Source organism: Caldanaerobacter subterraneus (assembly GCF_004345675.1).
Lineage (GTDB): Bacteria > Bacillota > Thermoanaerobacteria > Thermoanaerobacterales > Thermoanaerobacteraceae > Thermoanaerobacter > Thermoanaerobacter subterraneus.
Genome location: NZ_SLWU01000004.1, coordinates 57672 through 115342, shown reverse-complemented (window position 1 = coordinate 115342; position 57671 = coordinate 57672). Strand labels below are relative to the sequence as shown.

Genomic DNA, 57671 nt, shown 5'->3' with positions numbered 1-57671 from the left:
TCCACGGCTGCAATGGAAAAATGGGAAAAGTAGTAGCAAAGCTGGCAAAAGAAAATCCTGAATTTGAAGTAGTAGCAGGAGTTGACAAAAACACCTTCCCTCTAGACTTCCCTGTATACTCTGACCTAAAAGAAGTAAAAGAAGAAGCAGATGTAGTCATAGACTTCTCCTATCACGAAGCCATTCCAAATTTAGTAAAAGAAGCTGCAAAAAGAAAAATTCCTGTGGTCATTGCCACAACAGGCTTGAGCGAAGAAGAATTAAAAACAGTGGAAGAAGCTTCAAAAGAGATACCTATCTTCAGATCTGCCAACATGTCTTTGGGCATAAACGTGCTGATAAGCCTTGTAAAAGAAGCAGCAAAAGTTTTAGAAGGATTTGATATAGAAATCGTAGAAAAGCATCACAACATGAAAAAAGACGCGCCGAGCGGCACAGCACTTATGATAGCAGATGCAATAAATCAGGTTCTTCCTGAGAAAAGAGAATACGTGTATGGAAGGTACACAAAAACAGAACAAAGAAAGCCAAATGAGATAGGAATACATGCAGTAAGAGGAGGGACAATAGTAGGAGAACACGATGTAATCTTCGCAGGGCCCAATGAAGTAATAACAATTTCTCACTCTGCCCAGTCAAGGGAAGTCTTTGGATATGGAGCTTTAAAAGCAGCTAAATTTTTAATAGGTCAAAAACCTGGCTTATATACAATGGAAGACCTTGTAAAGAAAGGATGATAAACTTGAACACAAATGATAACCTGACGAACGCCTATGAAATTGCAAGATACATCAAAGAAGCAAAAAAATCCACTCCAGTAAAGGCATATGTACAGGGGAAGATCCAGGTAGAAGAAGAGGAAGGATTGAAAATATTTGGCTCTGAAGACTTTAAAATACTCATTGGAGAATTAGAAGTTGTAGAAAAAGTCATAGAGCAAAACAAAGACAGAATAAAGTATTATCACTTGGAATATGACAGAAGAAACTCAGCAATACCACTTTTAGATATAACCCATCTGGATGCAAGAATAGAACCGGGAGCAATAATAAGAGATAAAGTCAAAATAGGCAAAAACGCTGTGATAATGATGGGAGCAGTTATAAACATAGGAGCAGAAATCGGCGAAAACTCAATGATAGATATGAACGCTGTGATAGGCGCAAGAGGTATCATAGGGAAAAACGTCCATGTTGGTGCAGGAGCTGTTATAGCAGGAGTTCTAGAACCTCCAAGCAGTGTACCTGTTGTAATTGAAGACAATGTAATGATTGGGGCAAATGCTGTGATATTGGAGGGCGTCAGAGTAGGCCGCGGCGCTGTGGTCGCAGCAGGCTCAGTGGTAATTGAAGATGTACCACCTAATACAGTGGTGGCAGGTGTACCTGCTAAAATCGTCAAAGTAGTAGACGAAAAAACCAGGGAAAAAACAAAATTAATGGAAGACTTAAGAGGTTAAAACAAAACACCCGAGTTTTCGGGTGTTTTTTCTGACCTTTTTATTCTGTTTTTTGCAATTCTTTTTCCACTACCTCCATGCGGGTTATAGATACTTCATAAGCAACTTTTGTCACCACTTCGTCTCCCAACTTTTTCTGATATTCTCTGCTCTGCACTCTCCCCCACAACCTTATGCGGTCTCCCACCTCAAGTTTTTCAGAAAACCTAGCATTTCTACCCCACGCAATTACAGGTATGTAATCAGATTTATTATAAGGCCTGTTTACAGCAATCAATAAATCAGTTATCTCTCTTCTTAAAGGCGTAGTCCTGTACACTGGCTTTTTACATATGAATCCATCCAAAAAAATTTCATTAGGGTTTTTTACAACTTCCTCCTCCGGGACAACAGAGATGTCGCGGGCAAACACAGTGAGAATGAGCTTGTTTTTCCCCTCTTCTGGAGATTTTCTGTTGTAAGACCTCAATTGCCCTTCAATCTTCACCCTTGTCCCCACTTCCAAGTTCATTCCCTCGAAGAGCCGGTTAGAGATAGTTATCGGAAGGTAGTCTTTCGTTTCGCTCAACCTTGGTACCTCTAAAATAAAATTAAAAAATTTTTCTCCGTAAAGTTCATGACTGAATTCAAGGAGTGTAAAAACCTTTCCAACCAGCGTGACGGTATTGTTTTCTAAAAAATTACCTGCCATCCGTTCACTCTCCCCTTCCCCTTATGTGTCCTTTTAAAAATATATTAACCCTACACCCCGATTATGACAGGCGATTCAAAAAATTTTTCTCTTCCTTCTAATAACGTCAACAATGTAACCGCAAACAATGAGTTATATATATTATACTGTTCCGGCGTTTTTATTTCAACAGGTATTTCCATAGGCTCAATTAACTGGCCCTTCAAATTATTAAACGCTCTCTGCACACAGTAATTAAACCTGTATCCTCCTTCTTCATAGGAAATAGATGAAGCAGTAGCTGTGCATTTCGGGTTTAACCCAGCTGTAATCAAAGTAAAACTAAAACCCATATCAAAAAGCAAATTTACATCCTTTACATCCCCATTAGCTATTATAACATTTGGAGGAAGAGTATTGATATAATTTTTTAATAAATTCACATGTTTTTCATCAAAAACATCGTAAATCACCAATACATCACAAGGCAAGTTGTAATTCACCTCTTCTACTGAAATACCACGCCCCTTAAAAAAATCCTCCAGAAATTTTTTTAAAGCAATTGCTTTTTTACTTCCAAATACAAAAATCTTTTTCATAAAAATTCACCTCTTGTGTACTTCTAATCCTTATTTTCCTACAAAATCAATGAATTTATTATAAAAAAGCGAGATAGGAAATTACTCCTATCTCGCAAACCAGTGATGACCTATTACTGTAGTAACAGGCCTTGTCCATATCCACCAGGAGGTAGAAGTCGCTGGGTTGAAAAAATACAAAGCTCCTCCTGTTGGGTCCCAACCGGCTAAAGCAGCATCAGCCGCTTTAAAAGCTTCCAGGTCGGGCTCGTGGTTGAAAAATTCTCCATTTAGCACAGATTCAAAAGCATAAGGCTGGTAAATAACTCCTGCTACTGTATTGGGGAAAATTCCGCTTTTTACTCTATTCAAAATCACTGCTCCAACTGCTACCTTCCCTTCAAAACTCTCTCCTCTAGCCTCAGCATATATCATCTTAGCAATTAAATACCTGTCCACCAAGTAATTGTAGTAATCACTGTCCTCTTTTATAGGAACTAAAAGTTTTTCCCCTGGATATATCAAATTATCCCACTTATTATTTGCCTGCCTTATGCTGTCCAAATCGCTTCCATACCATGTTGCAATCAAATACAGGGATTCTCCCCTTGATACCACGTGCACCTTCGTATAAGCATAAGCCTGAGAGACTACTCCAAAAGCCATCACAAAAGCAAGTATTACTGCTACAACTTTTTTCATAGCCTTCTTCCTCCTTTCTATTGTTGTTTTTCAACAATAGCAGGAGTTAAATTCGTTTACAATTATAGCTCCTTCCTCCTTTCAAGACAACTCTCGTATCTTCTCATTATCCCCAATTAAAGGCTATTATCCTCTGTTATGATATACTATGCTTATATATTCTCATATATACTCATTTATTGAACATTTCCATAAATGTAAAAATATTGATTTAAATTTTGTTGACACTCTTTTAAACAAAATGCTATAATTGTCTTTGATAACCTTTATCAAAAAGAAAGTGCTATACCTCTAACTGCCCTCGCTGTAGGAATTTTAGTAAAAAGGGATAAAAAAACAAAAAGTAAAAGCTTGCTATAAAAGAAGCAGCTATACATCATCTAAGAAATTACTAACGTAATCAATTATTTTATTTCTAATTGTTTTTTCTTCATAGCCCTTTGATTTTAATTCATGATATTTCCCGGCTATAAACTCGTATAAATCGTATCTGTCAATGCTCCTTTTCCCAAAAGGAGTTATGATAAAAAATTCATCAAACGTTTCTGTATTAATAATTTCTTTTTTATAATATTTGGAAGGCAATAAAGCAGAATCTAATTTTATAAATTTTCTGTTAATCTGAAAATTAGCTAGAAAAGCCTTGGAACAGATGAGCTGTATGAGAGACTTCAACTCCCCAATGTTACCTTCATACTTAAAGAGAGAAAGTAAAGAAAGCAGATGGGAAGAAATAATAATATCCACACCTAATCTCTTGGATTCTTCCCTTAAGAGATAAACAATTATTTCCATCTTCTCCTCGACCGGTCTTTCATCAAATGAAGGAAGTTGAATTATAACAGGTATTCTTCTTATAAAAGTCCTCAAGAGTATCGAATCAATTTTTTCTGTAGTAGCTGCAATAATCATCACATTTACCTTTCTTTCCTCTGTGTCTCCCAGCCTTTTATACATTCCTTTATCTATAAGATAAAAAAGCATTTCTTGACCTTCCGGAGGAAGGCGATGAACCTCATCTAAAAATAGTATCCCATTATTCGCTTTTTCTACCAAACCTATTCTTTCAACAAAAGCTCCTGTATAAGCACCTTTTGCATGACCAAACAGGTGAGAGAGGAGAAGCTGAGGATTGTGGTAATAATCTGCACAGTTTAAAACCTCAAAAGACCCTTTCAATCCTTTTCGACGCCCAAACTTATACATACTTTCCGCCAAATAAGTTTTGCCCGAACCGGGTGGTCCAATAATGAGAGTATGTAATCCGTTAGGCGGATAAACTACCGCAGCTTTTGCCTGCTCTATTTGTTCCTTCAAACTACCGTTATATCCAATGATATTATCAAAACCAAAAGCTTCAACTCCTACCTCTTTAATTTCACTCACAACATTTATCAATTCACTGAAGTTGATTTCATATTTAATTCTTTTCCCAAAAGCTTGAATAAAAATTTCTTTTTCAACGTAATAGACCGGTTTAGAAACTATTTTAATAATTTTTTCTTCTCTTACAAGTTCATTCAAAATAGCTGATACATTAGAACGCGCGAGGTTAAGGATTCTTGCTATCTCATTTGTAGTAGCAGCACCGCTTTTACTTAAAACGAAATCTTCCAATTTGAAGTTTTTACTTTTTTCTACCACAACTTTGTAAACCTTATCCTTATTGCACATACTTATCACCATTTTCACTGCTATACATTCTTTTCCTTCCATATATTTATTATTTAGATATAGACCCAAATTTTCCTTCATTGTCATAAAAAGATTTTTTCAACATAATTCGTCAAAATTTTACATATGGTCACATGTAGGCAAAAAATTCAGGGCTCAGTGTATAAAAATCTGTATAAAAAAATAGACATTTAAAAAATTCCGCTCAGTTTCACTTATACACAATGAACTGGCATAAAAATTGCTTCTCTCTTTTTATAAAAGATATTTTTGGAGGGGGTGATAATCATTAAGTGAAAAATTTTCTTCAATAGAACAAGAGTAAACTTATTTTTAAGGAGGTATGAAGAAAAATGAAAAAACATCAGTTAGCAAAAATTTTACTTTCTCTAGCGCTAATTATAAGTCTAATTTCGCTAAACGAAATACTAGTACAAGCTCAACCTAACCAAATAAACCTGCCTATAGATTCTCCTTCTAAAATTTACCCTTCTTCACCTCAAAAAATTTCAATGCAAGATTCCAATAAAAATAAAATTTTTGACAACTTAGAGCAAAGACTGCTTAATAAACCAGATAGCGAAGAATTCCCTGTTATAATAACCTTTAACAAACCCGTAAGTGATGCAGATATATTCACTATCGCAAAAAACATCGGAAAATTTAATATAAAACATAGATATAAAATTATACCCTCAATTGCTGCCAATCTAACTAAAAGTCAAATTAATGTATTATCTAAATTAGAAATAGTAAAGCAAATTGAGTACGATGAACCTGTATATGCTACTTTAGATACCGCAACAAAGTGGTTTGGAATCACAAAAGCACGGAGTGATTTTGGAGTCACAGGAAAAAATATAACAATAGCAATTATTGACACAGGCATAGACGGAAATCACGTTGACCTCTCAGGTGGAAAAATAATAGGATGGAAAGACTTTATCAACAACAAAACTACACCATACGACGACAATGGCCATGGAACTCACGTAGCAAGTATTGCTGCAGGTACAGGTGCTGGAAACAGTCTTTACAAAGGCGTTGCTCCTGATGCTTTGTTAGTAGGAATAAAAGTTTTAGATGCAAATGGAAGCGGCAGCATGAGCACTGTAACTGCAGGAATTGACTGGGCTGTTCAAAATAAAGATGTATACGGAATCAAAGTTATAAATTTAAGCCTCGGCACTTCTACAAGTTCTGATGGAACTGACTCTACCTCATTAGCAGTGAATAGAGCAGTAGATAGCGGTATTGTAGTAGTTGTAGCAGCAGGAAACTCTGGCCCTGCAAAATACACCATAGGGTCCCCTGGTGCTGCGGAAAAAGCCATAACAGTCGCAGCAATGGCAGATGTAGGTGAACTTGGCTTTAACCTTGCAAGCTTTTCCAGCCGCGGTCCTACTGCTGACGGAAGAATAAAACCTGACATTGCGGCCCCAGGATATAATATAACTGCCGCAAAGGCGAATTCTGTAAATGGATATGTAACATACAGCGGTACAAGCATGGCAACACCTTTTGTAGCAGGAACTGTTGCTCTTATGCTTAACGCTAATCCAAATCTCACTCCAAATGATGCAAAAAATATAATAATGTCTACTGCAAAAAGCTGGGGACCTCCAAGCAAAAACGTTGACTATGGTGCAGGAAGATTGGATGGCTATGAAGCTATAAGGGTAGCAGGTAATTTTAGAGGAAATAATATTGATGTACCAAATCATTATTACATTTCAGGTTATCTGCCCGGTTCTCGTTACAGTGATATTTGGACTTTTAACGCAACAAATACAAGTTATCCAATCGCAATAACATTAATAATTCCTGACTGGGCAAATTACAATCCCGATTTTGATATATACCTCTATGATCCAAGCGGCACACTTATCAAAAGCTCTACAGGGACTCAAAGGCAAGAAACAATAACAATACTTCCTTCACAAACTGGTACCTACTATATTAAAGTTTATTCATATAGAGGTAGTGGCAATTATTTCTTTGATTTAAGCGCTGGAGGTAGTGAACCTGTAAAATATTAAGTAATACCTCTTAAAATAACCCAACCCTGTTGAGCAAGGAATCCCTTGCTCAACAGGGTTTCCTTAGATCAGTTCATCCTATTTTTTAGCATTTGCCTTCTACAGAATATTTATGCTCTTTTTTAGCACCTCTTTTCCCTTTCTTTGTTTTTTCCATTCAGCCGAAGTTTTTGATAGTTGTATATTACACATCATACATATTCTGGTTTTTGTTTCTGATAGTTTTACTTAATTTTGCATATCCCCTATATTGCTAATGATACTCCATTTGTCTCTCCAATTTCTTCTTTTAATATCACATATTTAATTTTTTGTATCTATAATGTTCTGATTGACTTGTTATGATTTAAGAGATACAATTGATATTAAGATACATACAAATACCAACACAATTGTAAGGAGGAGTAGAACAATGAATGAAAGGTATGAACTAAATAAAAATTTAGCCCAAATGCTAAAAGGTGGTGTCATCATGGATGTGACAACACCAGAACAGGCAATTATTGCGGAAAAAGCAGGTGCTGTTGCTGTCATGGCACTTGAAAGGGTTCCAGCTGATATTAGGGCAAGAGGCGGAGTTGCAAGAATGTCAGACCCTAAAATAATAAAGGAGATAAAGGCAGCAGTATCAATCCCTGTTATGGCAAAAGTTAGAATTGGGCATTTTGTGGAAGCACAGATTTTAGAGGCACTCGGGATAGATTTTATTGATGAAAGCGAAGTTTTAACCCCTGCAGATGAGATGTACCATATAAACAAATGGGATTTTAAAGTGCCGTTTGTATGCGGTGCGAGAAACCTCGGAGAGGCTTTAAGGCGCATAGGAGAAGGAGCTTCAATGATAAGGACAAAAGGAGAGGCAGGGACTGGAAATGTAGTAGAGGCTGTAAGGCATATGAGGACGATAAATGCCGAAATAAAAAGGCTTACAACTTTAAGGGAAGACGAACTTATGGCTGCTGCAAAAGAACTTCAGGCGCCCTATGACCTTGTAAAATATGTTGCACAACACGGAAGACTTCCAGTTGTGAATTTCGCAGCGGGAGGTATTGCCACACCGGCAGACGCGGCACTTATGATGCAACTGGGTGCAGATGGAATTTTTGTGGGTTCAGGAATATTTAAATCGCAAAACCCTGAGAAAATGGCAGCTGCTATAGTAAAAGCCACAACATATTTTGATAGGCCGGAAATAATTGCGGAAGTTTCAGAAGGGCTAGGAGAAGCGATGGCCAGCATAGATATAAGGCAACTGGAAGAAAAAGATTTATATGCAACAAGGGGATGGTAATTTGCGCGTAGGAGTTTTGGGAGTTCAAGGCTCTGTTAAGGAACATATGGATAAATTAAAGCTTATAAAAGGAATTGAAGCGGTAGAGGCAAAGGACAGGGACACTATATTAACTCTCGATGCCCTCATTATTCCAGGTGGCGAAAGCACTGCAATAGGAAAAATACTTGTAGATTTTGGGCTTAAAGATGCCATTTTAAAGTTAAACGAGAGAAAAGTTCCTATATGGGGTACTTGTGCAGGAATGATACTTATGGCTAAACATATAGTTAATGATGAGAGGATACACCTTGGAATAATGGATATTACTGTTAGACGAAATGCTTACGGAAGTCAGATTGACAGTTTCAAGACACGACTTATAATACCAGCAGTATCTGAAAATGAGATAGAAGCGGTGTTTATAAGAGCACCATATATAGAGAGTGTAGGGGATGGTGTTAGGATACTTGCAAAATATGAGGGTAAAATTGTTGCGGCACAGCAGGACAATTTACTTGCTACAGCATTTCATCCAGAACTTACAGATGATTTAAGCTTTTATAGATATTTTTTAAGGCTTAACTCTTAAGCCTTTCAGTTTGTTGACAAAACAAAATTTAAGCCCCTGTTTTCCTAGTTCCGGAAACAGGGGCTGTATATATCTGGATAAAATTTTCTTTAAAACTCCAAATAATGGATAAAAATTTAAAGTACCCAAAGGGCGAGACTGTAAAAAATTTTGTGTAAACTGATTAAAAACCTCTTTCTTGGTAAGAATTAGAATATATACTAAACCAAGAAGGAGGTTTTAAAAATGTCACTATTGACAAAAGAACAATTAAGAAATTTCATTAGTGAAAACAATATTCAATCTATTCCAGACCTTTATACATCATTAAAAAACCTTTTTAAAGATACTATTCAAGAAATGCTTGAAGCAGAACTTTCAACAGAACTTGGCTACGAAAGATACGACAAAAAAGACAAAGATACTCAAAATTCAAGAAATGGCTATAGTCAAAAGACAGTAAAAACGCAATTTGGTGAGATGGAAATTGATATTCCAAGAGATAGACAAGGAGAATTTGAACCCAAAATAGTTCCAAAATACAAAAGAGACATATCAGGAATTGAAGAAAAAGTAATAGCTCTATATGCAAGAGGTATGTCAACTTAAGATTTCATGACCAAATAAAAGACCTGTATGGAATAGAACTATCTGCAGAAATGGTAAGTAAAATAACCGAAAGAATAGTACCAGAAATAAAAGAATGGCAATCAAGGCCATTAGAAAAGATATACACTTTCATATTTATGGATGCCATCCATTACAAAGTAAGAACAGACGGTCATATTATCAATAGAGCGGCTTATGTAGTATTAGGGGTAACGATAGAAGGCATAAAAGATGTATTAGGGATTTGGATTGGAGAAAGTGAGAGTTCAAGATTCTGGCTTGGAGTATTAAATGAGCTAAAGAACAGAGGAGTAGAAGATGTTTTAGTATTTTCTGTAGATGGATTAACAGGGATAAAAGAAGCAATACAAGCAGCATTTCCAAAATCAGAGATACAAAGATGTATAATACATCAATTAAGGAACTGCTTCAAATAATGTAAGGATTTTTATCCACCCCAATATTTAATATAGAACTTTTTTGCAACTTGAAAACTTTTCATTCCTGATTGTGCTTGTTTAAGCATGGGTGGTTCGTTAGAAAATTATAACATGTATCAATGGCAAAAAAGGAGAATATATTTAGTTATAGATTCAAATTTTAGGAGGATTTTTATGTGTGGAATAGCGGGCTGGGTTAACTTTGATATGGACTTATCACTCCAAAATGAAGTAATCGAAAAAATGACTAATACTCTTAAAAAAAGAGGCCCTGACGGTTCGGGAGTATGGCTATCAAAGCATTGTGTTTTGGGTCACCGCCGTTTAATTGTTATAGATCCACAAGGCGGAATTCAACCAATGATAAAAAAATACGGTGAAAAAAATTTTGTCATCATCCACAATGGAGAACTCTACAATATGGATGAATTAAAAAACGAACTCATATCTTTAGGATATACTTTTAATACCCGTTCAGATACTGAAATTATCTTGACATCTTATATAGAATGGGGTCCTTTATGTGTTAAAAAATTTAATGGAATATTTGCTTTTGCAATATGGGATGAAGTACAAAATAGGCTTTTTATTGCCAGGGACCATCTCGGAATAAAGCCACTATTTTATACCATTAAAAACGGATCTTTGATATTTGGTTCAGAGATCAAAGCAATATTAGCACATCCTCATGTAAAACCAGAGATAGACTCACAAGGTCTTGCAGAAATATTTGTAATGGGACCTTCAAGAACTCCCGGATGTGGTGTCTTTAAAGACATTAAAGAATTAAAAGCCGGACATTACCTCATATTTACCAAAAATGGAGTAAACATAAGCAAATACTGGTCATTACAAAGTCTTCCCCATGAAGATAGCCTTGAGAAAACGGCGGAAAAAATAAGGTATCTCCTTAAAGACTCATCAGTAAGACAACTTGTTTCAGACGTACCTTTATGTTCATTGCTCTCAGGTGGACTTGATTCAACTGCTGTATCTTTCTTCGCAAATGAAGAATTAAAACAAAAAGGTCATAAACTTATAACATATTCTGTAGATTATGTAAGTAATGATAAATATTTTACGCCAAACGAATTTCAACCAAACTCTGACGCAGACTGGGTAAAATTTGTTGCAAATAAACTTGACACAGACCATAACTATGTATTTATAGACAATGAAGAACTCGCACATGCTCTAAAGCCAGCCTTATACGCTCGAGACCTTCCTGGTATGGCAGATATAGACTCATCTTTATATCTATTTTTAAAAGAAGTAAAAAAAGGAGCAACAGTCGCCCTATCAGGAGAAGGTGCTGATGAAGTTTTTGGAGGTTATCCCTGGTTTAGAAATAAGGAATCAATTGGAAGTCACACATTCCCATGGACAAGAATGGTTAATGAACGCATGAAATTGCTTCTGCCAGAAGTTGTTAATTACATAAGGCCTTTAGAATATCTAAATGATAGATATAACGAAGCTTTAAATGAAGTGCCAAAGCTTAATGGAGAAGACCCCAAAAATACCCGAATGAGGGAAATGTTTTACCTTAACATAACAAGATTTATGCCTATGCTTCTTGACAGAATGGATAGAATGAGTATGGCAGTAGGCTTAGAAGCAAGAGTACCTTTTTTAGATTACAGACTTGTAGAATATGTATGGAACATACCGTGGGAAATGAAAAATTTAAACAACAGAGAAAAAGGAATACTTAGGTATGCTCTAAAAGGTTACATCCCTATTGAGGTAATTGAAAGAAAAAAGAGTCCCTACCCTAAAACACACAATCCTGTATTTAAAAACATCGTTAAAAAATGGCTAAAACAAATAATTAACGACAGTACATCCCCACTTTTGCAACTTGTAGATAAAAATAAAATTGCAGAACTTATAGAAACAGATGCAAAAGCCTATGACCCTGCCTGGTTTTCACAGCTTATGGGTTCCCCACAGCTTTTTGCTTACCTCGTACAAATAAATATGTGGTTGAAAGATTATAAAATTTCTATAGTGTAAATAATATACTAACCGTTTAAACTGATAACAACCCCACTTTTATATATAGAAAACGTGGTGGTTGACCTTATATTTGGATGTATTTGTAATCTGATGAATAAATATTGAACTTGACACCTTTAAGCCAGGGTATGATTCCTGAGGTGTCAAGTCCTCTTTAAATAAATAAGCACTACTTCTTTTTCACCTTAATACTTTTAAACCCTCCTTACAAAACTAAATTTTTGACATTATCTTTTTGTATTTCTTGATATTCGTTCATAGATAAAACGGACAAGCCGTTTATATTTACCTTTGACACAGCATTTAATGCCGCTTTTATAGTATCTATAGATGTAAAAAGAGGAATTCTATATTCTACCGCGGTTCTTCTTAGTTTAAATCCTGCATTATCAGGTTTTTTCCCTTTTGTTGGTGTATTCACTACAGCATCAAAATATCCATTCTTCAGCAATTTTATTGCATGATCAAGAGACATAATATTTGCATGAATCCCCATCAAACTGAAATACTTTCCAGTCCTGTAGGTTGCATATATTTCATACCCCAAGCTCTGCAATTTTTCTACTAAAGATACTGCTTCTTGAAAATCTCTTTCCGCTATTGAAAGAAGGATTTTCCCTTTTTTAGGTATTTTAAGACCTGCTCCTTCTAAAGCTTTGTAAAGTGCTCCTTCATAGCTTAAATCTATACCCATTATTTCTCCAGTTGATTTCATTTCAGGACTTAATGAAACTTCAACATCTGTCAATTTTTCCATGGAAAATACAGGAGCTTTTACAACTGTATATGGGGTCTGCGGCCATAAACCGCCTTTATAACCTAACTCTTTTAGCTTTTTGCCTAAGGCCACTTCTACTGCCAGTTTCACCATAGGTACACCTGTTGCTTTGCTCATAATAGGTACAGTACGTGAAGCTCTGGGGTTTACTTCTAACACGTATACAGTACCTTCTTTTACAGCAAATTGAATATTTATAAGTCCTTTTATGTTTAAAGCTTTTGAAATCTTTTCTGTGTATTCGATAATAGTGTTTATCTCCCGTTCAGTCAAATTTCTTGCAGGATATATTGAGAAACTATCTCCTGAATGCACCCCGGTTCTTTCTATATGTTCCATTATTCCAGGTATTAATACACATTCGCCATCTGATACTGCGTCAACTTCTACTTCTCTTCCATCTATATACTTATCTATTAAAACAGGTTTGCCTGGAGATACTTCTGTCGCATGTTTCACATAGTCAATCAGTTCTTGGAGTGTGTTAACTTTTTCCATAGACTGACCACCTATAACATAGGAAGGCCTTACAAGAAGTGGAAATCCAAGTTTTAAGGCTATATCTTTTGCATCTTCTACTGTTAATGCATATCCTCCTTTAGGTTGATTGATATTTAATTCTTTTAAAAGTTTTGAGAATTTTTCTCTGTCCTCACTTATGTCAATACTTTTAAAAGAGGTTCCTAATATTTTTACTCCATTTTTAACTAGCTCTTCTGTAAGATTAATCGCCGTCTGTCCACCAAACATTACCATTACACCCAGTGGTTTTTCCTTTTCATAGATGTTTAAAACATCCTCCAATGTAATAGGCTCAAAATACAATCTGTCTCCCGTGTCAAAGTCCGTGCTGACAGTTTCAGGATTGTTGTTTATTATGATAGATTTAATCCCAGCTTCTTTCAAAGCCCATAAAGCTTTCACAGAGCAATAATCAAATTCAATCCCCTGACCAATTCTTATAGGACCAGAACCTATTACAATTACCTTTGGTATATCATGGGTCTCAACTTCGTCTTCTTCGCCATAAGTTGAATATATATATTGTGTAACTGATTCAAATTCCGCTGCACAGGTATCTACCATTTTATATGAAGGGTATATGCCATATTTTTTCCTCAATGTTCTCACATCTTCTTCTTTAATTCCCTTTATCGTTGCAATCTCTCTATCTGAAAAGCCCATTCTCTTTGCTTTTTTAAGAATTTCTTTACTTAGCTCATTTTCTTCTATTTCCTTTTCCATATTTACAATATTTGAAAGCTTATTCAAAAACCATTTGTCTATTTTTGTAACGTCGTTAATATAATTAATGTCTATATCGCGGCGAAGAGCTTCTGCTATATAAAACAGCCTCATATCATTAGGCACTGAAATGCCCTCCAGTATTTCTTTTGTTCCCATGCCTCTTACACTATCTAACCTAAGACCATAAGCTTTTATCTCTAATGACCTTACGGCCTTCAAGAGGGAGGCTTCAAAAGACCTTTCTATTGCCATTACTTCTCCTGTCGCCTTCATCTGTGTACCTATTTTTCTATCAGTAGTATAAAATTTGTCAAAAGGCCATCTCGGTATTTTTGTCACAACATAATCCAGTGCAGGTTCAAAAAATGCAGTTGTTTTACCTGTTACGGGATTTTTTATTTCATCAAGTCTAAGCCCTATTGCAATTTTTGCAGCAACCTTTGCAATAGGATAACCTGTCGCTTTTGATGCCAGTGCGCTTGAACGACTAACCCTTGGGTTTACTTCTATAACGTAGTATTTATGGCTTTGGGGATCTAAAGCAAATTGGATATTACATCCACCTTCAATTTTTAAAGCCCTGATTATTTTAATGCTTGCACTTCTTAACATTTGATACTCGTAATCTGACAAAGTCTGCGCTGGCGCTACAACTATACTATCTCCTGTATGAACTCCTACTGGATCAAAATTTTCCATGCTGCAAATCGTAATGCAATTATCAGCAGCATCTCTCATTACTTCAAACTCTATTTCTTTCCATCCATACAGAGATTTTTCAACAAGTACTTCTCCAACCATACTCTTTTTAAGACCTAAGTCCACAATCGATATAAGTTCTTCGTCATTGTGGGCTATACCACCGCCTGTACCTCCGAGTGTATATGCAGGCCTTATTATCAAAGGATAACCGTAATTTTTAGCAAATTTAAGTGCATCCTCTACATTTGTGACTGTGAGACTTTCAGCAACTGGCTCTCCTATTTCCTGCATTTTTCTTTTAAAAAGTTCTCTATCTTCTGCAGTTTTTATTGACTCAAAAGAAGTTCCTAAAAGTTTTACATTGTACTTATCCAAAATTCCTGCTTCTTTGAGTTTAACAGCAAGGTTAAGCCCTGTCTGTCCTCCTAAGGTAGCAAGAATTCCATCGGGCCTTTCTTTTGCTATGATTTTTTCAACTACTTCTACAGTAGGATTTTCAATATAAACAATATCTGCTATATCAGTATCAGTCATTATGGTAGCTGGATTGTTATTTACAAGTACTACTTGTACTCCTTCTTCCTTTAAAGATTTACAGGCTTGGGTTCCTGAATAATCAAACTCCGCTGCTTGCCCTATTATAATAGGGCCTGAGCCTATTACCAGAACCTTACTAATATCCTTATACTTCGGCAAAATAAAACCTCCTTTTGTAAACCATGACTATATCCATGAATTTATCAAAAATATCTGTTGAATCACGAGGACCAGGACATGCCTCAGGATGATATTGTACAGAAAAAACTGGCAGAAACTTATGCATAATGCCTTCTACTGTTCCATCGTTTAAGTTTATGTGGGTTACAGTTATCTTGTCTTTATCTATTGACTCCTCTTCAACAGCGTATCCGTGGTTTTGAGAAGTTATATAGTCTTTATTTGTCAGCAAATCTTTAACAGGTTGATTTGCACCTCTGTGGCCAAATTTCATCTTTACTGTATTGCATCCAAGAGCAAGGGCTATTATTTGATGCCCTAAGCATATCCCCAGCACAGGTTTCATACCTATAAAGTGTTTAGTAAGTTCTATTGCATCAACTGCATCTTTAGGGTCTCCTGGTCCATTTGAAAGAAATATTGCATCGGGATTTATTTGCATAACATCATCATAACTTGCATTATAAGGAAACACATAAATGTCAAACCCAACAGAATTTAGCATCTTTAAAATACTTTTCTTTGTGCCAAGGTCAATAAAAGCAAGTTTTGGGCCAATACCCGCTATACGATATGACCTTTTTGTAGAAACTTCTTCTAAAAGATTTGTTTGGTCAAATTCTATGTCGTCGTCAGGGTTACAAGTTATAATTCCTCTCATAGTTCCATTTTCTCTAAGCTTTTTTGTCAAAGCCCTTGTATCAATTCCCGATAATACTGGTATGTTGTGCTTATCAAGATAGCTTAAAAGCGACTCCTCACTTTGGAAATTGCTGGGCTTATCGCAATATTCCCGTACCACAAATCCCCTTATATGAGGCTTTTCTGATTCAAAGTCGTATTTGTTAATACCGTAATTTCCTATTAAAGGATATGTCATGACAACTATTTGCCCTGCATAGGAAGGATCTGTTATGGCTTCTTGATAGCCTGTCATCCCTGTAGTAAAAACAACTTCTCCATATCCTTTTTTGTTTTTGCTTATTAACTCACCTTCAAATATACTTCCATCCTCAAGTTTTAAATAACCTTTCATACCAACACACCTCTTCACAAAGTATATCCCACAGTATTATTCTCGCTGTATTTATAAAGTTTCTAAATTTTCCTACATTTATTTGAAGTTCTTTTATTAAAGTTCTATGCATATCGTTTCATAAATATATATGCAACTTTTTTTATAATTATACATTCAAGGGTAAAAAAATAATTCTCTTGAGTCGTTAATCTAGTCTATCGTTCTGATTTAACTTTTATTTATTCCAGTTAATCTAGCTAATATTATACCATCTCAAAAAAATTTTTCAAGAGTGTTTCATAAAAAGTAGCCCTAGGTAAACCCATATTCTCCACCAAAATTATCTCTTATAAGTCAGTAAAAAGAGTTTGCTTTTCTGACTTTTTCTTGAAATTCCCCAAGAAAGAACGTTCTGAATAAGAATACATGGAATAAAATTATTAATTTAATATGTGTTTTCCTATTCATCCTTTTCCCATTATAAGGTTTAAAGAAATTAGTTAAGTCTATATAACTGTGGAAAAAGGCTTCGCATTACAAACATGTTAGAGCGCCTGAATGAAGAAGTTTGTTGTCGTGAAAGAGTTATAAGAATATTCCCGAGTCGAAAACCTGGCATTCATCTAATAGGCGTATTGTTAATGAAACAAGATAATAGAAATTGCACTTTTAATTTGTTTGCTACCTGCTCAATTTAAGTTTAATATTTAAACTCAATTCCAAAAGGCTTTAGTGCCCTTGGCAGGACGCCATGCACATACGCAATCATAACCCCATAGTTTGTAATTAGTACGCCATAGCTTTTTGCAAGCTCTATTCTATAAAGCATTTCACGTCTTGTTATCATGCACCCCCCACAGTGAACAATAAGGGCATATTTTGAAAGGTCTTTCTTATAGCCATAACCCGATACCCATTCAAAGTTTATATCAAAACCTGCAATTTGTCTAATCCAGCGAGGGATTTTCACAGTACCAATATCATCCGATTGTCTGTGATGAGTGCATGCTTCTGCAATCAAAACCGTATCGGAGGGTTTTAGGTTTTTTATCTTCTTTACACCCTCGACAAACTCAAACAGGTCGCCTTTATACCTTGCAAAAAGTATGGAAAATGATGTCATAGGGATATCAGGTGGTGTGTCGGCATCAACCTTCAAAAATGCCTGTGAGTCTGTAACCACAATTGCGGGTTTTTTGCCTAAATTCTCCAAAGTTTCTTTTAGCTCATACTCCTTTGTCACAATTGCAATTGCATCGCTGTCTAATATATCTCGTATGGTCTGTTGCTGAGGCAAAATCAGCCTTCCTTTTGGCGCAGCCTTGTCGATTGGTACGACCAAAATAACGAAGTCACCGGGGTTTATCAAATCCCCCACTATACGCAAATCCTCGCCAACATCTGGCACAGACCTTGCTATTTCGTTTTTAAGCTCCTCAATACCTTTTAATGTAGCACATGAAACTGGTAAGAACTTGATACCTAAGGTTGATTGCAGGTAGGAGAGTTTTTCTTTATAGTCTTTGTCTAAGTCTATCTTATTCAAAACCCCAATGCTCGGCACTTTTTTCTCTCTAAAAAGCTTTATAAGCTGCTTTTCAAAATTCAAATCGTCTATTTCAGAGACAACCAAAATGGCAATGTCTGTCCTGTTTAAAACCTCAAGTGTTTTTTCAACTCTGAGTTTTCCAAGCTCACCCACATCATCAATTCCAGCTGTATCAACCAAAACAACAGGTCCCAATGGTAAAATCTCCATTGATTTGTAAACAGGATCGGTTGTCGTGCCAGGCGTTGGGGATACAATCGCAATAGGTTGATTTGTTATTGCATTAATCAAACTTGATTTTCCAGCATTTCTTTTTCCAAATATTGCTATATGAAGCCTTTCACTTCGCGGTGTTGTGTTCATCTTTTTCAGCCCTTTCAAAATTTTTTACTCTTTAAACTTTACAAATTCAAAAGGATTTAGTAGTGCTTCAGCCTCATTCTCATTTAAGATCTTCAATTCCTTTACCACCTCAATTATTTCCTTATTCTCGGCAATGGCTTTTTTAGCAATTTCACTTGCCTTGTCATACCCTATTTTATCAATCAATGCAGCGGCAATAGAAGGTGTCTTTTTGGCAAACTCAAGACATCTTTCTTTGTTTGCTGTTATTCCATCAATGCACTGTTTTCTGAATATCCTGATTCCGTTTTTGAGAATTTTGAGGCTTTCAAGCAAATTGTTTGCAATTAAAGGCAAGAATGCATTTAGCTCAAGCTGACCTGCTTGGGCTGCTAAGGTTATTGCAACATCATTTGACATAACCTGGAATGATATGGTGTTTATAAGTTCAGGTATGACAGGATTTACTTTACCAGGCATAATGCTTGAACCTGCTTGTGCAGCAGGTAAGTTTATCTCGTTTAAACCCGTGTTTGGACCAGATGATAAGAGCCTTAAGTCATTTGCAATTTTTGATAGATTCACCGCCAAGGCTTTTAAAAGACCCGAGCATTCCACAAATACATCTGCATTTTGTGTTGCATCCATGAGGTAATCAGACCGAGCCAAGCCTATTTTAGTAAAATCGCGCAAAAGTTCTATCACTTTAAACATATATTTTAAGCTTGCATTCACTCCTGTTCCAAAGAAATCTTTTTCAATACGCGGCATATCGTGATTTTCTCCTTTTTCATCAATTCTTGTGAGTAATAAGCTTTTAGGTTTAATTAACTTTCTCTCACCCTTTTTATTTTTTCTCAAAAAGATATTTACTTCTTTCTTTTGGAACATACATAGGATAATTGCCATCAAAGCAACCTGTGCAAATAGATTTAAGTCCTACACTTTTTATAAGCCCTTCAATACTTAAAAACTGTAGGCTGTCAGCTCCTATTAATTTGCACATCTCTTCAACTGACATCCTCGCCGCTATCAGTTCTTTTTTTGTCGGGGTATCAATTCCAAAGTAGCAAGAATATTTAACAGGGGGTGAACTTATCCTAACATGGACTTCTTTTGCTCCTCCATTTTTTAGTAGACTCACTAATCTTTTCATAGTTGTGCCTCTAACAATTGAATCATCTATTAAAACTATCCTTTTGCCTTGAACCAATTCTTTTAAGACATTTAGCTTTATCCTCACGCCTGTCTCTCTATCCCTTTGGTCGGGAGCAATAAAAGTCCTTCCAATGTATTTATTTTTTATAAGTCCCTCACCCATTGGTATACCTGTTTTGAGAGAGTAACCTCTTGCAGCGGCAATGCCTGAATCTGGAACTGGTACTACCAAGTCTGCATCTACAGGTGCTTCTTCAGCTAATCTTTTGCCCATCTCCAATCGTGTAAAATAAACACTTTTTCCATCTATGACACTGTCAGGTCTAGCAAAATAGATGTATTCGAAAACACAAGGCATCTTTTTTTCTTCTACTTCTAACTTAACAGACTCTATTCCTTTTCCATCAATTATAACTATTTCTCCTGCTTCTACATCTCGTATCAACTCTGCTCCTATTACGTCAAAAGCACAAGACTCAGAAGATAAGAAATAAGTGTCATCTTTTTTACCTATGCAAAGAGGCCTTATACTGTTTACGTCTCTTATCCCTATTAATTTATTGTCTGTTAAAATCACCAAAGCATATGAACCTTTTATTTGTTTCATTGTTTCTAAAAGAGCTCCGATTAAGTTTTCTTGAAAATTTTTTGCAATTAGATGGAGAATTATTTCACTATCAGTTGTAGTTTGAAATATTCTACCATCCTCCTCCAATAGGCATCTTAACTCTTCTGCGTTTATCAAATTGCCATTATGGGCAAGAGCCATATATTTGTTTTTAAAATTAGCAACGAGGGGTTGAGCATTTATAATGTTATTGCTGCCTGTAGTAGAATACCTTACATGGCCTATCCCCATTTTCCCCTCTAATGTCTTTAAATTCTCCTTATTAAAGACCTCGCTGACAAGTCCCAACCCCTTAATACAATTTATTTTTTCGCCATTATAAATAGCTATACCTGAACTTTCCTGCCCTCTGTGCTGCAAGGCTTGTAAGCCATAATAGATATAAGAAGTAACTGAAGTGGACAAACTAAAGGCACCAAAAACACCACATTCCTCTTTTAATTTCTCTCCATTTCCCATTTTATTCTCCCTCTCCAGCTTTCCTCTAAGACTTCTAAAGGAAGGTCTATTATTCTTTTGCCATTTACATCAATTACAATATCTTTACCCTCTACAACTCCTACTTTTTGCGCTGGAACTTGGTGTTCATAAGCTATTTTTAACACTTCATCTACTTTTTCAGGACTTACAGTAATTAATGCTCTCGATTGAGATTCAGAGAACAACTCTATATCTGCTCTCAGAGAAGTTTGTAGCGAAATTTTTGCACCTTTTTTGCCTGAAATTGCACTTTCAACCAAGGCAGCCGCAAAACCGCCCTCTGATATGTCATGAGAAGAGTTAATTAAGCCTTCATCAATAAGTTTTAGCACCAATTCTTGCAATCTTTTTTCCTTTTCCAAGTCTATTTGAGGTGGTTGCCCTTTTACCATTCCAAAGCAAACTTTAAGATACTCACTTCCTCCAATCTCTCCTTTATTCTCACCTAAAATTATAATTACATCTCTTTCTTTTTTAAAGTCCATTGTACAGATTTTTGATACATCCTCTATAAGGCCTGCCATTCCTATTACAGGAGTAGGATAAATGGCCTCTCCCTCATTTTCATTGTAAAGACTGACATTTCCGCTTACCACAGGGATTTGAAAAGTTTCGCAGGCTTTAGCTATTCCAAATATAGAATTTTTTAACTGCCAATATATTTCTTTCTTTTCTGGATTGCCAAAATTCAAACAATCTGTAACCCCTATAGGCTTAGCACCAACCATACAAAGATTTCGAGCTGCCTCTGCTACAGCAATTTGAGAACCTATATAGGGATCTAAATAACAATACCTACCATTGCAATCCGTTGTTAATGCAATAGCTTTTCTTGTACCTTTTATCCTCACAACAGCCGCATCCATTCCTGGAGTTATTACTGTGTCTGTCCTCACCATATAATCATATTGACTGTATATCCATTCTTTACTTGCAATATTTAAAGAAGAAATTACATCTTTTAGAACTTTATTCATATCCTCTGGAGGTTTTACTTCATTTATATCCAATTTCTTGACCTCTTCTTGCCATTTAGGCACTTCTTCTTCTCTCACATATTGTGGAGCATCTTCCGTTAAAGACTTGGCTGGAACTTCCGCAACTATTTTTCCATCTTTAATCACTCTTATCATTCCATCATCAGTGATTTTCCCTATTGTGGCGGCATTCAGTCCCCATTTTTTAAATATCTTTTGCACATCTTCTTCCTTGCCTTTCTTTACTACAACCAACATCCTCTCTTGAGATTCAGAAAGCATTATTTCATAAGGTGTCATTCCCTCTTCTCTCAAAGGCACTTTATCAAGGTCAATCTCCATTCCAACTCCACCGCGGGAAGCCATCTCGCAAGAAGAAGAGGTAAGACCTGCCGCTCCCATATCTTGTATAGCAACTACGGCATCTGTTTCAAAAAGTTCTAAACAAGCCTCTAAAAGCAGTTTTTCCATAAATGGGTCACCAACTTGAACAGAAGGCCTTTTTTCTTCTGATTCCTCGCTTAACTCCTGAGAAGCAAAGCTTGCACCTCCGATACCGTCTCTCCCCGTGGTAGCACCTACTACCATAACAGGATTACCTATACCTTTTGCTATCCCTTTCTTTATTTTGTCTTTTTCCACTATTCCTACACACATCGCATTTACTAAAGGATTCCCTTTGTAACTTTCTTCAAAATAGGTATCCCCACCCACTGTAGGAATTCCTATGCAATTTCCATAATCCGCTATACCGGCTACCACGTTTTCAATGAGATATTTAGTCCTTTTATCATCAGGAATTCCAAATCTCAAAGAATCCAAAAGAGCAATCGGCCTTGCCCCCATTGTAAATATATCTCTTATTATTCCTCCAACACCTGTAGCTGCTCCTTGATAGGGTTCAATCGCAGAAGGATGGTTATGGCTTTCTATCTTCATCACAACTGCCAGATTATCTCCAATATCCAATACTCCTGCATTTTCTCCCGGTCCTTGTATTACTCTTTCGCCTTTTGTAGGTAGATATTTTAAAAGAGGTTTAGAGTTTTTATAGGAACAATGTTCAGACCACATAACACTATACATACCTAATTCAGTTATATTAGGTTCTCTTCCTAATATCGAAATAATCTTCTCATACTCCTCATCAGTAAGTCCTAATTCTCTCCATATTTTATTCATCCTTAAACCCCGCCTTTTACAAAATTATCCACTATTGACCCTAAGATATAAAGCCCGTCAGTATTACCCAGCAAGGAGTCATAAGCTCTCTCTGGATGAGGCATCATTCCTAAAACATTTCCTTTTTTATTTATAACTCCGGCTATTCTCTCGACAGAACCGTTGATATTTTCTTTGTACCTAAAAACAATTTGATTGTTTTCTTTTAGTTCTTTTAAAGTTTTGTCATCTACATAATAATTGCCTTCCCCATGAGCAATTGGAAGTAAAATCTCCTGCCCTTTTTTAAGCCTTGTAGTAAAAGGAGTTTCGTCATTTTCAACTATTATACTGACAGTCTTGCAGATAAATTTCAGCCCTTCATTTTTTCTCAATGCTCCCGGCAAAAGCCCTGCTTCTGTAAGTATCTGAAATCCGTTGCATATGCCTATAATAAATTTTCCTTTTTCTGCTTCTTCTCTGACAGCCTCCATAACAGGCGAAAACCTAGCAATAGCTCCTGCCCTCAAATAATCACCATAAGAAAATCCTCCTGGTAACATTATAACATCGTACTTACTCAAATTTTTTTCTTGATGCCACACATATTCTACTTCTTCCCCAAGCCCATCTTTAACAGCATAATAGCAGTCTACATCGCAATTGGACCCTGGAAAAACTATAACAGCAAATTTCATCTTTATCCCTCCACAATTTCAAAGGTGTAATCTTCAATAATTGGGTTTGTCAGTATCCTTTTGCACATCTCATCTACTTTGTCCTTTAGGAGGGATAAATCGCCATCCTCAAAAGTTAATTCTATATATTTCCCAACCCGCACTTCTTTTACTTCTTCGTATCCTAATGAGTGCAAAGCTCCCTTTACTGCTTTTCCTTGAGGGTCAAGTATTCCTTTTTTTAAAGTTATATAGACTTTCGCAATTAGCACTTCACATACCTCCAAGTCTTTTCAAAATTTCTAAATATGCTTTCTTCTACTTTGCCCAAATTTCTTTTAAGACCCCAATTAGATAAGTACTAATTGGGTTCTTATTTTCACTCTGATAAAGTTATAAATCTTAATATGAATAAAATTGCAAGAAAATAAACCATTGGATGAATTTCTTTTGCTTTTTTTGATGCAATTTTTACAATAGGATATGCAATAAGACCTGCAGCAATACCATTGGCAATGCTAAAAGTGAAAGGCATAGCAATTATAGTAAGAAAAGCTGGCATAGCCTCTGTAAAATCTTCAAAATTTATCTTCTTAATAGAACCCATCATCAAAACTCCAACAATAATAAGAGCAGGAGCAGTTGCCTCTGTAGGAACAAGTAAAGCTATTGGTGAGAAAAACAATGCTGCCAAGAACAAAATACCTGTCACAAAAGCAGTAAGTCCCGTTCTACCACCTTCTGCAATACCTGCAGCACTCTCAACGTAAGTAGTCACAGTAGAAGTTCCCAAAAGTGACCCTATCGTGGTGGCAATAGCATCCGCCATTAGTCCTTTTTTCATATTAGGCATTTTGCCATTTTCATCTAACATTCCTGCTTTTGATCCTGTTCCTATAAAGGTCCCTATGGTATCAAATAAATCTACAAAAGCAAACGACAACACTACATATAGCACACTTGTAACTAAAGAAATAAAGCCGATATTCTCACCAATTCCCAAAAGCCCTTTTATATCAAGTTTAAGAAATGTTGGTGCAAGACTTGGTGGCATTTTAATTACACTAAAATCAGAAGGTAATTTCACTATTCCAGTAAAAAGTCCCAATACTGTAGTAATTAATATTCCAAGAAGTATAGATCCTTTGATATTTCTCGACATTAATATGGCTGTTATAAAAAGTCCCGCAATGGCAAGAAGTGTCCCAGGATTAGTCAAATCGCCAAATCCAATGTAAGTTGCTTGATTTGCCACGATTATACCAGCATTTTTAAGTCCAATAAAAGCTATAAATAAACCTATTCCTCCACTTACTGCATATTTTAAAGACATAGGTATAGCATCGACAATCATTTCCCGTATTCCAAACAAAGTAATCAAAATAAATATAATTCCTGAAAAGAAAACTGCAGCTAAAGCCTCTTGCCAACTGTATCCCATTGTTAAAACGACAGTATAAGTAAAGAAAGCGTTAAGTCCCATACCTGGAGCTTGTGCAAATGGGTAATTAGCATAAAAAGCCATCATGAAAGTTCCAATAGCCGCTGAAAGACAAGTAGCTACAAATACCGCTCCTGCGTCCATCCCTGCTTCTTTTAGTATAATGGGATTCACAAACATAATATAAGCCATTGTTATAAACGTGGTAATCCCAGCTAATATCTCTGTTTTTACATTGGTATTATAATTTTCTAACCTCCATATCCTATTTGCTAGATTTTCTAAAAAATTTTTGTTCCTCACTTTACTCACCTTTTCCATCATAATCCTCCTGTTCCATATTATTTTTATTTTGCAACTTCTACGACAATTTAAAACAAAAAGCCCGCAAACAATAGATTTCGCAAATTAAACACGAGTGAAACCTATCCTTCCGGGCTTTTGTCCCTAAGGTGTGGTATATAAAAAAATAAAAATATACCTGTACCGCTCGGTCCGAACACCTATAAATAGGCTGGAACCCTAGGTACACTTTCACTCATAGTCGAACAATTTACGGTTGTTCGGTAGAGACTCTCAGGCCATATTCTCGAGATTATATGAGTGCTTTTTATTCAATTGTCACATTTATATCTTATCAACTTTTTTAATATTAGTCAACCTTATTTGCGAATTTTTTTATAAAAAACTAAATTAATGTTCGGATTTAGCCATCATTCTATAGACAAACAGTAAAAGTCAAGTAAGTAAGTAAAAAATTTTCAAGGCATTTGGAGGGCAAAAAGGTAGCGAACCTGTAAAATATTAACATACTAAAAGGGTATGAGGTCACTTCTCCTCATACCCTTTTAGTATGTTTTCTCCTGGCTTTATTAATACTCTTCTGTCAAAATAGAAAATTTCTATAGGTTCTCCTTCCAAAAGTGTAAATACTGATTCTTCATGAGTTAATTTTACATTTATCTTTCTTCCTTTGTACTTTACATTAAAAGAGAGCATCTTCCATCCCTCAGGCAGTCCTGGAGTAAAGTGCAGTTCATCTGTATAAACTCTCATTCCTCCAAAACCATTTACAACGGCACTCCAGGACCCTGCCATTGCTGCAGCATGAATTCCATCTTTTACATTGTCATTGTAATCATCCAAGTCCATCCTTGCAGTCATCATAAAGTATTTATAAGCTTTGTCAGTATACCCTATTTCATTGGCAAGTATACTAAATATTGCTGGCGACAGGGAAGAGTCGTGAGTAGTAATAGGTTCATAATAATCAAAATTCTTTTTAAGCTGTTCTATAGTAAATTTTTCTCTCTGTAAAAACATCAAAAGCAACACATCAGGCTGTTTGCAAATCTGATACCTGTAAATGTTGAGGTAGTGCCAGTGAAGTAATAACGGAAATTGATCTTCCGGTATTTCATCCACTGTTATCCTTTCTTTATACAAAAAACTGTCATCCTGTGGTATAATATCAAGCTCTTCCGAGTAAGGAAGGTACATATTGTCAGCTGCCCTTTTCCACGAAGCAATCTCTTCATCCTTTAGATTTAGTTTTGAAGCGACCTTTTGATACTTTTCAGGCACTTCCTTTTTCATTTTGTTTGCAATATCATAGGCGTATTCCAAATTCATTTTTGCCATATAATTTGTATATGCGTTATTATCAACCAATGCCGTATACTCATCAGGACCAGTGACAGTGTTTATACAGAATTTATTTCCTTTAAGAGGAATATACGCTCCTAAATCTTCCCAAAACCTTGCAGTTTCAAATACTATTTCACAGCCGTAGTCATAGAGAAAATCCAAATCATTCGTGGCCTCCACATACCTTTTTAAAGCATAAACTATATCAGCATTTATGTGATATTGAGCAGTTCCAGCAGGAAAGTATGCAGAACATTCAGGTCCATCAATTGTCCTCCAGGGGTATAAAGCTCCTTTATGCCCCAACTCTTTAGCCCTATTTCTCGCAGCATCTAAGAGGTTATATCTATACATTATTAAAGCTTTTGCAATTTCTGGCTTCGTGTAAAGGAAAAAAGGCAATATATAAATATCAGAATCCCAAAAGTAATGGCCTTCATACCCTTCCCCAGTAAGTCCCTTTGCTGCAATATTAGTTTTTCCGTCTCTACCGACAGACTGCAAAAGGTGAAACATATTAAATCTTATACCCTGCTGCAGAGCCTTATCTCCTTCTATTACTACATCGGCATCTTCCCAGAAAGATTGCAAAAATTCTTCCTGCTCTTTTTCTATTTTGCAAAATCCATCTTCTTGTGCTCTTCTCACTTCTTCTAAGGCCAATTTCATTGTTTCACTTTTGTCGCAATCTTTTGAGGTATAATAAGATATAAATTTATTCAGAATGTATACCCTGTTCTTCTCAGCTTTAAAAGCTACTGCAACCTCTACCCTATCTTCTTTTATGCTGTTCAAAACCTCGTATTTTTCTGTCCCAATGAGTTCATTTTTCATTGCGCAAGTATATGAAAGGTTGCTTTTTTGTGTTTTTTGAGAAATCCATCCCTCAAAGTCATTTGCTCCTCTTTCAACGGTCTCTAAAACTCTCCCCTTCAGATTTGAACCCACTCTTACATCTTCGCTCTCAGTAATGTTCCTCACATCTCCATCAATAGCAGATACAAATTTTATATTTCCCGTAAAATTAACAGGTTCTACAGAAAAAGAAATTACTGCTAAATGTTGCCTTTGCAATGAAACAATTCTCTTTATTTTTACATTTACAATCTTTCCTGAAGGAGACTCCCACTTTATCTTTCTTTCTACACAACCTTTTTTCATATCAAGTACTCTTTCATAAAAGTGGATTTTACCTTTTAAAAGGTCAAATTTTTCTTCTCCTACGTACAATTCTATTATTTTGCTGTCAGCCACATTTAACATGGTCTGCCCTGTTTTCGCAAAACCGTATCCCCCTTCAGGGTAGACGATATCGTGTATTTCATAAAACCCATTAATATAAGTCCCTTTTAAGGAAGTACCGTCAGGTCCTGAATACCCTTCTTCAAAATTTCCTCTCATTCCCATATATCCATTCGCCTGAGCAAAAATTGTCTCATTTCTATAGTTTGTTTCTATGCTAAACTCTGTCTCCCTTATTGTCCAATCTTCAAAAGGGTAAATGGGCTTCTTCGTCTTTTTCACCATATCCATCCTCCACTCTTACTTTATTCAAAATTTGAGTCGGAAACAAAGCCGTTTCCGACTCAAATTTAAAACATTTTTACTTGCTTTCTGCAGCTTTCTTAGCTTCTTCTATCATGTTGTGGTATTTATCAAGAGTTGTCTTGATATCTTTGCCTTCAAATATTATTTCTCTCAATGCTCCATTTATAGCTTTGTCCACATCAGCCCAGTATACAAGGTTTGGCCTTGGTTCTGCATGTTTTAAAGCCTCATTTATAGCTTCAAAATATGGTTTTTGCCACTCTGCAACCTTCCCATAAGCGTCACTTCTCATTGAAGGCCATCCTAATTTAGTGACAAGTTTCTCTTGGACTTCTTTACTCATAAGGTATTCCATAAATTTCATAGCCATCTCTTTATTAGGTGAACCAGTTGGTATTCCTATAACCTCTCCTCCCAAAACGTTGGAGGTTTTAACCGGCCCTGCCCAACCAGGATATGCCAAGATGTTCTCTTTCCCATACTTCTCTACAAGAACGTTTGCAGTGTAAGGCCAATTTCGAACCAAATATACGGTCTCTTTTGCAAGATATTCTACAGGTGTATTCCAGTCAGCTTTCTTTGAGTCAGGTGAAAGATAGGGATATATTTCCCTTAAGAACTCAAATGCTTTTATTGAACCTTCATCATTCAATACTGTTGGATCACCGCCAGCAGACCTTATAAGGTCAAACATGTGAACGGTACTATCAGGCCCTAAATTTAGTTTAATTATGACTCTGCCTATACCCTCTTTTTCTTTAAAAGTTTTTGCAATCTCCAAAAGCTCATCCCAATTTGTAGGTAGTTTTAAACCGTATTCGTTGAATTTATCTTTGTTGTAGAAAGCTATTTCTACATTTGGTCTATACGGCATAAAGTACAACTTTCCATCAAACTCTCCTACTGGCACAAGACTTGGTATTACTTCCTTTGGTATCATGTCTCTGTACTGAGACAAATCTTCCACAAGCCCTTTTGCTACAAGCGGAGCAAGTTGCATATTATCTTGTGTTATAATGTCTATATCCATCGCATTTGCTTTGTGCATAGCCTCTAATTTTGGAATAAGGTCTCCTGCTTCAATTTGAAGAGGTTCAATTTTTACACCATACTTTTCCTCAAAGGGCGGGAAAATATGCTCTTTCATCACTTCCCACTCTACTTCTCCAAGTCCCATTGAAACTTTCAAAACTTTTTTTCTTGCTTCTGATTGACTACTGCCACCCCCACAGCCAGCAATTAGTGTTCCCACAAGTGATACAATAACTAGGATTGCTATTAATTTGGCATAAAACTTCCTCATAATTTTGAAAAACCTCCTCCTTAAATTTTAATTTTTATATACAGTATCCGAGAAGCTCGGATACGTATATACTAACCTTTTACAGCCCCTGCAAGATATCCACTCTTCATGTACTTTTGTAAAAAGAAAGTCACAAGCATTACAGGGATTGTGAGTATTGCCGCATATGTGGCAGAATCAAAAATTCCTCCCCTTTGAACATAATAGTAAATTTGAAGCGGTAAAGTCCTGTCTGAGATAGTCAGGTAAAGAGCATAGGTGAATTCATTCCATGAATTCAGCCACACAAATATAGCAGTCACAGCTATACCAGGAAGTGCAATTGGCATTATAATTTTTGATAATGCCGTCAATTTACTTGTTCCATCAACCAATGCAGCTTCTTCTAAATCCTTTGGTATTGTCTCAAAAGTTCCAACTAATATCCATGCTGCAAAAGGTAAATTTACGATAAGGTGTGCCATGACTAACCCTAAATAAGTGTCCATTAAATTTAATCGTATGAATTGTACCGCTATTGGAAGAGCAATACCTACATCAGGAAACATTCTTGTAAAAAACAGTGATAATACTACTGGGTATTTTATTTTGGATGGCATCCTCGCTATAACATAAGCCGCTGGAGCAGCCATTACAATTGCGATGATAGTAGTAATTGTCGCCACAACAAAACTCTTTCTAAAAGGAGGCCATAGATTTCCTGAAGCCAATACAGATCTCCAATGGTCTAAAGTAAATCGAGTGATGAAAAAATCTGGATGGGGTTTCAATATATCACTTGGCACTGCAAAGGAAGTCATAAAAAGTATATATACTGGTATAACCATCAATATTGCCGCTATTATAGCTATTGGAATATAAGCTACCTTTGAAATCTTTTCGCTAATATTTACTTCTCTCATCATCTTTCCTCCTTAGTACCAGCTATTTTTAAGTAGCTCACTATAAATACTGCTATTATTAGGAGTAATATGGTAGATGCCGCTGCCGATGTATGCACATTGGCATAATTTCTATACTCATCATATGCAAAGGTAGAAATAACAGGAGTAGCACGACCTGCCAGTACAAGAACAAGTTCAAATATTCTAAAAGCATCTATCGCCCTTAAAATCAAGGCCATCGTTATAGAGGGCTTTAGAAGTGGCAATGTCACATATTTAAAAGTTTGCCACGCTGTCGCCCCGTCAATATTAGAAGCTTCGTAAACTTCATCTGGTATACTTTCAAGCCCAGCCGAAAGCAAAAGTATAACCATCGGAGTAACTTTCCACATATCAGCTACAGAAACCATAAGTAATGTCTTAAAACCACCACTTGCCCAATCTACAGGCATTTCAATAATGTGTAGTTTTTGCAAAAGCGCATTAAAATAACCATACAACCCAAAAATATAGGTCATCGCAACACCTGACACAAGAGTAGGTACCCCCATTGGTACCAGCATTAAAGACCTTAAAAGCCCTTTTCCCCTAAAATTCCTCCGTAAAATCAAAGCAATTACAAGTCCTACAGTCATTTCTAGAGTAAGGCTTATAAAAGTAAGAGCTATTGTGTTGAAAAAAGCCTGCTTAAACTCCGTTTTTCCTATTATTTCTCTATAATTTGCCAATGTAAAAGCCTTGGTATATTGATCTTGAAAACTCAAAGTAATAGTCTGTATAATAGGATAAATTGTAAATCCTAAAATGTAGAGCAGCAACGGTAAAATCATAGCAATTTCAAGTTTATATTTTTTTACAAAATTTACATAGGACATCTGCTATTACTCCTTTCCTTTCTTAAACATTTGCTTTTACTGAAAGCGCTTACAGTTTTAAAAATAAAAGAAATTCAACTCCTTAAAGGAACAACAGAATTCCTCAAAACCAATTTGTGTTTCAAAATAATTTGAGAATTATTTATTTCCTCTCCATTTATAATCTTTATAAGCATTCTCGCCGCAATAGCACCTATTTCATACATAGGCTGTGACACAGTAGTAAGAGCCGGTCTTGTAGCTTCCGACAAATCAATATTGTCAAATCCAATTACAGAAACATCCTCCGGGCAGGAAAGCCCTTTATCAAACACAGCATTTATAGCCCCCATAGCCATGATATCGCTTATTGCAAAAATAGCAGTAGGAGTAATCTCTCCTTTTAGCATCTCCATAGCGGCCTTGTAGCCGCCTTTATACTTGAAATTCGCCTCTTTTATAAGTTCTTCATAAATTGTAAGCCCATTGTCAATAAGTGCCTGCTTGTAACCTTTTAGCCTATCTACACTGTCTATAGTTTCTTTCATATCATCTAAAGGTCCGTGAATAATACCTATCCTTTTATGGCCAAGTGAAATTAAGTAATTTACCGCATCATAAGCCGCTTTAAAATTGTCAATTCCAACATAAGGGACATCAAATTTTGTAGTCCTGCCTGCCAAGACCACTTTTAAATTGCTGTTTTTAAAAACCTCGTAATGCTCCTCTGAAAAATAATCGCAGTGAAATATTACGCCATCTACCCACCTGTTTTTCAACATATCTATATATTGAAACTCTTTTTCTCTTTTATTATCTGCGTTGCAAAGTATAATGTTATACTTGTAAATATTGCAAACGTCTTCGATACCCCTTACAACCTCTGCATAATAAGGGTTTGATATATCTGGCACAATCAAACCAATAGTATTTGTCTTTTTCATTGCCAGGCTTCTCGCCGGCATACTGGGCTTATACCCCAGTTCTTCTGCTGCTTTTAAAACTTTTTCCCTAGTTTTTTCACTTACCCAGGGACTGTTGTTGAATACCCGCGATACTGTCGCAATTGAAACCCCTGCTAATTTTGCTACATCATCTATTGTAGCCATCTCAACACCCTTTTCCAGATTTACTGTAACCGCTTACAGTTATATTATATTATCATCTTCACAACATTTCAAGAGGAATTTATAAAAAATTATTCCCCTTCTTAAAAGGGGAATTTAATCCAATAGTTCCACTATCTTGCCTGCCTCTGTCATATCTTTTAAAATCAAATCCGCCTCTTTTACTGTCTCAGGATTGCCTACTCCAACCGCAAACATCCCTGCCCTTTTTATAGCAGTGATACCCGCAGCAGAGTCCTCTATCCCTATACATTTTTCAGGAGAAATTCTAAGGTGTTCTGCTGCATTTAAAAATATCTCGGGATCAGGTTTACCGCGCTTTATTTCATTGGCATCCACAATATAGTCAAATTTGTCTTTTATCTTCAAATTTTCAACTACAGTAAAGGCATTCTTGCTAACTGATGCAATTGCCGTCTTAATTCCTCTTTTTTTAAGCTCTTCAATAAACTCTTTTACTCCTGGAAGCAAATCCTCTGGAGTAATTTTTTTAATCATCTCTTTGTAGTATTCATTCTTCTTATTTGCAAGGTACTCTTTTTCATCTTGAGAATACTGTTTTTGGCTCCTTTCCAGAATTATCTCTAAAGACTCTAACCTGCTCACTCCCTTTAACCTCTCATTTATCACTTCATCAAAATATATTCCCAGCTCATCGGCAAGTTTCTTCCATGCAAGGTAGTGATACCTTGCCGTGTCTGTTATCACTCCATCTAGGTCAAAAATTACTGCTTCATATTTTGACATTTTAATCCTCCTTTATAAATTATTTTAAGCCAGTTGTTGCAATACCTCTAACAAAATATCTCTGGAATATGAGGAAGATTACTATAGTTGGCAATGTCAAAAGTATTGCTCCTGCCATCACTTGATTCCAGAATTGGTAGTACTGCCCATAAAAAGAGTTAAGACCTACAGGTAGTGTATACATGTCACTAGTGGATGTCAAGAGGCTAGGCCACAAAAAGCTATTCCAATTACCAGTAAACATGAATATAAACTGGGTAGCCAATGCAGGTTTTGCCAAAGGCAAAACTATTTTAAAGAAAATTCCAAACCTAGACATCCCATCAATCGTGGCAGCTTCTTCTAACTCCCTCGGAATTGTCAGGAAAAACTGTCTCATTAAAAATATTCCAAAATTGCTAGTCAAAAAAGGAATTGTAAGTCCCATATAGGTATTTACCCAGCCTAATTTGCTGAGAAGAATGTATGTGGGTACCATCACAACTTGACCTGGTATCATCATAAGAGCAAGCACAATTAAAAATAATAAATTTCTTCCAGGAGAATTTATTCTTGCCAATGCATATCCTGCCATAGAATTAAAAAGCATATTGCCAAAAGTGACAATCGCTGCAACTATAGCACTATTTATAAACCATCTCAAAAAGGGAAATTTTGTAATTATCATTTTATAGTTATCTAACGTTAAATGTTTTATATTGACAGCAAAAGTATTTAATTCACTGGTAGGTTTTAAAGATGTTATTATAGACCATATAAAAGGGCCAAGTGTAATTCCTGCATATCCTACTACAACGATGTAAAATAAAAACCGTAACATTTTTTGCATCTATTGCCACCTCCTAATAGGTTTCCTCTTTGAAAAGTCTTCGCTGTATAAGGGTCAATATCAGTATTATCACAAATAATACAAAAGCCATAGCTGAAGCGTAACCCATGTTAAAATCTCTAAATCCTGTCCTATATATATACAGCACGACTGTCATCGTAGCATCAAGGGGGCCGCCAGTTCCTCGCGATACTACGTAGGCTTGGTCAAAAACCTGAAAAGTACCAATTAATGACATTACTAGATTAAAAAACACTATTGGCCTCAACATTGGAAGGGTAATTTTGAAAAACCTTTGAAATTTATTAGCTCCATCTACTTCTGCAGCCTCGTACAATTCTGATGGTATATCCTGTAATCCTGCAAGAAAAATCACCATGTAATTACCTACAGAAGACCATATTGCCATCATCATAATTGAAGGAAGCGCAAACCTGACGTCGTAAAACCAAGTAGGCCCTTGTATGCCAAATTTAGCTAGCAAAGCATTAACCAAACCATCCGCTTTAAATAGATATAAAAATATTACAGAAACTGCAACTGTGGAGGTAACAGTTGGTATATAATAGGCAACTCTAAAAAATGTTTTTCCTTTAATATCTGAATTTACAATTAATGCTAGTATTAAGGCAATAATTAGCTGTGTTGGTACTACTCCTAAAGAATAAAGTGTTGTATTTAAAAGAGCTCTTTTAAATGTTGGGTCACTGAATAATTTTATATAATTTTCAAATCCAATCCATCGGCTTGCTCCAGGATTTAAAAAAGAAAATTCTTTAAAACTTATAATAAAAGCATAAATTAATGGTCCTATCAAAAAAATAGATATCGAAGCAATAAAAGGCAACATAAAGGCATACCCTGTCAAAGCTTCGTATAAATATCTCTTTCTCATAGCCATTTTAGTTCCCATGAAGACATCCTTCCCTTCATCCTAAAAAAATCATAACTGCAGCACCTCACGAAAGTAAGGTGCTGCTTACCTAAATTATTGTCCAACTTCCTTTTGTGCATTATCAAGAGCTTGTTGAGCATTGGTTATTTGTCCCATTATTAATGCTTCACAGGCTTTATTAGCCGCATCCACTATCTTTGGACCATCCAAACCAAATTGCCATGGCACTGCATATGAAGCTCCATCTACAAGAGCGGCTCTCTCAGGATATTTTTCTTTAAATTTAGCTCCCATAGATTTTCTGGAAGGCAGTGCAAGTCCCGCTTCTACTACAAATTGTTGGCCTTCTTTACCGGTTAAAAACTCAATAAGTTTGAAGGCTTCATCTTTATGTTTGCTGTTTTTATTCATAACATATGCGACAGTAAAAACCATTGTAGCTTTTTGCTTTCCCGCTGGAAGTTCTGCTATACCATAGTTTAAATCAGGAGCTTTTTCTTTAAGAAATGGTATCATCCAGCCACCTTCTATTGCCATTGCAGCTTTTTTAGCAGCAAAAGCGTCTCCATTCCAACCTTCTCCCATGTTTTGTGGTGTATCAGCAACTTTGTCTTTTGTAATGAAACCTACATAAAAATCAAGAGCCTGCGCATTTTCAGGAAGATTTAATGTAGGTTTTCCCCCTTTATATACCGAACCGCCATTTTGATGTATAAAAGCATTAAATCTTGCAAGGTCTATTGATAAAACTAAACCTTTCACACCATCTTTTGTTAATTTTTTAGCTGCATCTTTTAATTCTTCCCATGTCTTAGGTGGCTCATTTATTCCTGCTTCTTTAAACATATCTTTGTTATAAAACAGCGCTAAAGTGTTATAGTCTTTTGGCAAGCCGTAAGTCTTTCCTTCCCACTGAAAAGCTGAAAGCAAAGCTGGTTCGAAATCATTTACATCCACATTGTATTTTTTGATGTATTCATCAAGCGGCTCCAAGACTCCTGAAGACATAAGTTGAGGCGCTGGCATGCTGTCAAGATAAAATATATCTGGTGCTGTATTTGCCGCAAGTTGTGTTTGTAATTGTTGCATGTAATCTCCCACAATTGTCTCAATTTGCACATTTATATTTGGATATTTTTCTTTAAACTTAGCTATTTGGTCTTCCACTATTTTCATTTCTGCTGGAGACGAAGACCACATTCCCAACTTTATAGTTACAGGCTTTACCGTTTCTTGGGTCTCTGTTTTTGACTCGCTTGTTTTGCTCGGAGAACATCCTGCTAACACAGTAGCTAACACAAAGAAAATCAAAACTAAGATGCTCAAAAACTTTTTACCCATTTCCACTTTCCCCTTTCATAATTTTATATTAAAATATTTTGCTGAGGGTATTTTAAAATTTTTTAATCTTTTCCTCTATTTATCCCCCCCCCTTAAAACTTAAATTTATTTCAAGGTACGGCAGGCTAAAATAACACCTGCCTGTACCTTTTATAACACTATTTCTTTTCCTTTTACCTTAACTTTTACATTCCCTTTTCCCTCTAATTTTTTCACTAACACATCCTCTTTTGTAACTATTACCTCAAGCAAATTCCCCTTCCAAAATACCTTATAAGAAAGTTTATCCCATTTTTCAGGAAGCCATGGATTTATATTTAACGTCCCTTCTCTGTCAATTTCTAATCCTCCAAATCCAAAAACAGCTACCTGCCATGTGCCACCACAAGAAGCAGCGTGAATACCTTCCACTGCGTTACCTTGATTATCTGCAAGGTCTACTTTGGCACTTCTTATAAAGGATTGATAGGCGTTTCTATGGTCTCCTACTTTTAATCCCATAATAGCGTACATACTGGGGCTTAAAGAAGATTTGTGCATAGTCCTTTTTTCGTAATACTCGTAATTGATTCTCTTCGTCTCCTCATCAAATTCTTCCGGCATCAAAAGCATCAACATAACAACATCTGCTTGCTTAATAAGCTGTGTATCACCCAGTTTTGTAACATCTACCCCTTCAGGCCATACTGGCATATTATTTTCATCAAACTTTTCAATGACATAGTCCTTTTTCTCAAAATACCCTTCAAACTGCTCAATAAGTTTCTTTTCCTTATCGTATGGTATATATATCTTTCTTTCTACTTCTTTCCACTTTTCTACTTCCTCAGGAGTCAAGGAAATTTTATGAGTAATGGCATAGTAATAATCAGGGTAATTTTCTTTTAGAAAATTGAGCATTTCCAACCCTTTTTTAATATTCCACTTCGCAAAATAATTAGTGTAGGCGTTGTTATTAACGTGTTCGTGAAATTCGTCAGGGCCTATTACATTGTTTATCTCATACCTGTCCAATTCCTCTACGTATTCACACCGAGAAGCCCAGAATCTAGCCGTTTCAAGAATAATTTCTGCTCCAAAATTCAACATAAAATCAATGTCATTTGTGGCCCTGAAATACTCCCAAACCGCAAAAGCCACGTCAGCAGTTATATGATGCTCCAAATCTCCTGTCCATATCCTCACAGGATTTCCTTTATAATCAAAACCCCATTTAGGAGTTTCCTCCATTCCTGTGTCTGCTGACTCCCACGGATACTGCGCTCCTTTATAGCCATTTAGCGCCGCATTTCTCCTCGCAGCATCAAGCATATTGTATCTGTACATCAAAAGAGTCCTTGCAGCTTCAGGGTATACGTATATGAAAAATGGCAGCATAAATATTTCTGTATCCCAAAAGACATGCCCTTTATAGCCTTCTCCATGAAGCCCCTTTGCACCAATACTTACCCAAGGGTCCTTTTCATTTACAGAGCTCATGAGATGGAAAATATTAAACCTTAATGCTATATCAGCTTCTTCATCCCCTTCAATGGTTATATCTGCGACAGACCAGAGCTTGTCGTACTCTGCAATATGCTTTTCCAACTCTTCATCAAACCCTCTAGATACAAAATCAAACAAGTCATTTTCAACAGCATTTTTCAACAAATCCTTTTCAACATCTCTTGAAGTGTAAGTCACAGCAAACTTGTCTACTACAACTGTTTTCTCTCTTTCTCCTTTAAACTCCAGATACTCCGCACTGTTTTCTCCTAAGGGGATAAATCTTCTAAAGAAAGCAATATTTTCTCTATTTATATCTTCTAAATTATAAATCCTCAAGGTGCTTCCAACTGCTATACGCTTGTTTTCATCAGTAGTAGCAGTTTCAAGGTAAATTCCACTTTTACATATGCTCTCGTTTTTAACTACTTTTAAATGCTTCACTCTGTATTTAGGATGTGTAGCTGAATTTAAGGCAGTTCCTTCTATGAGATTTTCTACTCCTATTACACCCTCATAATTCAAAGGAGTTATAAAAAACCTGATAGCTGAACGATGTCTATTGCTTCTGCTTACAAATCTGTACCCCTCAATTTTTGTAACGCGACCTTTATCGTCCTTCACCACTGTTTTCCTAAACAGAACACCTTTTTTCATGTCTAGTATCCTTTGAAATTCTAGCAACTCACACCTATCAGGCCTTATCTCTTTCCCTTCTATATATATTTTCAACCTCATCCAGTTCTGTACATTTACCAGCTCCCTAACTTGCGCTTCTCCTCTGTTAAAAATACCTGCAATAAAACTTCCCGGCCTTTCTCCTTCGCTTCCCTCTTCAAATGTTCCTCTTATTCCCATGTATCCATTTGTAAGAGCAAAAAGTGTCTCATATTTGCCATTGAGTTTGTTGTACTCTTCTTGAAAAACAAGCCATTTAGCATCACTCATCAATTCTTCTACTTTTTTTATCACTTGCATACCTCCTGACCTCTGGCAAAGATTTTATCCGAAACGTTTTGGATGACTTTTAAAAAAATATCACAATTTCCTTGCAGAATCTCTAACTACAAGTTTATGGGGAATAACTATATGTTGAGGCTTTTCTCCTCTTATAATTGCAAGCAAATGTTTTGCAGCAGTATATCCCATCTTAAAAGTATCCTGCCTTATAGTCGTCAATGCCGGCGTGATAAGTGATGCAAGTTCTATATCATCAAATCCTACCAAAGAGATATCCTCCGGTATCCTCATTCCCAAATCCTTTGCCGCCCTGTAGGACCCCATTGCCATTAAATCAGAAGCGTGAAAAATTGCAGTTATTTCAGGGTGTTCAAAAATCAGGGTTTTAAAGGCATTATAACCGCCTTCTTGTGTAAAATCAGCAAAAATCACATACTCTTCTCTGTAAGGGATATCATTTTTTTCAAGAGCTTTTTTATATCCTTCCAATCTTTCAAAGCTAACAGCCGCATCTTTATGACCGTTTATAAATCCTATGTTTTTGTGTCCTAATTTAATAAGATAACTAGTGGCTTCAAAAGCCGCCTGAACATTATCTGAACTTACATATCCAACTTTATCTGTCAAAATCGGTATGTCAATTAAAACTGTAGGAATTTGTGTCCCCTTTATCTCTTCAATGTAAGGGTCGCTTAATCTCAACCCTTCTACAATTGCTCCTTCCACTTTCCTGTCATTGCAAAGTTTTTCATAAGAAGTGGCATCTTGACTCTCTGGGTCCACAGTAAAAAGTATAAGGTCATATCTGTCCTTTTTTAGCCCTGCTTTTATTCCTGCAAGTACTTCAAGAAAAAATGGATGATATACTCCCGGCTTTATGAGTTCTGATACAATCATACCTATTGTTTGGGTCTTGTTAGTTACAAGCCCTCTTGCAATAGAATTAGGAGTATAATTTAATTCTTCAGCGATTTTTTTTATCTTTTCTCGAGTTTCTTCGCTTACATCCGGGTACCCGTTCAATGCTCGAGAAACAGTGGTTATGGAAACTCCTGCTTTTTTTGCTATGTCTTTTATTGTAACCGCCATCTTCTTCACCTTTCCCAAAACGTTTTGGTTACTTCATCTTCATTTTATCAAAAACCTTTTCACCTGTCAACAGATTTTTTCCTCTTTCCATAAGGACACACTTCCATGCAAATTCCGCAAACATGCCCCCTACCTATGTGTTTAAAATTTTTCATGTATTCACTGCAAGCTTTAGCATCTACTATCTCTTCTCTTGGAATTCCTTCTTTCCACAAGGTACCGTAAAGAGCCATAGCAGGGCAGGCATCAACACATATCCTGCAGCTACCACACCTGCTCTGTGTTATAGGTGTTCCTGTCCTTAAAGGCATATTTGTTAGAACCGTTCCTAGTCTGACGCGGGGCCCATACTCTTCTGTCACGAGAAGCCCATTTTTACCTATCCATCCTAAGCCTGCACGGGTAGCAGCAGTTTTATGAGGAAAAAGCCCTCTGTACTCTCCCAGATCTGCAATCGACTGAGAAGCAGGTACAGCCAAAGCTTTGTACCCCCATTTCTCAAGTAAAAGCACTGTTCTTAAAGTTATCAGATCAATCAGATTATTTACTGCCCTGTAGTGATGATAATAGGTGTGTGTGGGTTTGTCTGTTATTTCATCTACTATCCTGTCAGACAGTTTAATTACAATACTAATTCCATAGGGAATATCAGAAAGATTCTCAGGTACAATCTCCTCAAGATTCGAAAACCCCACCAGAGAAGCTCCCCACTCTTTTATCTTTTTCTCCAAAATCTCCTGTTTGTCCATAAATTTATCCACCCTTTGCCAAAATTTTTGCTATACAAATATTTTAGCACAACAAAATCTATTTTTTAAAATTTTTTCAAAGTATATTTCTGCAGTATGTACACAAATTAATCATAAAAGGAGGGATTTCGATGGCAAGAGGAAGTTGGAATGACAGACCAAAAATGGTACCAGAAGCTCATAAAGCTCTTGACAACATGAAATACGAAATCGCTTCAGAATTGGGTTTGCCTGTAAAACAAGGGTCTGAAGATTACTGGGGACATATAAGCAGTAGAGACTGCGGAAAAGTAGGAGGACAAATGTTAAGGCGAATGGTTCATTTCGCAGAATCGGCAATGGCTAGAGGCATCAGCATATATGGTTCTCCCCCTGCACAAGGCGGTCAGCAAGGTGCTGCAGGCAGTGAATCAGAGTATATGCAAAGAAGGTCTTAAAAGAGAGTACTTCCTGTACTCTCTTTCTTTATTGTACATTTTGTGATAGAATTAATTTAAACGTACCACATGTAGTGTAATGTGAGGTGGTAACTTGGCGTACGAAATACAAGAATTGGCAGAAAATAAGCTTATAATCCTGTATATCTTAAACCGGATCAACATGCCTATTACAGACGAACAGCTCAGCAAAATCATTCTGGACAACAAACTTATGAACTATTTTTACTTAAAACAATACGTAGATGAGCTTGTAGAAAGCGGATTCGTAGAAATAGAAGAGGAAAAATACTTCATAACAGAAAAAGGAATAGAAATTCTGAAGTTGTTCTTTACAAGAATCCCCTTCGAAACAAGGCAAAAAATAGATGAATACATTCTTTTAAACAAAGAAAAGATAAAGCAAGAGTCCCAGTATATAGCAACTTATTATAAAAAGGCCGAAAATCAATATATAGCCAATTGCAAAGTTGTAGAAAATGGAATAGTCTTAATTGAGCTAAACATAAACGTGGTCAACAGCGAGCAAGCGAAGCTTATATGTGATAACTGGAAACAAAAATCTCAAGATGTATATGCTTATATAATTAAAGCCCTTACTGGTCAATGATAAGACCGGAGGGTTCTTTTCTTGTTTTTATAACTCCCACCTTTTCCATGTTTGCTACATCAAAAATGTAAATCTTATTATCTCCTAAGGAGGCTACATAAACATATCTGTCATGTAAACAAAAATCTGAGGGTGTCTCTCCACAGTACACCTCTTCTTTATCTTTTGTGACAAGGTGAACTCGGCAAAAAGTGTTTGAATGAGCGTTTAAGATGTACAGAAAATCATTCTCCTTGTAAATTTTTATAGGGACTTTTCCTGCATTTATCTCTTTCACAATTTTAAAGTCTCTCAAATCTATTATAGAAATTTTACCATTCTCTCCGGAGTCAAAATAGCTATTTGCTACATAAAGATACTCTTCATCTTCCGAAAAAATTATGTCTGTAGGATTAGGTCCTGTTATTATGAAATCCAAAATTGTATAATTCTCCGGTTCAATTAATAAAATATCTCCTGAATTCATATTGCTTACAAAAAACAGATTATACTTGCTGTTGTAGATTATTTTTTGCGGGTAGTTCCCTACTTTAAACTGCCCTATAACTCTCTTTCCCTCTATATCGAAAACAGTAACAGAATTAGAATCTGCATTTACAATAAAGATATTGCCATTATACAAAACTCCATCAACAGGGTAAAGCCCTACATACCACGATCCTTCAAATTCAAACTTTTCTTTATCTATTACGCTGATTGAATTATCATAACAGTTTAGAGTGTAAATTTTCTTTCTATTTTCATCTAAAATCAACCTATGAGGTCCACAGAGGTATTTAGAATAGATATTTAATGGAAGATGTTTATTGTTATAAGACTTTATTCTAACAGAATCTCTTGAGTGTTTTTCCAAATCAATCCGATCAACAAAATCTTCTCCCATACTAGTCACATATAAATACAAAAAGCATCCCCCCACATACCAGTATAGTTTCATAATATGCAGAGGAATGCCTTTGGGAAACTTTTCTTTTCTTAATACTCAATACTTATCCCTATATCGCTACTTCTGTTACAGAGCTGAACTTAGCCATTTAACCCCCAATTTTCACATAATACGGGACTTCACAGCTTCTTTTTATGTACAATTCTATTTAAGACATCATAAAACGTTATCTCAACATACACCTTCCCTTCACACAAATATTCTCCTATACCTGCTATAGGCAACATGTACATCTCCAATGATATATCATTGTTTTCATTCCTTTCCTTATAAAAGGTTGGGGCAGAAAATAATGTGTCAATTTCCCAATAGGCTTCTCCACTGTTGTACATCCCAAAAACAAAAGGTTCCCCTATTAAATATTTTTCAAAAAACAATGCTTTTGCGTTGGATTTACGCACCCATAAGCCCTTCCCTTTATTATGAGGAGCCTTAACTTTTACTTTCATAGAAGATAACATTATCCAGTTCTCATTCTTGTAAATAGATTGGCTTAATCTTATCTGGTATGTTTGCAATTTGCTACTCCTATCAACATAATTGGGTCCATAAATCTCTACTCTAATCCCATTTTCTACATTGTCAGCAAGTTTTTTATCCCACACAAAAGAAGTTACTATACCCCTTCCACTTGCAACTTTAAGGTCATTTATGCGTATTATTAAAATATTTAGCACCAGTGCAATAATTAAAATTACAAAAATTATTTTAAAATTCATCCTCATTTTTATTCTTCTCCCTTTTTATGAGGCTCTTTATTTTTTGAATAAGATCCTCAAGAAAGTAATTACCTTTCAATAGAATCTTTCAAGGATGTACACTCTATTTATCGCTTTTAAAGAATATGCACCAAGGACAATTATTAGAATCGCCAGGTAAATTGCACTTTCAGTTACATTGATCACACTTTCAAACCCCAATCCCAATCTAATTAAATTCAGACAATGGGTTACAGGATTTATCATGAGTATTCCTCTGTATATTGGATTTAAATGCTCTACTGAATAGTACACAGGAGCAATAAGCAAAAATACCCATGACAACAAAGGTATAATCCCCTGTGCTATAAATACGTTTTTAATCAAAAGCCCCAAGAAAGTCCCAATAAGTAAAATCACTACAAGGGAAAGTATTATACCAGCTATTAAAAAGCCTGCACTTACTTCACTGGCAAATACTACAGAGATATATGACGATATTATTACTACCGGTAGTGTAAAAATGATATAAGTAAGAGCGAGTGAAAGAGCTATTTCTTTTATGTTCACAGACATGGTGGAGTATAATTCAAGTACCTGAGGTTCCATTAAATTGCATATCCTTATAGCGTATAACCCTAAAAATGCTCCAATGAAGGTCGCAACCATATAACCAGAAACTAAATAGGCTACTATTTCTCCTCTAATTCCTCCAAATAGTAAAAGCACAAAAACGTATGAAAGGGGTAAAATCAAAAAGCTGCTTACTACCTGCCACTTGTACATCCTTAGGCTCTTAAATTCCATCTGTATTCCTGTGGCAATTTTATTCATTTTTATCTCCTTCCTTCAGTAGTTTTAAAATAGTCTTTTCAAATGATGGAGATTCTAATTCCAGATACTTAATCTCTGTTACTTCTTTTAATTTATTTATAAATTCTATTCCTTTATCCAGTTCCTCAAATGAGACATCAAACACGCTCCCGTGCTTAGTAAAGCTAACTGGATGTGAAAATTCTAAAATTGACTCAACTTTTTCCCCATCTAAAGGAATAAAAGTCATTTCTACAGGCATTTTCATTAAAGTTGAAATTTCTTCGGGGGACCCTTCGGCTATAATTTTGCCTTTTACTATTACATAAACTCTATCGCAGAGGGATTTTATTTCATTCATATCATGACTTGCAATCAAAATAGCTCTTTTATTTTCACTTTTCAACTGGGATATTCTCTCCCAAACCTGTGTTTTTGAAATTATGTCAATCATAGCTGTGGGCTCATCAAGTATTAGAATTGGAGCTTCCCTCGCAATTGCTATGTTTAGTAACAGCATCCTCATCAAACCAGAAGATAGCATATACCCTGCGTAGTTTTTAAACCCTTCAAGCCCCGATTCTTTCAGCACTTTATCAACTTTTTGAGATAATTCCTCTTTTTTTACCCCTTTAAATTTCAAAGCAAATTCAATTGTTTCTTTAACAGTAAGCGAAGGAAAATACAAAATACTTTGAGGGCAGTATCCAATGTTATCCTTGATGATGCTTGGTCTTTTAGATATATCCTCTCCTAAAATTTCTATTCTGCCCTCTGTAGGACGGAGCAATCCCAATATCTGTCTTATCAAAGTAGTCTTCCCAGCTCCATTTGGTCCAATAATACCGACAATTTCTCCTTCCTCTACCAAGATATTTATCGCATCATTTGCCTTAATCCCATTGGGATATACTTTAGTTAAATCCACCGTTTTTATCAGCGCTCCCAACCCTAACCCTCCTTTGTTTTAAAGGATTTAATTTCCAATTTTGCCTTCATTCAATAATATAAGCCAATATCACAAGTAGAAAAGGTACTATTCCTGGTAAAACTATAGCTTTTTTCAATTTTATCCTAACAAAATCCGAGTAATTTTCTATAGCCAGGATAATTGCAAAACTATAAACACAGTATTGCATCTTAGCCAAACTTTTCTAAAAACTGCACCGGTGTCAAAATTAATGGTTTTTCAATTTTAACATCAAGAAAATCTTTATCCCTTGTAATGAAAATATCTACCTCTTCCTAATACATTCCCAAAATTCCTTTCTTTTTAGCCTTCTTGTCTGCTATATCAAAGATTAAAAGCCCAATCACAAAAAACAGTATAGAGGTTATCACAAGTTTTACAAAATCAACTTCCATGAGATTTAATGGAATTTTGTCTATATTTAATTTCCTTAGCATCATAACGCTTTGAAACATAGGAAAATATGAGAAAATTTCCCTCACTGCCGGTGACAAAATCCTTTCCGGAATGAGTAGTGGCACTAAAAGAACATATATCAGTATTGCCAGCCAGTTTTTCGCCTCTTTACTTCTCATCATGAGGACTAAGCCAGCTAAAAGGAAAGCAAAGCCATAAAGGCCAGGAAGAAGTATAAGCAAAACCAAAAGGCTATAAACATTTGTAAAAACTACTACTCTGTGAATCAATCCAACTATCAAAATAAATATCACTATGATTACAATAGATTCTATGGCATGTATTAAAGCTCTTACCAAGAAAATACTCTTTATGCTTACAGAGGAAAGATGAAGATGTTCAAAAGTCCCCTGCATCCTCTCATCTTCCATATTTTGTGCAATGGAAGATATTGAAAACATTGCAAAAAACCATATGACGTATCCCAGCATATTTGCAGCTGTAAGAGATTTACTGCTCTCTACATTTCCTATAACTAAAGTAGAAGAAAAATTAATGAGCCAAAAGAGTATGTAGAGGAATATGAGGAATGGAAGATTAGCAGTAGGCATATTCTTTATAAATTTCACAAACCTCCTCAATTCAGCTTCCCATAAATACTTCATTTGTTTTCCCCTCCTTCTACGAAACTTTTGAATATCTCTTCAAAGGGTTCCCCCAAATTGTCTATCTCAACTGGTATTACAGAAAATTTTCTAAAAATATCAAATACATCATATATGAGTTCTGGCTTTTCAAATGTAAGCTCCAATATATCTGTGTCTATATTCCCTTCATAAAAACTTATTTCAACACCTCTTATGCTTTTTAATTCTTCTAAATATCGGCTTTCTTCATTTTTTCTCAAAGTAAATCTATATTTAGCATAAGAAATTTTATGTCTGAGCTCTGAGGCAGTCCCCTCTGCTACTACTTTCCCTTTATTGATTATTAGAATCCTATCAGACACTTTCTCAATAAATCTTAAGTCATGGGAAGAAATGATAAGGGTAGATATTTCTTTTAATTCTTTTACCAGCTTCTCTACTTCAAATCTTGTTATAATATCAAGCCCGAGGAGGAGTTCATCGAGTATTAAAAGTTTTGGTTTTGTAGCAAGTGCACATATGATAGCGGCTTTCTGCTGCATCCCTCTTGAAAGTTTGCCTACCTCTTCTTCCAGTTTGTCCTGTATCCTCAGCCTCTCTGCCCACATCTCCATGTCATCTTTTACTTCTCTTGCAGACTTCCCTCTCAAATTTGCAAAGTAATAAACGTTTTCTCTGACGGTCATATGCCAGTATAGATTTCTTGAGCCTTCAAGTAGTGTCCCTATTTCTTTCATTACCTCTTTTTGAACTTTAGGCATATCTTCCCCAAATATTTGTATACTGCCTTTATCAGGAGAGACAAGGTTTAAAAGCATTTTCACAGTCGTCGTCTTTCCTGCACCATTGGGACCTAGAAGTGCAAAAATCTCCTTTTCTCTTACAGCAAAAGATACCCCATCCACCGCTTTTACTGCCTTCTTGCCAGCCCCAAAAGTCTTTTCCAAATTTTCTGCCTTAAGGACTATTTTGTCATCCATTTTTATAACCACCCCTGCCTTTTTCTCATTTTTCCACATATCGCCAGTGAAAAATCTTAATTTTTTAGAGAAAACTCATACCGATTTAAATCTACTGTCTACCATAGTGTACATCTCTTAAAACTTTATCCCCTCCCCTGATACTTTACAAGCCCCCTTTGCCAGAGTGTAAGTGATATTCCTGAAAATACGAGTAATAAAATTGCCTGATATATAAATATTTCTTGAAGGTTTGAAAGTCCAATCAATATTCTTGCAGGAAAAGAGGAAAATATTATAACAGGTATAATAGTCATAAATACTTTCCTTATAATGCCTGAATATATTACATCAGGATATTTAGCAAATTTCATTAAATCATCGTATATATAAAACATGTTGTTTACCTCATAAAACCAAAAGGAAAGAAGGCTTATACAAAAATTTGAAATAATATATATGATTTTTTACTACTTTAGCTTCCTTGCGAACATTTTTTTAAATAGAATACCCTAACTTATTTACCCGTTTTTTATAAAACCTTACTATTAGCAAATTTATCACTTTTTTAATCTCCTTCACCTCCTAAATCCTCTTTCAATTTTATCCTAACATTCTTACCTCTCCCAGTAAAACAGTAAAATCTTTGAAGAGCCCTCCCAATATTTCGTTTTAGCGAAGTTATCTATATTTTTCTTTCTTTTTCTTCTTTTTTCATATATCGCCAGTGAAAAATTTTAATTTTGTAACTGTAAGTTACAACAGGTTAAATTTGTAAAATATCTTCAGAGAGTAAAATTAAGGCTTTAAGAATACAAAAAATCATTTCACAAAATGAATTGCGTGTAAATTTTATGAGCAGAGTGGTCTTGAGTAGAATTGAAAACAGGAAAGTGTCCCTTTGTTTGTTAATTTTTTGTTTTATAGCTTTACATTTTGTTGCCTTAATTATAGAATAAATGGTAGAAATTCTTTTTAAAAAATATTAGAGGTGTCAATAGCGAATTAAAATTGACCCATTTTCAACGGTTTTAAATTGACCCACCCTGCGTTTTTTTAATTTTAAGCCTTACCATTTGGACTACCGTAATAAAGACCAGTCTTTAACCTATCCTTTAAACGATAGCTGTTACCTCTTATGTTGATTATATAAGCATGGTGCAGCAATCTATCCAATACCGCGGTTGCAAGAACTGGATCCCCCATTAGTTCACCCCATTCCCCAAATCCTTTGTTGCTTGTAAGTATTATGCTCCCTCTTTCATACCGCGCGCTTATCAGCTGAAAAAAGAGATTTGCTCCAAGGCTGTCTAAAGGCAAATACCCTACTTCATCTACAACAAGAAGCCTTGGCCTGATGTAGTCCTCATCACTGCCTCTTTACTACTGTACTGCCATGGTACTTTATATCTTACACCATCATAACTCAAAAGACCATCTTTGTGTACCTTCCTTAGTTCCTCCAGAAATTTTTGATATTTATCCAATGGAGGCAACGGCTTTTAGTTTTCCCTTTTTAGTCTGTCAATTGGTCTCTCTCCTGTAGTACCATGTACTCTTCTGTTTTTCTTATCACACCACTCTACTTAAGTAGCTTGGGGCTTTTATACTTTAGAAAAGCAATTGCAGAGTACAACCTTGGCAGAGAAGAATACAAGGACTCTTTGTCTAAATCCATACATTTATTTGAAATAAACGGTCAGGAAAAACTTATAGAGACAACTATAGAGTCTTGCAGGAAGTTTTATAATCAGGAAGTTTTATAATTTAGAAATTTCTAAGGAAGACAAAATGCTTGTAATAAAAAAATTATAAAAGGCCACCCTCTTGTTAATTTTAACAGTAGGGTGGCCTTATTTTTCTGATATATTGTTGTCATTACCACAATATTTTAATTGCTTTGCAACCACACGTTTTTTTAGCCTGTGGATAAGTCCTGGAACATGCATGATTACTATTATGGTCGGGGCAACAGGATTTGAACCTGCGACCTCACGGTCCCGAACCGCGCGCGCTACCGCTGCGCCATGCCCCGACAATGTTTATTTTACCATATCCCTTCTGTTTTTTCAATAAAGAAAAAGCTTAAAATAATTGCAAAAGCTTTTTCTATTTGGGGTAAAGGTCCAAAAATTACTCCATATTTTGAAATTTTAATTTTCTTACTTGCAATTGACAGATAAATGAATAGAGTGTATAATATAAGTATCAAAAGTATGAGAGGCGATGACTATGACATACTTCGAGATAGCAATGATGCAGGATTTAAAGCCTATAAAATTTAATCTATTTACGATGAAGAAATGTAATGCAATTACATGTATTCATAATTGCAATGGCTTTTGCTGCGCTCATTCGCAAAATTCTAAATGCGATTTCGAAGAGGAAATCAAAATTCCTGAACAATAACTTAAGCGGTCTTTTGGGACCGCTTTTGTCATTAGTCTACTATTTTCTCCGCCAATTCGCTCATGTTATATTTTAGCTTTTGTTCCCTGGCAATTCTCAAAAGTCTCAAATATTCCTGTCTCGCAAAGTCGTACTTCAGTCGAGCCAATTTTATCTTAAGGTAGTTGTCATTTTCTAACATCTCTAAATTTCTCTCTGCTTCCTTCATTGCCTTTAGTGCTTTATCTATCTCCTGCAGCAATGTGTTACCTGTAATTTCCATAACAACCACCTTCTCTTCACGGGCTCTACACCTTTCATTATATTAAAGTCATTTTTTATTTAGTACTCCTCTTAACAATTTCCTCACATGGCCTATCATGTAAAGAGATCCACAAAAAAGGACCATATCCTCTTCACCTGCCATTTTTAGTGCTTCATTCACTGCCTTGTCAATTTGGTCTACTGCGAACACACTATTTCTAGAAATTTTGCTGGCAAGGTCTTTTGCGCTGTAAGCTCTGTCGCTTAGCGGAGTAGTAGTTATAATCACATCTGCCACAGGAGTTATGATATTAAGCATTTTATTTACTTCTTTATCTTTAAGCATCCCAATAACCAAAATTAATCTCCTATAATTAAATAATTTCAGGCTTTCTTTCAGTACTGTCATCCCCTGCGGATTGTGTGCACCGTCTATTACTACGTACGGCCTTTTTTTCATGACTTCTAATCTCCCAGGCCACTTCGCACTCATTAAGCCTCTTTTTATTGCCTCTTCCTCAATTCTATATCCATAAATATTCTTAAGTTTTTGAATGACTTCCACCGCAAGAGAAGCATTGTAAATCTGATGAGTACCCAGAAGAGTTATCTTCAAATCCTTAAAATTTTTATAATCAAAAACCTGAAAATCCGAATTTTGCTCTTTTATCACTACATTACTTTTATCCAAAACAGTTAAATACGCCTCTTTTACCTCACAGGCATCATTAATCACTTTTAAGGCCTCTTCTTGCTGGTAAAAACTTACTACAACTCCTTTCTTCTTTATTATCCCTGCTTTTTCATAGGCTATGTCTCCTAAGGTATTTCCAAGCTTATCCATATGGTCATAATCAATAGAAGTTATAACTGAAACGAGAGAAGAAGAAATAGCATTTGTGGCATCAAATCTCCCCCCCAGTCCTACTTCCAGCACTACAAAGTCTACTTCTTCATCGGAAAAATATTTAAAAGCAATGGCAGTGATGACTTCAAACTCTGTTGGATGATTATATCCTTCCCGTACCATCCTTGCAATTATTGGCTTTATGTACTCTACATAGTAAACGAGCTTTTCCCTGGAAATATTTTCTCCATTTATTTTCATCCTCTCTTCAAACTCTTCCAGGTAAGGGGAAGTATAAAGAGCCACTTTATAGCCAGCTTCTTTTAAAATGCTGTTTATAAAAGAAGAAGTGGACCCTTTTCCATTGGTCCCTGCTACATGGATAATTTTGAGATTTTTTTCAGGATTCCCCATATATCCTAAAAGCCTTCTTATATTTTCAAGTCCTAATTTCATGCCGAACTTGTAAGTACTGTGAATGTACTGGATAGCCTCTTCATATGTCATTTGCCCCATCCCCTATTTTAAGTTTATAAAAATAGTCCCATTAAAACTTCATCTACATATTCATCGCCTATTTTGAACTGCTTTTTTCTCCTCCCCTCTTCTATAAAGCCAAATTTTTTGTAAAGATGTATGGCTACTTCATTTGTGCTAAACACGCTCAGACAAAGTTTCTCATAACCTCTACTCTTTGCCCATTTTATAGCCTCCTCAAAAAGCCTGGTGCCAATTCCTCTATTTCTAAAACGCGCATCCACACTTATTCCTATTTCTCCAATATGCTGCACTTTTGGAGACCTTCCGCCATAGTAGCGGAAGAGGGTGAGACAGCCTACAATCTCACCCCCATAATCTGCTACGAGAATCAGGTCCTTGGTCCTGTCGAGATTTTTAATAAGCTGCCTCTCCTCTTCTTCCGTCCAGTTGAAGCTCTCCGAGACTATATACACTTTTTCTTTTCCAATGCTATTTAAAAGTTTGACTATGCCCTTGGCATCTTTTACCTTCGCTTCCCTTATTACAATATCTGGTTCTTTCTTTTGCCTTTTTAAATTTTTGAAAAGAGAAATCATAAAACTCCCCCTGACAGGATTAACTATTTAAAAGGCTCAATCTTTCCTCTATGTTCTTTAACATAGCAGTGTACTTTTCAAGCTTTTCTCTTTCTGCATTTACTACTTTTTCAAGAGCCTTTTTGACAAAATTTTCATTGTTCAAAAGGCCCTGAGCCCTTTCAATTTCCTTCAATACCTTTTCTCTTTCCTCTTCAAGCCTCTTTATCTCCTCTTCAAGATCTATTAGCTCTTCTAAGGGTACAACTACCAGTCCTGCGGAAATGGCCGCACTCATAGCTTTTTGAGGTATGTTGCCTCTGTTTCTTTCAATTGCCACTTCACTCGCTCCAGCAAGTTTCATTATATAGTTTTTACCAGACTCAAAAATTTTCTCATGCTCTTCTTTCTCAACAGCTATTATTACTTTTGCCTTCTTAGAAGGAGATACATTGGCTTCCGCCCTTATATTCCTTATAGCGCGTATAGCCTCCATTATAATTTCCGCCTTTTTAGCATCCTCTTCAAAATCAAGGTCTTCCCTGTATTTTGGCCATTCTGCCACCATTATGCTTTCCCCTTCATGAGGCAAATTCTGCCATATTTCCTCGGTAATAAATGGCATGAAAGGATGCAAAAGCCTCAATGTATTGTCAAGCACATATCTTAATACAGATTTTGTAACTTTCTTGGCTTCCTCATTGTCGCTGTAAAGGACAGGCTTGCTAAGCTCTATATACCAGTCGCAGAACTCGCTCCACACAAAGTCGTAAAGCTTTGAAGCAGCAACTCCCAGCTCAAATTTTTCTAAATTGTCTGTTACTTCTTTTACAATGTTATTGTATCTGGTCAATATCCACTTATCTGCAAGAGTTAGATTGTCAATGTACAGATTTGTATCATTTTCATCCAGGTTCAAAAGCACATACCTGGATGCATTCCACAGCTTATTCGCAAAATTCCTGCTGTGCTCTACCTTTTCCCAGCTAAATCTCATGTCATTTCCGGGCGCATTTCCTATTACAAGCGTAAAGCGCAGTGTATCAGCTCCATACTTCTCTATAACCTCCAGAGGATCTATTCCATTCCCCAATGATTTGCTCATCTTTCTTCCAAGGGCATCCCTTACAAGTCCGTGAATTAACACATACTTAAATGGTATTTCTTTCATAAATTCAAGGCTCATGAATATCATTCTTGCAACCCAGAAGAATATTATGTCATAACCTGTGACTAATACATCTGTTGGGTAGAAGTACTTCAAATCTTCAGTTTCCTCTGGCCATCCCATGGTTGAGAAAGGCCACAACGCAGAGCTAAACCATGTATCCAGCACATTTTCGTCCTGATGTATGTTAGTGCTGCCACAGGCCTCACATTTTACAGGATCTTCTCTAGAAACTGTCACATGGCCGCAATCTTCACAGTACCAAGCTGGTATTCTGTGTCCCCACCACAGCTGCCTTGAAATGCACCAGTCTTTTATGTTTTCCAGCCAATTTGTGTAGATTTTTTCAAACCTCTCGGGTACAAATTTTATTTTACCCTCTTTTACTACCTGTAAAGCTGGCTTTGCCAGAGGTTCCATTTTGACAAACCACTGTTCAGAAAGCAAAGGCTCAACAACTGTATCACATCTGTAGCAATGACCTACATTGTGGACATGCTCCTCTACTTTCAAGAGAAGTCCTTGTTCCTCAAGGTCTTTCACTATTTTTTCCCTAGCTTCATACCTGTCAAGGCCTTCGTATTTACCTCCATTTTCGTTTATTGTCGCATTCTCATTCATTATATTTATAAAAGGCAGGTTATGCCTTACACCTATTTCAAAATCGTTGGGGTCATGAGCTGGAGTCACCTTTACAGCTCCTGTCCCAAAGGAGGGGTCCACATACTCATCCGCAATGACAGGTATCTCTCTTCCTACAAGCGGAAGTATTAAAGTCTTGCCAATTAAGTGCTTGTACCTCTCATCTTCAGGATGCACAGCTACAGCCACATCTCCCAGCATGGTCTCAGGTCTTGTTGTAGCAATTACTACATAGTCCTCTTCCCCTTTTACAGGGTATTTGATGTACCAAAGATGTCCTTTATGCTCCTTATGCTCCACTTCTGCATCTGACAAGGCAGTATTACAGCTGGGGCACCAGTTTATTATTCTATTCCCCTTGTATATAAGTCCTTTTTCGTATAAGGACACAAAAACTTCTCTTACAGCCTTTGAACGCTTTTCATCCATTGTAAAGGCTGTCCTTGTCCAATCGCAGGAAGACCCCAGTTTTTTGAGCTGACTTAAGATTCTATTCTCATACTTATCCTTCCATTCCCAGGCTTTTTCTAGAAATTCTTCTCTGGTAAGGTCCTTTTTAGTCTTCCCTGTCTCTTCCCTTATTTTATCCAAAACCTTTATCTCAGTAGCAATACTCGCATGGTCTGTACCAGGAATCCAAAGGGCTGCATAGCCCTGCATCCTCCTCCATCTTATCAGTATATCCTGCAGGGTATTATCCAAAGCATGTCCCATATGAAGCTCTCCTGTGACATTCGGAGGAGGTATCACAATAGTAAAAGGCTTTTTATGAGGGGCAATTTTCGGAGTAAAAAAGCCTTTTTCCATCCAGAAAGAATATATCTTGTCTTCAAATTCCTTGGGATTATACGTCTTTGCTATATCTTTCATCCTTCACACCCCTTAGATCTGTTGTTATATCTTTTTACTTTAAAAAAACCCTTTCACCCAGGAAGGGCGAAAGGGCATTCCGCGGTACCACCTTCATTTATCACTCACGCTGTAACGGGCAAACCCGATCAGACCTACTCCTATTTCGGCCTGCAGGCTCCAGAGCTACCTTCAGTGTACCTTTGGCGGGACTCCTTTCAGCCCATGGGATGTCCCTCTCTGTAGCCAGTGTACACCTACTCCTCTCCTTCACAGCCTGATATTCTGTTTTGATATATAATATATCCAAAGTTTCCGGACTTGTCAATAGATCCTTTCAAATTCGCCTTTTTAAATTCCTCATCCCGTTTAAAAAGCCAGGCACTTTTTCCTTCGGAAAGCGCGGCCAAGTTATGACTATCAGGAAAAGTAGAAAAGCCACTATTAAAAATCCGTAAAATGGGATATGGACAAAGCTTGTGTATATCATAAGAGCATAGGGTATTGCCTGAAGCCCTTCCGCAAGAGTAGTAGAAGGAAAATAGTAAAGTAAAATTACAGAACCGATGAAAATTCCCCATCCCGCATAAGCAGGAATGTAATTGCTAGAAGTCAAATAATAAAGCACTCCCGCAGATACCGTCATGTCAGCGTAGAGGTCGTGCTCCCCGATCCAGTCTTTGACTTTTACTTTTGAAGCTCTCGCCAAAAATCCATCAGCAACATCACTAAACCATGCAGTCATAAGGAGTAAAACTGTAGTCTTAAGAGCCTGCCGCCCCTGATAGGCCCCTAATCCCCCAATGATTATGCCTATTACTGCTCTGCCTATAGTAAGCGCATTGGCAGCAATTTTTAAGGCAGGCATATTATCTCCCCCTTTAAATTTTCAATTACTCTCTAGTAAAACAACTTGCTGAAAAGACATAAATGTCGGGTGAAAATCACCCTCTTTTCATACCTCTTACTATAACAATGGGGGTTCCCTGGTCTGCTGATCCGGCTAAAAGGTCTGCAAGTGTGGCTGCTATGCTCACCAGTCTTCTCGGAGTAGTACCTAAGTCGCTTTGTTCTTCCTGATTTTGACTTAAAATCTCCTCAATCTGGTCTCTGCTGTAGCCTTTGTTGTACAAGGTATCTACTGCAAGTTTTAGTTTCTTTCCTTCCCTTAATTTAAATCCTCTCAGCCTTTCCGATGCACCTAAAGATGGATATGGGTCTGCCAATTCATATATACCAGTATCTGGGTCTTTGTAAGCTCCGTCGCCAAAGATTAGCACATCCACGTCTTTGCCCGTCTTTTCTAGTATTTTTTCTCTTATCTTCTCTGCTGTGCCATCTGCATCTTCAGGCAATAGCTTCAATACCCCTTTCTGGTAATCAGAAACGTTAGAACCTATGACTCCCCAGGGAGCAGGCCCTATTTCATCCAGCGTCTTCACAGGAACCTTTGCTCCAAAAGCCAAGAAAAGGTCTTTACGGAATTTCCTTGCATGGACCTCTCCCAAAATTATTCCGTCCAAATAGCCCATCTCGTATACTTTAAAGGGATTGTTTGTAAATATCACTTCTCCTTTTGCCCCTGTTTCTTCAATGAGGTCTAAATACAGCCTCCTGTAGTCTACCCCTGTTATAGGATGTTTGAACATCTCATTGCCGAGTTCTTCGGAATATATAGCCTCATCATCTGCAAAGGCATCCAATTTATCGGCAAAAGAAATCTGATAAATTGGATTTTCATCTCCAGAAACGTATTTTAAAGCATCAAAGAGAACAAACTCTTTCCTTCCAAGGTCCACACCTGCTGCAAAGGCTTTGCGAGCTTCAGGCATGTCTGCCAAAATCTCTACAGCTTTTTTTGCAGCCTTTTGATGGTCTGTAAAAGTAACTTCTAAAGGAGCAATCAACCCCTCAGGAGTTCTCACAGTTATGTCTGATAGGCCTGTTCCTAAAATTTTTCTCATGCCCACAATGCTATACCCCAGAGACTGGAGTATCAAAGCCGTTATCACTTCTCTAATCAGGATATTTAAGTGAGGCGTGCTTCCTCTCGCAGAAGTTAAATGCTTGTACACAGTCTTAAGTCCAAGGCGAATCCTTGCCATTTCAGGGTCTATCACTTGATTGCCCACTTCATCTGACGGAATTGGAAAAGTGACAATCACTCTTCCTCCATCAGTTGCCTTAGCTATGGCCTTCAAAACAAGGGCAAATCGATTTCGACTGGCGATAGGATACACAACTGCCAGTGTGCTTCCTGGGTTTAATTTAAACCCTTCTTTGATCATTTTAGACAGGTCATCACAGGTCACATATCTGTTTTGAGACCTTGCCACAACCGCTTCTGTAACGCAAACTATGTCTCCATCCTCAGCAATTCCTTTAACCGCCTCAGAGACAATCTCTGAGATGTCATCATTTGGCAAGATAAGCCCTGTCTTTACAGCCAAAGCCTGTGCTACAACCAATTCATTCTTTTTTGACATCCTCTCACCTTCCTTTTTCAGCCCTTCCCTTACTACCTAAAATTTCTATCCCAATTAAAATTATACCTCAAATCCTTTGATTTGACTACATAATTTATCAGACTAAATTTGCACAAGTATGATATAATGATATTAAGGAAAGTATTGCATTGAAATCGAGGTGTAAAAAATGTTGAGATTTAATGTAAAGGCAATCACCATGGACGTGGAGGGCAATTTTTCCGTACTTTTGACAGATGAAAATGAGAAAAAAGTATTGCCGATAGTGATAGGACCATTAGAGGCTCAAAATATCGCGATACCTCTTCAAGGAATAAAACCTCCAAGACCTCTCACCCCAGACCTTTTAAAATCAGCAATTGAGGAGCTGGGCGGAAAACCAGAAAAAGTGGTTATAACTGACCTTAAAGACGACACCTACTACGCGGAAGTTCATATAAAACAAGGAGATAAACTTATAAAGCTGGATTCAAGGCCAAGCGATGCCATAGCTTTAGCGGTTCGCACTGACATGCCCATATACCTAAATGTAAGACTTGCGGAATTTACCTACGACATGGCAGATTTAAAATTCGAAGATAAAAATGAGTAATTCATTGTCCCCCGCAAAGGGGGATTATTTTTTAGAAAAATAGTTAACCAATTTTAAAATATGGTTGACAATTTTCAGCCCAGAATTTATAATATAGCCATGAAACTTTCAATTGAGGGGGCAAAAAAATGATAAAAACTAAAGACATGACTATGGCATCCCTATTTGCTGCTATAACTTTTATAATGGGATTTATAAAAATACCTCTACCTTTTTCTCCAGTGCCAATAACAGGACAGACATTTGCAGTGATGCTTGCAGGAGGACTTTTAAACCCTGTCGCTGCTTTTTTGAGCCTTTTTGTCTTTGACCTTTTGGGGGCAGTTGGAGTGCCGGTCTTTTCCGGCCTAACTGGTGGAATAAACGTCATCGTAGGACCTACAGGAGGGTACATACTAAGCTGGCCCTTCGCTGCTTTATTCATTTCTTTGACCTTGAGGAACAGAAGGGTAAACTTTTTTAACGTACTTCTTGCATATATTCTATTTGGAATAATATTGGTCTATATCGCAGGAATAACGCAATTATCATTTGTTGCG

General features: G+C 36.4%; 50 protein-coding genes, 1 tRNA gene, 4 pseudogenes, 1 riboswitch and 1 other annotated feature (2 of these 57 cut by a window edge). Of the genes and pseudogenes, 13 read left to right on the top strand and 42 right to left on the bottom strand.

Annotated elements, in window-relative coordinates; all coding sequences use genetic code 11:
- Positions 1 to 737, top strand: the 3' portion of a protein-coding gene (dapB, locus tag EV203_RS02835) for a 4-hydroxy-tetrahydrodipicolinate reductase (RefSeq protein ID WP_009609837.1). The gene continues 16 nt to the left of window position 1, outside the view; the window shows 737 of its 753 coding nt (coding positions 17-753); the start codon falls outside the window, past its left edge; the stop codon is at positions 735 to 737.
- Positions 734 to 1459, top strand: coding sequence for a 2,3,4,5-tetrahydropyridine-2,6-dicarboxylate N-acetyltransferase (gene dapD, locus EV203_RS02830; protein WP_009609870.1), 726 nt, complete (start codon positions 734 to 736; stop codon positions 1457 to 1459). Before dapB ends, dapD begins: the two co-directional genes overlap by 4 nt.
- Positions 1460 to 1499: 40 nt before the next feature.
- Here dapD and EV203_RS02825 read toward each other — a convergent pair whose 3' ends face one another.
- The 4 genes from EV203_RS02825 to EV203_RS02810 form a co-directional block, all read right to left on the bottom strand.
- On the bottom strand, positions 1500 to 2150 hold the full coding sequence (locus EV203_RS02825) for a single-stranded DNA-binding protein (RefSeq protein WP_132039097.1): 651 nt from the start codon (positions 2148 to 2150) through the stop codon (positions 1500 to 1502).
- Between the two features lie 50 nt (positions 2151 to 2200).
- Positions 2201 to 2728: a Mur ligase gene (locus EV203_RS02820; protein WP_132039096.1), complete on the bottom strand. Its 528-nt coding sequence runs from the start codon at positions 2726 to 2728 to the stop codon at positions 2201 to 2203.
- 87 nt (positions 2729 to 2815) lie between these two features.
- Positions 2816 to 3409 (bottom strand): cell wall hydrolase, encoded by a 594-nt coding sequence (locus EV203_RS02815; RefSeq protein WP_132039095.1) that lies wholly within the window; start codon positions 3407 to 3409, stop codon positions 2816 to 2818.
- 369 nt (positions 3410 to 3778) lie between these two features.
- On the bottom strand, positions 3779 to 5125 hold the full coding sequence (locus tag EV203_RS02810) for a sigma 54-interacting transcriptional regulator (protein ID WP_243700564.1): 1347 nt from the start codon (positions 5123 to 5125) through the stop codon (positions 3779 to 3781).
- A gap of 311 nt (positions 5126 to 5436) precedes the next feature.
- On the opposite strand from EV203_RS02810, the gene EV203_RS02805 reads away from it, so the two are divergent.
- The 5 genes and pseudogenes from EV203_RS02805 (at position 5437) to asnB (ending at position 12028) form a co-directional block, all read left to right on the top strand.
- The gene (locus EV203_RS02805) at positions 5437 to 7122 is read left to right on the top strand and encodes a S8 family serine peptidase (protein ID WP_009609843.1); all 1686 of its coding nucleotides are present in this window, start codon (positions 5437 to 5439) and stop codon (positions 7120 to 7122) included.
- Between the two features lie 412 nt (positions 7123 to 7534).
- A complete protein-coding gene (gene pdxS / locus EV203_RS02800; RefSeq protein ID WP_004397232.1) occupies positions 7535 to 8413 on the top strand; it encodes a pyridoxal 5'-phosphate synthase lyase subunit PdxS in 879 nt (292 codons plus the stop codon).
- 1 nt (position 8414) lies between these two features.
- Positions 8415 to 8984: a pyridoxal 5'-phosphate synthase glutaminase subunit PdxT gene (gene pdxT / locus EV203_RS02795; protein ID WP_207910860.1), complete on the top strand. Its 570-nt coding sequence runs from the start codon at positions 8415 to 8417 to the stop codon at positions 8982 to 8984.
- 225 nt (positions 8985 to 9209) lie between these two features.
- Positions 9210 to 10006, top strand: a pseudogene (locus EV203_RS02790) (IS256 family transposase); the annotation flags it as partial.
- A 180-nt stretch (positions 10007 to 10186) separates the two neighbouring features.
- Positions 10187 to 12028: an asparagine synthase (glutamine-hydrolyzing) gene (gene asnB / locus EV203_RS02785; protein WP_132039093.1), complete on the top strand. Its 1842-nt coding sequence runs from the start codon at positions 10187 to 10189 to the stop codon at positions 12026 to 12028.
- A 208-nt stretch (positions 12029 to 12236) separates the two neighbouring features.
- Here the strand turns inward: asnB and carB are convergent, their stop codons facing one another.
- From carB to EV203_RS14025, 3 genes are read right to left on the bottom strand one after another with little or no spacing between them, the layout of a single operon-like run.
- Positions 12237 to 15455, bottom strand: coding sequence for a carbamoyl-phosphate synthase (glutamine-hydrolyzing) large subunit (gene carB, locus EV203_RS02780; RefSeq protein ID WP_132039092.1), 3219 nt, complete (start codon positions 15453 to 15455; stop codon positions 12237 to 12239).
- Positions 15442 to 16512 carry a glutamine-hydrolyzing carbamoyl-phosphate synthase small subunit gene (locus tag EV203_RS02775; protein WP_132039091.1) on the bottom strand — a complete coding sequence of 357 codons (1071 nt, stop codon included), beginning with the start codon at positions 16510 to 16512 and terminating at the stop codon, positions 15442 to 15444. The genes carB and EV203_RS02775 overlap by 14 nt, the downstream gene beginning before the upstream one ends.
- The gene (locus EV203_RS14025) at positions 16490 to 16624 is read right to left on the bottom strand and encodes a hypothetical protein (protein WP_279432245.1); all 135 of its coding nucleotides are present in this window, start codon (positions 16622 to 16624) and stop codon (positions 16490 to 16492) included. The genes EV203_RS02775 and EV203_RS14025 overlap by 23 nt, the downstream gene beginning before the upstream one ends.
- A 391-nt stretch (positions 16625 to 17015) precedes the next feature.
- Between EV203_RS14025 and EV203_RS02770 the strand changes: the two are divergent.
- Positions 17016 to 17138 (top strand): annotated as a pseudogene (locus tag EV203_RS02770) (transposase); the annotation flags it as partial.
- Positions 17139 to 17194: 56 nt separating this feature from the next.
- Here EV203_RS02770 and hydF read toward each other — a convergent pair.
- From hydF to EV203_RS02675, 19 genes are all read right to left on the bottom strand, one after another.
- Positions 17195 to 18406 carry a [FeFe] hydrogenase H-cluster maturation GTPase HydF gene (hydF, locus tag EV203_RS02765; protein WP_132039090.1) on the bottom strand — a complete coding sequence of 404 codons (1212 nt, stop codon included), beginning with the start codon at positions 18404 to 18406 and terminating at the stop codon, positions 17195 to 17197.
- Positions 18407 to 18430: 24 nt separating this feature from the next.
- Positions 18431 to 19246 carry a lyase family protein gene (locus tag EV203_RS02760; RefSeq protein ID WP_243700563.1) on the bottom strand — a complete coding sequence of 272 codons (816 nt, stop codon included), beginning with the start codon at positions 19244 to 19246 and terminating at the stop codon, positions 18431 to 18433.
- A complete protein-coding gene (gene purF / locus EV203_RS02755; protein ID WP_132039089.1) occupies positions 19233 to 20630 on the bottom strand; it encodes an amidophosphoribosyltransferase in 1398 nt (465 codons plus the stop codon). The genes EV203_RS02760 and purF overlap by 14 nt, the downstream gene beginning before the upstream one ends.
- Positions 20609 to 22810, bottom strand: a complete 2202-nt coding sequence (purL, locus tag EV203_RS02750; protein WP_132039088.1) for a phosphoribosylformylglycinamidine synthase subunit PurL — start codon at positions 22808 to 22810, stop codon at positions 20609 to 20611. Before purL ends, purF begins: the two co-directional genes overlap by 22 nt.
- A 2-nt stretch (positions 22811 to 22812) precedes the next feature.
- The gene (gene purQ, locus EV203_RS02745) at positions 22813 to 23487 is read right to left on the bottom strand and encodes a phosphoribosylformylglycinamidine synthase subunit PurQ (RefSeq protein ID WP_009610180.1); all 675 of its coding nucleotides are present in this window, start codon (positions 23485 to 23487) and stop codon (positions 22813 to 22815) included.
- Positions 23488 to 23489: 2 nt separating this feature from the next.
- A complete protein-coding gene (purS, locus tag EV203_RS02740; protein ID WP_011025203.1) occupies positions 23490 to 23738 on the bottom strand; it encodes a phosphoribosylformylglycinamidine synthase subunit PurS in 249 nt (82 codons plus the stop codon).
- A 107-nt stretch (positions 23739 to 23845) separates the two neighbouring features.
- Entirely contained in the window at positions 23846 to 25228 is a 1383-nt protein-coding gene (locus EV203_RS02735) for an NCS2 family permease (protein ID WP_132039087.1), read from the bottom strand.
- Between the two features lie 200 nt (positions 25229 to 25428).
- Positions 25429 to 25530, bottom strand: a riboswitch (purine riboswitch).
- A gap of 205 nt (positions 25531 to 25735) precedes the next feature.
- Positions 25736 to 28081, bottom strand: coding sequence for a glycoside hydrolase family 65 protein (locus tag EV203_RS02730; protein ID WP_132039086.1), 2346 nt, complete (start codon positions 28079 to 28081; stop codon positions 25736 to 25738).
- Between the two features lie 76 nt (positions 28082 to 28157).
- Entirely contained in the window at positions 28158 to 29405 is a 1248-nt protein-coding gene (locus EV203_RS02725; protein ID WP_132039085.1) for an ABC transporter substrate-binding protein, read from the bottom strand.
- 71 nt (positions 29406 to 29476) lie between these two features.
- Positions 29477 to 30307 (bottom strand): carbohydrate ABC transporter permease, encoded by an 831-nt coding sequence (locus EV203_RS02720; RefSeq protein WP_132039084.1) that lies wholly within the window; start codon positions 30305 to 30307, stop codon positions 29477 to 29479.
- Entirely contained in the window at positions 30307 to 31164 is an 858-nt protein-coding gene (locus EV203_RS02715) for a carbohydrate ABC transporter permease (protein WP_132039083.1), read from the bottom strand. The genes EV203_RS02720 and EV203_RS02715 overlap by 1 nt, the downstream gene beginning before the upstream one ends.
- A gap of 74 nt (positions 31165 to 31238) precedes the next feature.
- A complete protein-coding gene (locus EV203_RS02710; RefSeq protein WP_132039082.1) occupies positions 31239 to 32252 on the bottom strand; it encodes a LacI family DNA-binding transcriptional regulator in 1014 nt (337 codons plus the stop codon).
- Positions 32253 to 32366: 114 nt separating this feature from the next.
- Positions 32367 to 33017 (bottom strand): beta-phosphoglucomutase, encoded by a 651-nt coding sequence (pgmB, locus tag EV203_RS02705; RefSeq protein ID WP_132039081.1) that lies wholly within the window; start codon positions 33015 to 33017, stop codon positions 32367 to 32369.
- A gap of 19 nt (positions 33018 to 33036) precedes the next feature.
- Positions 33037 to 33846, bottom strand: coding sequence for a carbohydrate ABC transporter permease (locus EV203_RS02700; RefSeq protein ID WP_132039080.1), 810 nt, complete (start codon positions 33844 to 33846; stop codon positions 33037 to 33039).
- A gap of 13 nt (positions 33847 to 33859) precedes the next feature.
- On the bottom strand, positions 33860 to 34759 hold the full coding sequence (locus EV203_RS02695) for a carbohydrate ABC transporter permease (protein ID WP_132039079.1): 900 nt from the start codon (positions 34757 to 34759) through the stop codon (positions 33860 to 33862).
- A gap of 75 nt (positions 34760 to 34834) precedes the next feature.
- Positions 34835 to 36082 carry an ABC transporter substrate-binding protein gene (locus tag EV203_RS02690; protein WP_132039078.1) on the bottom strand — a complete coding sequence of 416 codons (1248 nt, stop codon included), beginning with the start codon at positions 36080 to 36082 and terminating at the stop codon, positions 34835 to 34837.
- Between the two features lie 150 nt (positions 36083 to 36232).
- Entirely contained in the window at positions 36233 to 38545 is a 2313-nt protein-coding gene (locus tag EV203_RS02685) for a kojibiose phosphorylase (protein ID WP_132039077.1), read from the bottom strand.
- A 60-nt stretch (positions 38546 to 38605) separates the two neighbouring features.
- Positions 38606 to 39616 carry a LacI family DNA-binding transcriptional regulator gene (locus EV203_RS02680; protein ID WP_009610172.1) on the bottom strand — a complete coding sequence of 337 codons (1011 nt, stop codon included), beginning with the start codon at positions 39614 to 39616 and terminating at the stop codon, positions 38606 to 38608.
- A 59-nt stretch (positions 39617 to 39675) separates the two neighbouring features.
- Positions 39676 to 40365, bottom strand: coding sequence for a 4Fe-4S double cluster binding domain-containing protein (locus EV203_RS02675; RefSeq protein WP_022588692.1), 690 nt, complete (start codon positions 40363 to 40365; stop codon positions 39676 to 39678).
- A gap of 131 nt (positions 40366 to 40496) precedes the next feature.
- Between EV203_RS02675 and EV203_RS02670 the strand changes: the two genes are divergently transcribed.
- On the top strand, positions 40497 to 40802 hold the full coding sequence (locus tag EV203_RS02670) for an alpha/beta-type small acid-soluble spore protein (protein ID WP_022588691.1): 306 nt from the start codon (positions 40497 to 40499) through the stop codon (positions 40800 to 40802).
- A gap of 94 nt (positions 40803 to 40896) precedes the next feature.
- Entirely contained in the window at positions 40897 to 41412 is a 516-nt protein-coding gene (locus EV203_RS02665; protein ID WP_011025189.1) for a DUF4364 family protein, read from the top strand.
- Here the strand turns inward: EV203_RS02665 and EV203_RS02660 are convergent.
- The 9 genes and pseudogenes from EV203_RS02660 to EV203_RS02610 all read right to left on the bottom strand — a co-directional run.
- A complete protein-coding gene (locus EV203_RS02660; protein ID WP_132039076.1) occupies positions 41399 to 42316 on the bottom strand; it encodes a YncE family protein in 918 nt (305 codons plus the stop codon). The two genes, EV203_RS02665 and EV203_RS02660, sit on opposite strands and share 14 nt — an antisense overlap.
- A 161-nt stretch (positions 42317 to 42477) precedes the next feature.
- Positions 42478 to 43083, bottom strand: coding sequence for a hypothetical protein (locus tag EV203_RS02655; protein ID WP_132039075.1), 606 nt, complete (start codon positions 43081 to 43083; stop codon positions 42478 to 42480).
- Between the two features lie 69 nt (positions 43084 to 43152).
- Positions 43153 to 43890 carry an ABC transporter permease gene (locus tag EV203_RS02650; protein WP_132039074.1) on the bottom strand — a complete coding sequence of 246 codons (738 nt, stop codon included), beginning with the start codon at positions 43888 to 43890 and terminating at the stop codon, positions 43153 to 43155.
- Positions 43883 to 44818 carry an ABC transporter ATP-binding protein gene (locus EV203_RS02645; RefSeq protein WP_132039073.1) on the bottom strand — a complete coding sequence of 312 codons (936 nt, stop codon included), beginning with the start codon at positions 44816 to 44818 and terminating at the stop codon, positions 43883 to 43885. The genes EV203_RS02650 and EV203_RS02645 overlap by 8 nt, the downstream gene beginning before the upstream one ends.
- A gap of 296 nt (positions 44819 to 45114) precedes the next feature.
- Positions 45115 to 45900, bottom strand: a complete 786-nt coding sequence (locus EV203_RS02635; protein ID WP_132039072.1) for an ABC transporter permease — start codon at positions 45898 to 45900, stop codon at positions 45115 to 45117.
- Positions 45897 to 46862 (bottom strand): ABC transporter ATP-binding protein, encoded by a 966-nt coding sequence (locus tag EV203_RS02630; RefSeq protein ID WP_132039071.1) that lies wholly within the window; start codon positions 46860 to 46862, stop codon positions 45897 to 45899. Before EV203_RS02630 ends, EV203_RS02635 begins: the two co-directional genes overlap by 4 nt.
- Before the next feature lie 125 nt (positions 46863 to 46987).
- Positions 46988 to 47293 (bottom strand): ABC-2 family transporter protein, encoded by a 306-nt coding sequence (locus tag EV203_RS02625; RefSeq protein WP_279432247.1) that lies wholly within the window; start codon positions 47291 to 47293, stop codon positions 46988 to 46990.
- Positions 47294 to 47903: 610 nt separating this feature from the next.
- Positions 47904 to 48203: pseudogene (locus tag EV203_RS02615) on the bottom strand (ATP-binding protein); the annotation flags it as partial.
- Positions 48191 to 48427: pseudogene (locus EV203_RS02610) on the bottom strand (IS21 family transposase); the annotation flags it as partial. The pseudogenes EV203_RS02610 and EV203_RS02615, both read right to left, overlap by 13 nt.
- On the opposite strand from EV203_RS02610, the gene EV203_RS02605 reads away from it, so the two are divergent.
- On the top strand, positions 48392 to 48607 hold the full coding sequence (locus tag EV203_RS02605) for a hypothetical protein (RefSeq protein ID WP_052722042.1): 216 nt from the start codon (positions 48392 to 48394) through the stop codon (positions 48605 to 48607). The pseudogene EV203_RS02610 and the gene EV203_RS02605 overlap by 36 nt on opposite strands.
- Positions 48608 to 48801: 194 nt before the next feature.
- On the opposite strand, the gene EV203_RS02600 is transcribed toward EV203_RS02605, so the two are convergent.
- The 7 genes from EV203_RS02600 to EV203_RS02570 all read right to left on the bottom strand — a co-directional run bounded on the left by EV203_RS02600 (position 48802) and on the right by EV203_RS02570 (position 56540).
- Positions 48802 to 48876 (bottom strand) — tRNA-Pro (locus tag EV203_RS02600).
- 405 nt (positions 48877 to 49281) lie between these two features.
- Positions 49282 to 49512, bottom strand: coding sequence for a hypothetical protein (locus tag EV203_RS02595; protein ID WP_011025179.1), 231 nt, complete (start codon positions 49510 to 49512; stop codon positions 49282 to 49284).
- A gap of 48 nt (positions 49513 to 49560) precedes the next feature.
- On the bottom strand, positions 49561 to 50847 hold the full coding sequence (locus EV203_RS02590) for a bifunctional folylpolyglutamate synthase/dihydrofolate synthase (protein ID WP_132039070.1): 1287 nt from the start codon (positions 50845 to 50847) through the stop codon (positions 49561 to 49563).
- A 23-nt stretch (positions 50848 to 50870) separates the two neighbouring features.
- Positions 50871 to 51416: a GNAT family N-acetyltransferase gene (locus tag EV203_RS02585; RefSeq protein WP_009610154.1), complete on the bottom strand. Its 546-nt coding sequence runs from the start codon at positions 51414 to 51416 to the stop codon at positions 50871 to 50873.
- 19 nt (positions 51417 to 51435) lie between these two features.
- Positions 51436 to 54075 carry a valine--tRNA ligase gene (locus EV203_RS02580; RefSeq protein ID WP_132039069.1) on the bottom strand — a complete coding sequence of 880 codons (2640 nt, stop codon included), beginning with the start codon at positions 54073 to 54075 and terminating at the stop codon, positions 51436 to 51438.
- Positions 54076 to 54134: 59 nt separating this feature from the next.
- Positions 54135 to 54337, bottom strand: a binding site (T-box leader).
- A 54-nt stretch (positions 54338 to 54391) separates the two neighbouring features.
- Positions 54392 to 54922, bottom strand: coding sequence for a hypothetical protein (locus EV203_RS02575; RefSeq protein WP_046159858.1), 531 nt, complete (start codon positions 54920 to 54922; stop codon positions 54392 to 54394).
- A gap of 76 nt (positions 54923 to 54998) precedes the next feature.
- Positions 54999 to 56540 carry a coenzyme F420-0:L-glutamate ligase gene (locus EV203_RS02570; RefSeq protein WP_132039068.1) on the bottom strand — a complete coding sequence of 514 codons (1542 nt, stop codon included), beginning with the start codon at positions 56538 to 56540 and terminating at the stop codon, positions 54999 to 55001.
- A 169-nt stretch (positions 56541 to 56709) separates the two neighbouring features.
- On the opposite strand from EV203_RS02570, the gene EV203_RS02565 reads away from it, so the two are divergent.
- The gene (locus EV203_RS02565) at positions 56710 to 57132 is read left to right on the top strand and encodes a bifunctional nuclease family protein (RefSeq protein ID WP_011025173.1); all 423 of its coding nucleotides are present in this window, start codon (positions 56710 to 56712) and stop codon (positions 57130 to 57132) included.
- Positions 57133 to 57260: 128 nt separating this feature from the next.
- On the top strand, positions 57261 to 57671 hold the 5' portion of the coding sequence (locus tag EV203_RS02560) for a biotin transporter BioY (RefSeq protein WP_132039067.1). 138 nt of this gene lie beyond the right edge of the window; only the first 411 of its 549 coding nucleotides appear in the window; the start codon lies at positions 57261 to 57263; its stop codon lies off the right edge, out of view.

Bases quoted from the DNA above. Each gene is read 5' to 3' on its own strand.
- dapD (WP_009609870.1), top strand. From the start codon at position 734: ATGATAAACTTGAACACAAATGATAACCTGACGAACGCCTATGAAATT.
- EV203_RS02825 (WP_132039097.1), bottom strand. From the start codon at position 2,150: ATGGCAGGTAATTTTTTAGAAAACAATACCGTCACGCTGGTTGGAAAG.
- EV203_RS02820 (WP_132039096.1), bottom strand. From the start codon at position 2,728: ATGAAAAAGATTTTTGTATTTGGAAGTAAAAAAGCAATTGCTTTAAAA.
- EV203_RS02815 (WP_132039095.1), bottom strand. From the start codon at position 3,409: ATGAAAAAAGTTGTAGCAGTAATACTTGCTTTTGTGATGGCTTTTGGA.
- EV203_RS02810 (WP_243700564.1), bottom strand. From the start codon at position 5,125: ATGGAAGGAAAAGAATGTATAGCAGTGAAAATGGTGATAAGTATGTGC.
- EV203_RS02805 (WP_009609843.1), top strand. From the start codon at position 5,437: ATGAAAAAACATCAGTTAGCAAAAATTTTACTTTCTCTAGCGCTAATT.
- pdxS (WP_004397232.1), top strand. From the start codon at position 7,535: ATGAATGAAAGGTATGAACTAAATAAAAATTTAGCCCAAATGCTAAAA.
- asnB (WP_132039093.1), top strand. From the start codon at position 10,187: ATGTGTGGAATAGCGGGCTGGGTTAACTTTGATATGGACTTATCACTC.
- EV203_RS02775 (WP_132039091.1), bottom strand. From the start codon at position 16,512: ATGAAAGGTTATTTAAAACTTGAGGATGGAAGTATATTTGAAGGTGAG.
- EV203_RS14025 (WP_279432245.1), bottom strand. From the start codon at position 16,624: ATGCATAGAACTTTAATAAAAGAACTTCAAATAAATGTAGGAAAATTT.
- hydF (WP_132039090.1), bottom strand. From the start codon at position 18,406: ATGAACACAACACCGCGAAGTGAAAGGCTTCATATAGCAATATTTGGA.
- purF (WP_132039089.1), bottom strand. From the start codon at position 20,630: ATGGGAAATGGAGAGAAATTAAAAGAGGAATGTGGTGTTTTTGGTGCC.
- purL (WP_132039088.1), bottom strand. From the start codon at position 22,810: ATGAATAAAATATGGAGAGAATTAGGACTTACTGATGAGGAGTATGAG.
- purQ (WP_009610180.1), bottom strand. From the start codon at position 23,487: ATGAAATTTGCTGTTATAGTTTTTCCAGGGTCCAATTGCGATGTAGAC.
- EV203_RS02735 (WP_132039087.1), bottom strand. From the start codon at position 25,228: ATGGAAAAGGTGAGTAAAGTGAGGAACAAAAATTTTTTAGAAAATCTA.
- EV203_RS02730 (WP_132039086.1), bottom strand. From the start codon at position 28,081: ATGGTGAAAAAGACGAAGAAGCCCATTTACCCTTTTGAAGATTGGACA.
- EV203_RS02725 (WP_132039085.1), bottom strand. From the start codon at position 29,405: ATGAGGAAGTTTTATGCCAAATTAATAGCAATCCTAGTTATTGTATCA.
- EV203_RS02720 (WP_132039084.1), bottom strand. From the start codon at position 30,307: ATGAGAGAAGTAAATATTAGCGAAAAGATTTCAAAGGTAGCTTATATT.
- EV203_RS02715 (WP_132039083.1), bottom strand. From the start codon at position 31,164: ATGTCCTATGTAAATTTTGTAAAAAAATATAAACTTGAAATTGCTATG.
- EV203_RS02710 (WP_132039082.1), bottom strand. From the start codon at position 32,252: ATGGCTACAATAGATGATGTAGCAAAATTAGCAGGGGTTTCAATTGCG.
- pgmB (WP_132039081.1), bottom strand. From the start codon at position 33,017: ATGTCAAAATATGAAGCAGTAATTTTTGACCTAGATGGAGTGATAACA.
- EV203_RS02700 (WP_132039080.1), bottom strand. From the start codon at position 33,846: ATGCAAAAAATGTTACGGTTTTTATTTTACATCGTTGTAGTAGGATAT.
- EV203_RS02695 (WP_132039079.1), bottom strand. From the start codon at position 34,759: ATGGGAACTAAAATGGCTATGAGAAAGAGATATTTATACGAAGCTTTG.
- EV203_RS02690 (WP_132039078.1), bottom strand. From the start codon at position 36,082: ATGGGTAAAAAGTTTTTGAGCATCTTAGTTTTGATTTTCTTTGTGTTA.
- EV203_RS02685 (WP_132039077.1), bottom strand. From the start codon at position 38,545: ATGCAAGTGATAAAAAAAGTAGAAGAATTGATGAGTGATGCTAAATGG.
- EV203_RS02680 (WP_009610172.1), bottom strand. From the start codon at position 39,616: ATGGCGGTTACAATAAAAGACATAGCAAAAAAAGCAGGAGTTTCCATA.
- EV203_RS02675 (WP_022588692.1), bottom strand. From the start codon at position 40,365: ATGGACAAACAGGAGATTTTGGAGAAAAAGATAAAAGAGTGGGGAGCT.
- EV203_RS02670 (WP_022588691.1), top strand. From the start codon at position 40,497: ATGGCAAGAGGAAGTTGGAATGACAGACCAAAAATGGTACCAGAAGCT.
- EV203_RS02655 (WP_132039075.1), bottom strand. From the start codon at position 43,083: ATGAGGATGAATTTTAAAATAATTTTTGTAATTTTAATTATTGCACTG.
- EV203_RS02650 (WP_132039074.1), bottom strand. From the start codon at position 43,890: ATGAATAAAATTGCCACAGGAATACAGATGGAATTTAAGAGCCTAAGG.
- EV203_RS02635 (WP_132039072.1), bottom strand. From the start codon at position 45,900: ATGAAGTATTTATGGGAAGCTGAATTGAGGAGGTTTGTGAAATTTATA.
- EV203_RS02630 (WP_132039071.1), bottom strand. From the start codon at position 46,862: ATGGATGACAAAATAGTCCTTAAGGCAGAAAATTTGGAAAAGACTTTT.
- EV203_RS02605 (WP_052722042.1), top strand. From the start codon at position 48,392: ATGTACTCTTCTGTTTTTCTTATCACACCACTCTACTTAAGTAGCTTG.
- EV203_RS02595 (WP_011025179.1), bottom strand. From the start codon at position 49,512: ATGGAAATTACAGGTAACACATTGCTGCAGGAGATAGATAAAGCACTA.
- EV203_RS02590 (WP_132039070.1), bottom strand. From the start codon at position 50,847: ATGACATATGAAGAGGCTATCCAGTACATTCACAGTACTTACAAGTTC.
- EV203_RS02585 (WP_009610154.1), bottom strand. From the start codon at position 51,416: ATGATTTCTCTTTTCAAAAATTTAAAAAGGCAAAAGAAAGAACCAGAT.
- EV203_RS02580 (WP_132039069.1), bottom strand. From the start codon at position 54,075: ATGAAAGATATAGCAAAGACGTATAATCCCAAGGAATTTGAAGACAAG.
- EV203_RS02575 (WP_046159858.1), bottom strand. From the start codon at position 54,922: ATGCCTGCCTTAAAAATTGCTGCCAATGCGCTTACTATAGGCAGAGCA.
- EV203_RS02570 (WP_132039068.1), bottom strand. From the start codon at position 56,540: ATGTCAAAAAAGAATGAATTGGTTGTAGCACAGGCTTTGGCTGTAAAG.
- EV203_RS02565 (WP_011025173.1), top strand. From the start codon at position 56,710: ATGTTGAGATTTAATGTAAAGGCAATCACCATGGACGTGGAGGGCAAT.